59 protein-coding genes and 1 pseudogene are annotated in these 50,065 nt (G+C 70.0%); 33 read left to right on the top strand and 27 right to left on the bottom strand.

Translation table 11 applies throughout. The annotated features are described in order from the left end of the window. From AB0D32_RS29655 to AB0D32_RS29640, 4 genes are all read left to right on the top strand, one after another. Positions 1-315, top strand: a 315-nt coding sequence (locus AB0D32_RS29655; RefSeq protein WP_357097268.1) for a transposase, incomplete at its 5' end; no start/stop codon positions are given. Between the two features lie 7 nt (positions 316-322). Further along, on the top strand, positions 323-784 hold the full coding sequence (locus AB0D32_RS29650) for an AAA family ATPase (protein WP_357097266.1): 462 nt from the start codon (positions 323-325) through the stop codon (positions 782-784). Continuing rightward, positions 784-1,326: a kinase gene (locus AB0D32_RS29645; RefSeq protein ID WP_357097264.1), complete on the top strand. Its 543-nt coding sequence runs from the start codon at positions 784-786 to the stop codon at positions 1,324-1,326. The genes AB0D32_RS29650 and AB0D32_RS29645 overlap by 1 nt, the downstream gene beginning before the upstream one ends. Positions 1,327-1,517: 191 nt before the next feature. Further along, positions 1,518-1,982, top strand: a complete 465-nt coding sequence (locus AB0D32_RS29640) for a hypothetical protein (protein ID WP_357097262.1) — start codon at positions 1,518-1,520, stop codon at positions 1,980-1,982. Positions 1,983-2,651: 669 nt separating this feature from the next. On the opposite strand, the gene AB0D32_RS29635 is transcribed toward AB0D32_RS29640, so the two are convergent. The 3 genes from AB0D32_RS29635 to AB0D32_RS29625 form a co-directional block, all read right to left on the bottom strand. Continuing rightward, entirely contained in the window at positions 2,652-3,425 is a 774-nt protein-coding gene (locus AB0D32_RS29635) for a hypothetical protein (protein ID WP_357097260.1), read from the bottom strand. Beyond that, the gene (locus AB0D32_RS29630; protein ID WP_357097258.1) at positions 3,422-3,835 is read right to left on the bottom strand and encodes a hypothetical protein; all 414 of its coding nucleotides are present in this window, start codon (positions 3,833-3,835) and stop codon (positions 3,422-3,424) included. The genes AB0D32_RS29635 and AB0D32_RS29630 overlap by 4 nt, the downstream gene beginning before the upstream one ends. A gap of 381 nt (positions 3,836-4,216) precedes the next feature. Continuing rightward, on the bottom strand, positions 4,217-4,402 hold the full coding sequence (locus AB0D32_RS29625) for a hypothetical protein (RefSeq protein WP_357097256.1): 186 nt from the start codon (positions 4,400-4,402) through the stop codon (positions 4,217-4,219). A gap of 386 nt (positions 4,403-4,788) precedes the next feature. Here AB0D32_RS29625 and AB0D32_RS29620 point away from each other — a divergent pair, with 386 nt between their 5' ends. After that, on the top strand, positions 4,789-5,397 hold the full coding sequence (locus tag AB0D32_RS29620) for an SMI1/KNR4 family protein (protein WP_357097254.1): 609 nt from the start codon (positions 4,789-4,791) through the stop codon (positions 5,395-5,397). 488 nt (positions 5,398-5,885) lie between these two features. On the opposite strand, the gene AB0D32_RS29615 is transcribed toward AB0D32_RS29620, so the two are convergent. Then, positions 5,886-6,797 carry a hypothetical protein gene (locus AB0D32_RS29615; RefSeq protein ID WP_357097252.1) on the bottom strand — a complete coding sequence of 304 codons (912 nt, stop codon included), beginning with the start codon at positions 6,795-6,797 and terminating at the stop codon, positions 5,886-5,888. A 452-nt stretch (positions 6,798-7,249) separates the two neighbouring features. Here AB0D32_RS29615 and AB0D32_RS29610 point away from each other — a divergent pair, with 452 nt between their 5' ends. Then, positions 7,250-7,627, top strand: coding sequence for a hypothetical protein (locus AB0D32_RS29610; RefSeq protein WP_357097250.1), 378 nt, complete (start codon positions 7,250-7,252; stop codon positions 7,625-7,627). A gap of 25 nt (positions 7,628-7,652) precedes the next feature. Here the strand turns inward: AB0D32_RS29610 and AB0D32_RS29605 are convergent, their stop codons facing one another. Next, positions 7,653-8,108: a lamin tail domain-containing protein gene (locus AB0D32_RS29605; protein WP_357097248.1), complete on the bottom strand. Its 456-nt coding sequence runs from the start codon at positions 8,106-8,108 to the stop codon at positions 7,653-7,655. 417 nt (positions 8,109-8,525) lie between these two features. On the opposite strand from AB0D32_RS29605, the gene AB0D32_RS29600 reads away from it, so the two are divergent. From AB0D32_RS29600 to AB0D32_RS29570, 7 genes are all read left to right on the top strand, one after another. After that, the gene (locus AB0D32_RS29600; protein WP_357097246.1) at positions 8,526-9,833 is read left to right on the top strand and encodes a hemolysin family protein; all 1,308 of its coding nucleotides are present in this window, start codon (positions 8,526-8,528) and stop codon (positions 9,831-9,833) included. 307 nt (positions 9,834-10,140) lie between these two features. Further along, entirely contained in the window at positions 10,141-11,151 is a 1,011-nt protein-coding gene (locus AB0D32_RS29595) for a sporulation protein (RefSeq protein ID WP_357097286.1), read from the top strand. A gap of 105 nt (positions 11,152-11,256) precedes the next feature. Beyond that, complete coding sequence (locus AB0D32_RS29590) at positions 11,257-11,478, top strand: hypothetical protein (protein ID WP_357097244.1); 222 nt, start codon at positions 11,257-11,259, stop codon at positions 11,476-11,478. 611 nt (positions 11,479-12,089) lie between these two features. Next, the gene (locus AB0D32_RS29585; RefSeq protein WP_357097242.1) at positions 12,090-12,818 is read left to right on the top strand and encodes a hypothetical protein; all 729 of its coding nucleotides are present in this window, start codon (positions 12,090-12,092) and stop codon (positions 12,816-12,818) included. A 208-nt stretch (positions 12,819-13,026) separates the two neighbouring features. Next, positions 13,027-13,191 (top strand): hypothetical protein, encoded by a 165-nt coding sequence (locus AB0D32_RS29580; protein ID WP_357097240.1) that lies wholly within the window; start codon positions 13,027-13,029, stop codon positions 13,189-13,191. Positions 13,192-13,412: 221 nt separating this feature from the next. After that, entirely contained in the window at positions 13,413-14,633 is a 1,221-nt protein-coding gene (locus AB0D32_RS29575; protein ID WP_357097238.1) for a low temperature requirement protein A, read from the top strand. Positions 14,634-14,776: 143 nt separating this feature from the next. Next, on the top strand, positions 14,777-15,238 hold the full coding sequence (locus AB0D32_RS29570) for a hypothetical protein (protein ID WP_357097236.1): 462 nt from the start codon (positions 14,777-14,779) through the stop codon (positions 15,236-15,238). Positions 15,239-15,510: 272 nt separating this feature from the next. Here AB0D32_RS29570 and AB0D32_RS29565 read toward each other — a convergent pair whose 3' ends face one another. The 3 genes from AB0D32_RS29565 to AB0D32_RS29555 form a co-directional block, all read right to left on the bottom strand. Further along, complete coding sequence (locus tag AB0D32_RS29565) at positions 15,511-15,858, bottom strand: VOC family protein (protein ID WP_357097234.1); 348 nt, start codon at positions 15,856-15,858, stop codon at positions 15,511-15,513. A gap of 93 nt (positions 15,859-15,951) precedes the next feature. Next, the gene (locus AB0D32_RS29560) at positions 15,952-16,686 is read right to left on the bottom strand and encodes a hypothetical protein (protein WP_357097232.1); all 735 of its coding nucleotides are present in this window, start codon (positions 16,684-16,686) and stop codon (positions 15,952-15,954) included. Between the two features lie 193 nt (positions 16,687-16,879). Next, positions 16,880-17,347, bottom strand: a complete 468-nt coding sequence (locus AB0D32_RS29555) for a hypothetical protein (protein ID WP_357097230.1) — start codon at positions 17,345-17,347, stop codon at positions 16,880-16,882. Positions 17,348-17,455: 108 nt separating this feature from the next. Between AB0D32_RS29555 and AB0D32_RS29550 the strand changes: the two genes are divergently transcribed. Further along, positions 17,456-17,992, top strand: a complete 537-nt coding sequence (locus AB0D32_RS29550; protein WP_357097228.1) for a DUF4240 domain-containing protein — start codon at positions 17,456-17,458, stop codon at positions 17,990-17,992. A gap of 118 nt (positions 17,993-18,110) precedes the next feature. After that, positions 18,111-18,515, top strand: a complete 405-nt coding sequence (locus AB0D32_RS29545; RefSeq protein WP_357097226.1) for a VOC family protein — start codon at positions 18,111-18,113, stop codon at positions 18,513-18,515. 469 nt (positions 18,516-18,984) lie between these two features. Here the strand turns inward: AB0D32_RS29545 and AB0D32_RS29540 are convergent. The 4 genes and pseudogenes from AB0D32_RS29540 to AB0D32_RS29525 form a co-directional block, all read right to left on the bottom strand. Then, positions 18,985-19,434: pseudogene (locus AB0D32_RS29540) on the bottom strand (SRPBCC family protein); the annotation flags it as partial. 148 nt (positions 19,435-19,582) lie between these two features. Continuing rightward, a complete protein-coding gene (locus AB0D32_RS29535) occupies positions 19,583-20,806 on the bottom strand; it encodes an MFS transporter (RefSeq protein WP_357097284.1) in 1,224 nt (407 codons plus the stop codon). Positions 20,807-20,868: 62 nt separating this feature from the next. Beyond that, the gene (locus AB0D32_RS29530) at positions 20,869-21,627 is read right to left on the bottom strand and encodes a helix-turn-helix domain-containing protein (RefSeq protein WP_357097223.1); all 759 of its coding nucleotides are present in this window, start codon (positions 21,625-21,627) and stop codon (positions 20,869-20,871) included. 593 nt (positions 21,628-22,220) lie between these two features. After that, positions 22,221-22,838 (bottom strand): pyridoxamine 5'-phosphate oxidase family protein, encoded by a 618-nt coding sequence (locus AB0D32_RS29525; protein WP_357097221.1) that lies wholly within the window; start codon positions 22,836-22,838, stop codon positions 22,221-22,223. A gap of 147 nt (positions 22,839-22,985) precedes the next feature. On the opposite strand from AB0D32_RS29525, the gene AB0D32_RS29520 reads away from it, so the two are divergent. The 3 genes from AB0D32_RS29520 to AB0D32_RS29510 all read left to right on the top strand — a co-directional run bounded on the left by AB0D32_RS29520 (position 22,986) and on the right by AB0D32_RS29510 (position 25,407). Next, a complete protein-coding gene (locus tag AB0D32_RS29520; RefSeq protein ID WP_357097219.1) occupies positions 22,986-23,492 on the top strand; it encodes a DUF2231 domain-containing protein in 507 nt (168 codons plus the stop codon). Between the two features lie 236 nt (positions 23,493-23,728). Then, complete coding sequence (locus AB0D32_RS29515) at positions 23,729-24,277, top strand: Hsp20/alpha crystallin family protein (RefSeq protein ID WP_357097216.1); 549 nt, start codon at positions 23,729-23,731, stop codon at positions 24,275-24,277. A gap of 8 nt (positions 24,278-24,285) precedes the next feature. Continuing rightward, positions 24,286-25,407 (top strand): glycosyltransferase family 9 protein, encoded by a 1,122-nt coding sequence (locus AB0D32_RS29510; protein ID WP_357097214.1) that lies wholly within the window; start codon positions 24,286-24,288, stop codon positions 25,405-25,407. A 94-nt stretch (positions 25,408-25,501) separates the two neighbouring features. Here AB0D32_RS29510 and AB0D32_RS29505 read toward each other — a convergent pair whose 3' ends face one another. Beyond that, entirely contained in the window at positions 25,502-26,380 is an 879-nt protein-coding gene (locus tag AB0D32_RS29505) for a glycosyltransferase family 2 protein (RefSeq protein WP_357097212.1), read from the bottom strand. Beyond that, the gene (gene rfaE2 / locus AB0D32_RS29500; RefSeq protein WP_357097210.1) at positions 26,377-28,146 is read right to left on the bottom strand and encodes a D-glycero-beta-D-manno-heptose 1-phosphate adenylyltransferase; all 1,770 of its coding nucleotides are present in this window, start codon (positions 28,144-28,146) and stop codon (positions 26,377-26,379) included. The genes AB0D32_RS29505 and rfaE2 overlap by 4 nt, the downstream gene beginning before the upstream one ends. Positions 28,147-28,259: 113 nt before the next feature. Here rfaE2 and AB0D32_RS29495 point away from each other — a divergent pair, with 113 nt between their 5' ends. Together AB0D32_RS29495 and AB0D32_RS29490 are read left to right on the top strand one after the other, a co-directional pair. Continuing rightward, positions 28,260-28,820: a type 1 glutamine amidotransferase domain-containing protein gene (locus AB0D32_RS29495; protein ID WP_357097208.1), complete on the top strand. Its 561-nt coding sequence runs from the start codon at positions 28,260-28,262 to the stop codon at positions 28,818-28,820. Between the two features lie 150 nt (positions 28,821-28,970). Then, positions 28,971-30,638: an MDR family MFS transporter gene (locus AB0D32_RS29490; RefSeq protein ID WP_357097206.1), complete on the top strand. Its 1,668-nt coding sequence runs from the start codon at positions 28,971-28,973 to the stop codon at positions 30,636-30,638. A 20-nt stretch (positions 30,639-30,658) separates the two neighbouring features. Here AB0D32_RS29490 and AB0D32_RS29485 read toward each other — a convergent pair whose 3' ends face one another. Beyond that, positions 30,659-31,150 carry an NUDIX domain-containing protein gene (locus AB0D32_RS29485; RefSeq protein WP_357097204.1) on the bottom strand — a complete coding sequence of 164 codons (492 nt, stop codon included), beginning with the start codon at positions 31,148-31,150 and terminating at the stop codon, positions 30,659-30,661. A gap of 98 nt (positions 31,151-31,248) precedes the next feature. Here AB0D32_RS29485 and AB0D32_RS29480 point away from each other — a divergent pair, with 98 nt between their 5' ends. Beyond that, positions 31,249-32,883, top strand: a complete 1,635-nt coding sequence (locus tag AB0D32_RS29480; RefSeq protein ID WP_357097282.1) for a fatty acid--CoA ligase — start codon at positions 31,249-31,251, stop codon at positions 32,881-32,883. A 266-nt stretch (positions 32,884-33,149) separates the two neighbouring features. On the opposite strand, the gene AB0D32_RS29475 is transcribed toward AB0D32_RS29480, so the two are convergent. The 8 genes from AB0D32_RS29475 to AB0D32_RS29440 form a co-directional block, all read right to left on the bottom strand. Beyond that, the gene (locus AB0D32_RS29475) at positions 33,150-34,166 is read right to left on the bottom strand and encodes an NADPH:quinone reductase (RefSeq protein WP_357097202.1); all 1,017 of its coding nucleotides are present in this window, start codon (positions 34,164-34,166) and stop codon (positions 33,150-33,152) included. A 532-nt stretch (positions 34,167-34,698) separates the two neighbouring features. Then, positions 34,699-35,352, bottom strand: coding sequence for an HAD family phosphatase (locus tag AB0D32_RS29470; protein ID WP_357097200.1), 654 nt, complete (start codon positions 35,350-35,352; stop codon positions 34,699-34,701). Between the two features lie 63 nt (positions 35,353-35,415). Then, positions 35,416-36,240: a hypothetical protein gene (locus AB0D32_RS29465; protein ID WP_357097280.1), complete on the bottom strand. Its 825-nt coding sequence runs from the start codon at positions 36,238-36,240 to the stop codon at positions 35,416-35,418. A gap of 231 nt (positions 36,241-36,471) precedes the next feature. Beyond that, on the bottom strand, positions 36,472-37,116 hold the full coding sequence (locus AB0D32_RS29460) for an FKBP-type peptidyl-prolyl cis-trans isomerase (RefSeq protein ID WP_357097198.1): 645 nt from the start codon (positions 37,114-37,116) through the stop codon (positions 36,472-36,474). Between the two features lie 124 nt (positions 37,117-37,240). Then, the gene (locus AB0D32_RS29455) at positions 37,241-37,885 is read right to left on the bottom strand and encodes a DUF4241 domain-containing protein (protein ID WP_357097196.1); all 645 of its coding nucleotides are present in this window, start codon (positions 37,883-37,885) and stop codon (positions 37,241-37,243) included. 83 nt (positions 37,886-37,968) lie between these two features. Continuing rightward, positions 37,969-38,316, bottom strand: a complete 348-nt coding sequence (gene trxA, locus AB0D32_RS29450) for a thioredoxin (protein ID WP_357097194.1) — start codon at positions 38,314-38,316, stop codon at positions 37,969-37,971. Continuing rightward, complete coding sequence (locus tag AB0D32_RS29445) at positions 38,286-38,678, bottom strand: MerR family transcriptional regulator (protein ID WP_357097192.1); 393 nt, start codon at positions 38,676-38,678, stop codon at positions 38,286-38,288. The genes trxA and AB0D32_RS29445 overlap by 31 nt, the downstream gene beginning before the upstream one ends. Positions 38,679-38,806: 128 nt before the next feature. Next, entirely contained in the window at positions 38,807-39,811 is a 1,005-nt protein-coding gene (locus AB0D32_RS29440; protein ID WP_357097190.1) for a Ku protein, read from the bottom strand. 86 nt (positions 39,812-39,897) lie between these two features. Here AB0D32_RS29440 and ligD (AB0D32_RS29435) point away from each other — a divergent pair, with 86 nt between their 5' ends. The 4 genes from ligD (AB0D32_RS29435) (at position 39,898) to AB0D32_RS29420 (ending at position 43,888) form a co-directional block, all read left to right on the top strand. After that, on the top strand, positions 39,898-40,839 hold the full coding sequence (gene ligD / locus AB0D32_RS29435) for a non-homologous end-joining DNA ligase (protein WP_357097188.1): 942 nt from the start codon (positions 39,898-39,900) through the stop codon (positions 40,837-40,839). Then, the gene (ligD, locus tag AB0D32_RS29430) at positions 40,829-41,743 is read left to right on the top strand and encodes a non-homologous end-joining DNA ligase (RefSeq protein ID WP_357097186.1); all 915 of its coding nucleotides are present in this window, start codon (positions 40,829-40,831) and stop codon (positions 41,741-41,743) included. The genes ligD (AB0D32_RS29435) and ligD (AB0D32_RS29430) overlap by 11 nt, the downstream gene beginning before the upstream one ends. 166 nt (positions 41,744-41,909) lie before the next feature. Continuing rightward, positions 41,910-42,674 carry a TIGR03089 family protein gene (locus tag AB0D32_RS29425; RefSeq protein ID WP_357097184.1) on the top strand — a complete coding sequence of 255 codons (765 nt, stop codon included), beginning with the start codon at positions 41,910-41,912 and terminating at the stop codon, positions 42,672-42,674. Between the two features lie 254 nt (positions 42,675-42,928). Further along, positions 42,929-43,888: a zinc metalloprotease gene (locus AB0D32_RS29420; protein ID WP_357097182.1), complete on the top strand. Its 960-nt coding sequence runs from the start codon at positions 42,929-42,931 to the stop codon at positions 43,886-43,888. A gap of 91 nt (positions 43,889-43,979) precedes the next feature. On the opposite strand, the gene AB0D32_RS29415 is transcribed toward AB0D32_RS29420, so the two are convergent. Beyond that, positions 43,980-44,465: a carboxymuconolactone decarboxylase family protein gene (locus AB0D32_RS29415; protein WP_357097180.1), complete on the bottom strand. Its 486-nt coding sequence runs from the start codon at positions 44,463-44,465 to the stop codon at positions 43,980-43,982. Positions 44,466-44,633: 168 nt separating this feature from the next. Between AB0D32_RS29415 and AB0D32_RS29410 the strand changes: the two genes are divergently transcribed. Further along, complete coding sequence (locus AB0D32_RS29410; protein WP_357097178.1) at positions 44,634-45,554, top strand: RNA polymerase sigma-70 factor; 921 nt, start codon at positions 44,634-44,636, stop codon at positions 45,552-45,554. Between the two features lie 3 nt (positions 45,555-45,557). On the opposite strand, the gene AB0D32_RS29405 is transcribed toward AB0D32_RS29410, so the two are convergent. Beyond that, positions 45,558-45,827: a hypothetical protein gene (locus AB0D32_RS29405; protein WP_357097277.1), complete on the bottom strand. Its 270-nt coding sequence runs from the start codon at positions 45,825-45,827 to the stop codon at positions 45,558-45,560. Continuing rightward, complete coding sequence (locus tag AB0D32_RS29400) at positions 45,824-46,090, bottom strand: DivIVA domain-containing protein (RefSeq protein WP_357097275.1); 267 nt, start codon at positions 46,088-46,090, stop codon at positions 45,824-45,826. Before AB0D32_RS29400 ends, AB0D32_RS29405 begins: the two co-directional genes overlap by 4 nt. Before the next feature lie 395 nt (positions 46,091-46,485). Between AB0D32_RS29400 and AB0D32_RS29395 the strand changes: the two genes are divergently transcribed. The 5 genes from AB0D32_RS29395 to AB0D32_RS29375 all read left to right on the top strand — a co-directional run bounded on the left by AB0D32_RS29395 (position 46,486) and on the right by AB0D32_RS29375 (position 48,820). Next, on the top strand, positions 46,486-46,695 hold the full coding sequence (locus tag AB0D32_RS29395) for a winged helix-turn-helix domain-containing protein (protein ID WP_357097273.1): 210 nt from the start codon (positions 46,486-46,488) through the stop codon (positions 46,693-46,695). A gap of 189 nt (positions 46,696-46,884) precedes the next feature. Then, positions 46,885-47,433, top strand: coding sequence for a carboxymuconolactone decarboxylase family protein (locus tag AB0D32_RS29390; RefSeq protein WP_357097271.1), 549 nt, complete (start codon positions 46,885-46,887; stop codon positions 47,431-47,433). 83 nt (positions 47,434-47,516) lie between these two features. Then, a complete protein-coding gene (locus tag AB0D32_RS29385; RefSeq protein WP_357097176.1) occupies positions 47,517-48,065 on the top strand; it encodes a carboxymuconolactone decarboxylase family protein in 549 nt (182 codons plus the stop codon). Positions 48,066-48,230: 165 nt separating this feature from the next. Then, positions 48,231-48,476, top strand: coding sequence for a toxin HicA (locus AB0D32_RS29380; protein WP_357097174.1), 246 nt, complete (start codon positions 48,231-48,233; stop codon positions 48,474-48,476). After that, entirely contained in the window at positions 48,476-48,820 is a 345-nt protein-coding gene (locus AB0D32_RS29375; RefSeq protein ID WP_357097172.1) for a toxin-antitoxin system HicB family antitoxin, read from the top strand. The genes AB0D32_RS29380 and AB0D32_RS29375 overlap by 1 nt, the downstream gene beginning before the upstream one ends. Before the next feature lie 20 nt (positions 48,821-48,840). Here the strand turns inward: AB0D32_RS29375 and AB0D32_RS29370 are convergent, their stop codons facing one another. Then, positions 48,841-49,053, bottom strand: coding sequence for a hypothetical protein (locus AB0D32_RS29370; RefSeq protein WP_357097170.1), 213 nt, complete (start codon positions 49,051-49,053; stop codon positions 48,841-48,843). A 148-nt stretch (positions 49,054-49,201) separates the two neighbouring features. Between AB0D32_RS29370 and AB0D32_RS29365 the strand changes: the two genes are divergently transcribed. Together AB0D32_RS29365 and AB0D32_RS29360 are read left to right on the top strand one after the other, a co-directional pair. Further along, positions 49,202-49,360 (top strand): hypothetical protein, encoded by a 159-nt coding sequence (locus tag AB0D32_RS29365; RefSeq protein ID WP_357097168.1) that lies wholly within the window; start codon positions 49,202-49,204, stop codon positions 49,358-49,360. A 118-nt stretch (positions 49,361-49,478) separates the two neighbouring features. Further along, positions 49,479-50,065: IS5 family transposase (locus AB0D32_RS29360; protein WP_357097166.1), on the top strand; the 587-nt coding region annotated here is incomplete at its 3' end.

The following is a 50,065-nucleotide window of genomic DNA, read 5'->3' as shown; positions in this document are numbered from 1 at the left end:
CGGCCCCGCACCTGCCCCGACCTGGTCCTGGCCGACAAGGCCTACACCAGCCGCGGCAACCGCCGATACCTGCGCTCACGCGGGATCAAGGCCTGTATCCCGAGCAAGAAGGACCAGGACGCCCACCGTAAGGCCAAAGGGTCCAAGGGCGGCCGCCCACCCGCCTTCGACCCGCAGCTTTACCGGCTACGCCACGCCGTCGAGAACGGCATCAACCGACTCAAACGCCACCGTGGTGTCGCCACCCGATACGACAAACTCGCCGTCCGCTTCCAAGCCGTCCTGACCATCGCGATCATCACCGAGTGGCTCTGACCGGCTTATGAAACACGCCTTAGAGATCCTGGGCCATTCACCCCATGACCGGGAGTCAGAGACCTACCTGAAGGTTGTGCGGCCCCGTGAGTACGAGGCGTTGAGCAGCGCGGCGGAGGAGAACGTGCAGTGCGGTAACAGCGCCATCGTCACCGCCCCGTTCATCGCCGAGTTTCAAGACGCCCAATGGTTGGGCCGGACCACAGCCCGGTTCACTGACATGGGTGCATCCGTGAGCGTGGTGTGGGTGTACTGCGACCCAGAGACGATGAATCTCTATATCCGCAAGCGAGGAGCAGCCCGAGACGCTGCCAAGCTTGCCGACTGGTCTGGCTACCTCAGCCGCATTGACACCGACTTCCGGCCGCTGGTCGAGCACGTCGTCATCAACAACTGCACCTCAGCCAAGCCGCTACAGCACCAAGCGGAAGCGCTCGTGAAGTCGTTGATGGGGTTGGAACTCGACTGATGCGCGGCGTGATCCTCTACGGTCCACCCGCATCAGGCAAAGACACCGTGACCGCAGAGCTGCAACGGCTTAACAGTCGATACCAGCAGTTCCGGCGCCTCAAGGCCGGACCGGGTCGCACCACGGGCTACCGGATGACCACGGACGCGGACTTGGCGGCACTGCGCGCCGTCGGCGGCGTGGTGTGGGAGAACCGGCGGTACGGGTCCGTATACGTCGTCGACGCCGACGGTCTGCGCATGCAGTTCCATGACGGCATCCCCGTAGTGCATCTCGGCCAGGCCGAGGCCGTTGAAGCTGTACGCAACGCGTTCCCCGACGTTCGGTGGACCGTCGTCGCGCTCACATGTCCCCGAGACGTGGCGCAACGGCGCATCGCGCAACGTCAGACCGGCGACACCGCAGAACGCCTCAGAGCATGGGACGAGACAGAGCCCCTGGCCCTCGCCGACCTCACCATCGACACATCGAAGGTGCGCGCAGAAGTGGCAGCCGAGCTAGTCAGCCAGAACCTCCAGCGCAACGAAGCTGCGGAGGCGTAGGAACCGGCCGGCTGCCGGCGATGTCGGGTCTCAGGACGTCCGTGACAGATCAGTTTCGGGACGTGGGTGACACGTCTGGCTAGAGAATCTTGTCTTGCGGTAGCCCCAAGTCGCATGGTTGCTGCTCCTGCGAGGCTGAGAGGGTGGAACGTCCGAGGGGCCGACAACGTCCCGGATGGCAACCTGTATGCGTGGATGCATTCGCGGATCGGGTCGACGGCGCTTGGGAGTGGCTCTCCGCCGCCGTTGAAGAAGCGCAGGAAGGGCGCTGGGTCCGCGATGCAGTGGAACGGCAGGTGATGAAGGACATCAGGGCCGCCACCAACGCGCTGCACGGTGGGCGGCTGGCCCCGTTTACCGAGGACCCGTGGCGCGTGCGTATCGGGCGGATCGCCAACTGGGCGGGGGTGATCCGGTTGGCTGCCCGAGCTGGTGGATGGGAACTCCAACCCGTCGTCGGGCAGAACCCGCAGCAGCCTGCGGGCATGGCCGAGCTCCTCTCCGGCATCTACGCGGTCGGCGAGCAGGGCGAGCTATGGATGAAGCAGCTCCTCAGAGCGGGCGGGCCACCACCGGAGGACGCGATTGCCAAGGCCGAGGGCTTCCTGACCGGACCCGGCTCCGTCGAGGATCTTGAGCAGCTCTTCTACGACTGAAACCATCGGGTACCGCTGTTCCATCACGCTCATCTCAACTAACACTCGCCGGAGTGTCACCCAGGTCCTGATAACGATGTGTCACGCAGGTCCCGAGACCGGACAGCCGGCTGCCGGCGATGTGGTTCAAACTTTCTGTACGTCTTCAAGGCGGCCCTGAACGGGCCGCACGCGCCGCCGCCTGGGCCCGCGTCCGTCGCTCCGCTGGCGCTCCGACTCCGGCCACGCAACACGCCCGGCGGCTGGCGCGGATAGCGGGAAGCCCAAGGGGCCGCCGCATGACGACAGCAGCGTTGACCGGGTGGTGGTGGGCCGGCAGCCGGCCGGGGCCGCGCGGCCACGAGCCCGCGCGGCGTAGGGGGAGCGCACGCCGGCCGCGTCGGCGAGCTTGCGGCGGTCGCGGGGTTGCGATTACTGCGCCTCCGGCGGGGGCGCTCCGGCTCCAGGATGGCCGGGGCACCGTCGGCGCGTCACGGTCCGTGGGTGGTTGCGGTAGGCCATCCCGCCTGCCATCGACCCGGGCAAGCCGAGCAGACCCCCGCCCGACCCGCCAGCGTCCGAGCGAGCCGTCAAGGTCCGCTTGACATGGCGGGCCGGGCGGTGGCCCGCTCCCCACGAGGGCGGGTCGACGGCAGACGGGATGGCACTTGCCCTGGTGCGTGGTTCGCACTACGAACCCGTTGCTTCTCGGCCTCGCGTCGGCCAAGGAATGCGTGGGCCAGGTATGCGGTCACTCAATCGCTGTAGTTGCGACAGCGCGATCCAAAGATGGTCATCAGAAATAGTCTTTAGATTCTCGTGAACTAGAGAGTTGCGAATCCTCATTAGTATTCGGAAATCGTTAATCTCTTCGTCTGACCACACCTTTTTTTCGCGCATGACTGCAAGAACAATCCCTAGAGGCCCTTCGGCGTAGGATAGGCCGATCTCGCGCGCTACATAGTTGCGGGCCTTACTCTCCACCTTCGAAATCAGTTGCAGGAATAGCTGTGACTTGTTGGCACGCCGCGCCTGACGCGATCGGAGGTGACTCTCGATTGCCGGGGACAGCATCCCTACGGCGAGGCTTACGGCTCCGATAATAAGGGCTGCCGGCAAAAATAAGTCTGGGTTTCTGTTTGTTACTGCATTGAAGATGCCGGCACCTATGGCCGCGAATAGGAACCCGATTGCCAGCACTGGAAGTGATGGGAGATGCCTGCGTGTTACACGCAGCTTCCCAAGATAGTGAATTCTGGCATCGGCTGCTGCTATCCGAAGAATTGCGGCCGATACGTCCTCTGCCCTTACGCTGCCTTCAAGTCCGTCGGTGATGCGGGCACGTTCAACCTCAGTCAGAATGCGATCACGAGTGGAGGATAGGTGGCTGGACAACAAGTCCGAAGCTGCGGCAGTGAGACTGGGGTCAGAAGATTTTGCGTTCTCGGTCCTGTCTCTGCTCATGGCCGCCTCCGCACCGTGAGAATTGCATACCCCTGTGTGATTGTGCCAATTGTGGCGCATCCGATTAAGCCTGACCATTGCCATCTAGAGTTTAGGTAGCTCCCGAAGACTCCCGCTAGTATGGCCGCAATGAATGCGATTAGCTGTGCCGCCACAACCAGCAGGGAGGGAGGAGGATCTGATTCTTGGCGCGGGTTCCGGACCTCATTGTTTGCCTTTACTACCATCGTGGCCGTGATCTCAGCGGCGTTCACTATGTCTGCGCGTTCGGCCTCTTCGAGACGCGACGTCTCTCGTGAAAGTGCCAGGCTGAACTCGTGCACAGATGCGGCGAACCTCTGTCTCGCAGGCTCGGTCATGCCGCCTGGCACCGGAATGTCGATGGCGATGGAACGATCCACCTCCTTCACCGCAGAAGCTAGCTCCCCGGAGAAGGAATACGAATACCTCTCAGGCGTCCTCGGCCGATCGGCACTCTCTTCTGGTCGACTAGCAGCAGACCCTGACTCCACAGACGCTCCACGTCTCAAGGGGGCGAGGCATCGCTCTCGGTGGCTCTCTCATGCTAGACGAGAGCTAATCACACGTCGTGGTGGCTAAGCCATCGTTGCTGCGGGCCGAGGACCGAGCAGCCAAACGAGCAGCCAATCCAGCGATCGTCAGCGGACGTAGGCGAACTGAGGCACCAGGTTGAGGGCGAGGATCAGGCGTGGATCAGCGCCGGGCAGCCGACTCGTAATGCGTAGGTCGACGGTTCGATTCCGTCAGGCGGCTCGGTACAGAAGCCCAGGTCAACGACCTGGGCTTCGCCGTTTCCCGAGGTCGACAACACCGCTGCCGACGGTGCCGGTCCGCAAATAGTCCGTACCCCGCGCCGCGACCGCCTCGTCTAGCCGGTTGGCGACCGCGTCCAGGTCGTCACCGAACAGCCCGGCGTACACGTCCAGCGTCATCGAGGCCGAGGCGCGCCCGAGCATCCGCTGCACCGCCTTGCGCCGTCCTACTGAGCGACGGCGCAAGCCGCATTGCGGACCGCTTTGGACTCGCAGACTGGCCGGAAGTCCTCGCCCTCATCACCGAATCCGGACCAGCCGAAGTCATCCGGCAAGTCCGGGCAGCCGAAGCCAGCGACCCGCACGGCAGGAAGTGGCCACGTGGCAAGACCCACGACGACGCCACGCTTGCCCGGTGCACCCAGTTCGGCGAGCCCGATTTGTGATCCGACAACTGATGTGCGACGCAGCTCTGCCAGGTGATGCGCGACAGGGTCCGGCGATCGAGGGGCGGCAGGTTAGCCGCCGACCAGCGTCCTGTCATGCCGAGTACCCGACGGTCAAATTTTCCCGGTCCATAGACTGGCCGCGTGGCGACCGTAACGGCAGCATGGGCCCGGATAGAGGGCTGGCTGCACCAGCACACCCCGGGAAGCGCCGCCGTGCTCGCCGGGCCGTCAACACCTGCCCTGATCGTCGCGGCAGAGACCCAGTTAGGCGTGGCGTTCCCGCCGGAACTCGTCGAGTCCTTACTGCGCCATGACGGCGTCACCGAGTGGGCCAACATACTGCCGGAAGCAACACCTCTCGGTCTCAAGGACATCGTCGAGCAATATGAGATACGCATGGAGATTGCGCCTGACGTCGACGGATTCACCGTGCACAGCCCGAACACCGAGCCCTGGTGGAACGAACTCTGGATACCCTTCGGCGGCGACGGCGACTTGCAGGTCATCGATCTGAGGCCCGGTCCTCGCCACGCCCAGCTAGGTATAGCGCCACATGACAACCCCGCAGACTTCTCGGATGCATGGCCATCCCTGTGCGCCTACCTGACGGCAGTGGCGGACACTCTCGAGCAGGGCGGCGCGGTCGGCGAATGGCACCCGTACGTCATTGAAGACGAAACCCTCTGGTGGGACTTAGCCGGGAAAACGGAAATCAACGGCGAGCACCTCCGACAGGCACCCTCCCATTAGAACCCCGCAACATCCTCATCTGCCGCGATCAGCGCGCTGAGGTGTCGCAGATCAGTTGGCGGACGCCCGTCGCACATCAGTCGACGGAGGACATCGGCGAGCCAGTTTCACTGCCGAATTGACCTCTTAAGAATCAAGGCGGCCCGCAGAGTGGGCCGCGCCGGCCCGGCCCCGGCCTGCTGGCGACCTCCGGCCTGCTGGCGACCTCCGGCCGGCATCGGCCGGGCCGGCCGGCCACACTGGCGGACGACAAGATCCGAAGACCTCGGGGCTCCGCCCCGAACCCCGGCCCTCCTCAGAGATGCCGCCGCGGATCACTTCGTCGGGCACCACAAGGGCTACCAGCCTCCCCGGACGGGGACAAGGTCGTTCGTCCGGTAGGGCGCACCACCTTGTCCCCGTCCGGGGAGGCTGAACGGTCTACGACTGCCCGACGAGGAGATCCGCTTTCATGCGGAGGCTGTGGGGCTAAAGAACGACTGCAATCGTCATGTCTGTGAAGGCGCGACCAGCGGGCCGTACGAGGCCAAGTACCGGAAGCCAAATAGAGATGCGCAGACGGCATCAGCTGCTTGTTCGCGGCTGACCGCTGCATGGCTGTGGGCAACCTTGTTACGGATATTCCGTAGCCAGCTCAACATTCCCGCCACTTCCTCGGGCAGTTCCGGTGCACCCGTGCCGGACATGACAGCAGGAAGCAGAGGGCTCAGTTGGTAGGAAAATGTGGCGGCATCTTGGAGGAATCGTTCAACTTTTTCTCGACCGGCAAACTGCCTGAAGTGTGCATGAAGCACCGAGCCAAGTTTGGACTCCACTGCAACAGACGCCGGAACAATAACGTCCTGGTAGGAGCCGGCCGTGTACGCCTCGACCGCGCTCCAAAGGGGGAGCAGTTCAGGATCGCTGACAGGGTCGACCCAGCTGCACAAGACGTTTACATTCGTTGAGTCCGAGCCGCCTTGTGCGGCGAATCCGTGAAGCCAGAACTGATGGGGTATCGGTGCCGTGGTGAAAGATTGGGCAGATATTGCCGGCGCCAGCCAGCCGTCTTCCTCGTTTCCTCCGTGCGGGGTGAGGAAGACACCTAGAATCCTTGCGCCTTCGGGCACCCCTATGTGGTGCAAGTCCAGATTGACGGTTTCCTTGCGCTTAAGCGTAAGTTCTCCAAACGACAGCTTCGCCACGCTGATGGCGACTGCGCCCGGCATGAGCGCGTGATCGGATCCAACCGCCGCTCTTACGGCCCGCCAAAGTGATACGGAGTGGTTGCACGCTGAAGGTGTCCAGAGGCCGCCGCGAAAATAGTCGGCGAAGTCGGCATCGGTCAGAGGTGCCGAAATTGTTGTGCACGAGACGCATGGCATCCCGGAGAAGCCTGACGGCAATTGATCTCTCCGCATGGGGGAACTGTACAGTCCTCCCCAGCGCTCACCGGAACGCTGAGACAGCGCCGCTCCGGTCCGGCCTGCCGCAGTCCTCATCCAGTCCTCAACAGGCCGGAGGGCGACCACCGACACTGAGAGATGCCGAGAGGGGTTTCCGCAGGCCAGACGGGGTTTGGGCAGGTGGATCGAGGCGGGCAACTCGATCTCGTAATGCGTAGGTCGACGGTTCGATTCCGTCAGGCGGCTCGGTACAGAAGCCCAGGTCACGACCTGGGCTTCGCCGTTTCCGAGATCGGTTACACAGCCACCGATGGTGCCAGTTCGCGAACAGTCCGCTGAGCGATCCACGCCACGCTCGGGCTGCGGTGCGCTGCTGGCGGCCTGCGGCCGACATGACCCGCCGCACCAGGCGACGGCTGTCCAGTTGCCCGAGGCCGCCGCTGTGCGGTGGCCGCTACCGTGACGCCGTGACGACCTACGAGACGGGCGCAACGGCCGTGGAGATCGTGCTCGCCGGCGCCGCTGTCGCCTTGGTCGGGTGCGCTGCCTGGATGGTCATCCGCAGCCGACGCGCGTCAATGGTTCGGCTGTTCGGGCGGACCTTGCATCACCCCCGGCTGTGGGCCGCAGGGGCAACATGCATGGGCTTCTACGTTCTCCTGGGGCTGGGAGACCTCACGGAGGTCACGCCCAGCAGTTGGCGCACTCCGGGCCGGCGGATCGGCGCCATGCTGTTAATGGCAGCGTTGGCCCTGATGGTCGCTCACGGGGTCCTCGAGTATCGCGCCAGGCGTCGGAATGGTCGTGACCAGCAGATCGAGCCGTGGAACGCCGGCCCATCGTAGGTGGGCCGGCGTCCTGAAAACGGCGTCAGCAGTTGGTGTAGCCGCTGCCGCGCTTCGTCCAGGCGCAGCTGTCGATGAGGGCGCCGGAGGGGTTGCGCAGGTATGCGGTGTCGCCGGTGTTGTTCCAGACGTACCAGGAACGGCCCCAGTAGCGGTGGGTTCCCTTGTTGGTGCCCTTGCCGGTGTGGATGATGATGCTGTTTCCGGCGCCGACCCGGTAGTCACTGGTGAACTTGTAGGTGTAGCCGGCCTTGTCGCGCACGTACCAGCCCTTGAGGTTGATGACGGTGCTGCGCTTGTTGGTCAGCCGGACGTATTCGGCGTTCAGGCTGCTGTTGGATCCGGTGTCGCTGCCCGGGGAGTCGTAGTAGACCTTGGTGATCATTACGGCCGGGGCGGCCTGCGCCGGGGCGGCGACGGCCAGCGACCCGCCGACAGCGATGGCGAGCGCCGAGGCGAATCCGATCAGCCTTCTTTTCAAGTGGTCCCCCTGAATGGAAAGTGGAGCCGGCGTGAACCCGTCGCCGGGCCGGATGCCTCAATGGCATCTGATTCGCGCAGAAGCGTAACCATGGCGACCGCGAGAATCGCTTACCCAGATAGGGGTATAAGAATGTCTGACTGGGCATCTGGAGGCACTCGTCCGGCTTGATCGGCAGCCGGTTGTGGGAGCTGCCATCGGGTGACAGACGACACGCGTACCAAATGTTGGTTCCACCGCACTCCACCAGCGGAAGCGGCGGACCGGCGGCCTCGGCTGTCCGCCGCTTCCGGCGGAAAGTCCCCCGATCGGCGGCGGGAGCTGCCCTGATGTCTGTCGGCTCGGAGTGGGTGGTGCGCCGGGACGGCTACGGTTGATGCTCCGGATGGTCCGGTCGAGGGAGGCGTTGAACAGGCCGTGAGCGGCTATGGCGTGCAGGTCGCGCTGGTGTTCGTGTTGGTGTTGGTGAACGCGGTGTTCGCGGGCAGCGAGATGGCGTTGGTGTCGCTGCGAGAGAGCCAACTACAGCGCCTGGAACGCACCTCCCGGGCAGGACGGGTGCTGGCAAGGTTGGCGCGGGACCCGAACCGATTCCTGGCCACGATCCAGATCGGCATCACCCTGGCCGGCTTCCTCGCCTCGGCTGCGGCGGCGGTGTCTCTCGCGGCTCCGCTGGTGGGGCCGCTGGGGTTCCTGGGGTCGGCGGCGGAGCCGGTGTCGATCGTGCTGGTCACCATTGCGCTGACCTTCGTCACCCTGGTGTTGGGCGAACTGGCGCCGAAGCGGATCGCGATGCAGCGCGCGGAGGGCTGGGCGCTGCTGGTGGCTCGTCCGTTGGACGCCTTGTCGGCGTTCTCCCGCCCGGCGGTCTGGCTGTTGAGCAAGGCCAGCGACACGGTGGTGCGGCTGACCGGTGGTGACCCGCGCGCCAGCCGGGAGGAGGTCACCACCGAGGAACTGCGGGACATGGTCGCTGCGCAGCACAACCTCACGCCCGAACACCGGATGATCATCTCGGGGGCGTTCGAGGTGGCCGAGCGGATCCTCCGGGAGATCCTCGTTCCACGCCGCGAGGTGGTCACGCTGTCGGCGTCGCTGCCCGCGCCGCAGGCACTGCGGGAGCTGGGCAGGTCGGGGCAGACCCGCGCGCCGGTGGTGGGCCGTGGTGGCCTGGACGACACGGTCGGCGTGGTGCACATGCGGGACCTGCTCGACCAGGATGGCCCGGTCGCCGAGCATGCCAGCCCTGTGTTGTACCTGCCGGAGACGTTGAAGGTGACCGAGGCGATCCGGGAGATGCGGTCGCAGCGGCAGCAGTTCGCCCTCGTCGTGGACGAGCGCGGTGCGATCGACGGAATCGTGACGATGGAGGACCTGGTCGAGGAGATCGTCGGGGAGATCTACGACGAGACGGACCGGGACGTGCAGGCCGTCGTACGGGAGGCGGACGGGTCGTTGCTGATGCCGGGCGGCTTCCCGCTGCACGACCTGCCCGATGTGGGCGTCGACCTCGACGTGGACACTCTCGAGGCCGGCGACTACACGACCGTGGCGGGTCTGGTCCTGGCGCACCTCGGCCACATCCCGAAGACACCTGGCGAGGTGATCGAGCTGCCAGGGCTGTCCGCCGAGGTGGCGGAGATCACGGGACGGGCCATCACCCGGGTGCGCCTGCGCATCACTTCAATGCACGGCGACAGGTCTGGTGCCGGTGAGAACTCCTGACGGGACCGCCGTCGACTGACGCGCGCAGGTGGTGGGGTGGCGGTCGTACACCAGGATGGGTCGACCGCGGCCAGGATGCGCAGCTGGCAGAGGTTACACCGAGGCTTCCCTGGATTACCGCAGCGTAGCTGCGTGAACTCACCCAGCTATCTCTCAGGTGGCGTTGGTAGGTTGCCGAACCAGCTTCGTCCATCGTGGACGTCGCTGATTCCGTTACGACACAACGGCTTCCGCGTGGAACTACCACCGGAGTCGGGTGTCGCGCGTTCGGTGTCCGTCGAGGGAGACGTCCGTGGTGTTCAAGAAGATGTTGGGTGCGTTCGGGGTGGGCGGTCCCAGCGTCGATGCGGTCCTGTCCAATCCGAACACCCGCCCAGGGCTGCTGCTGGGCGGGCAGGTGAACATCACCGGTGGCAGCCACGATGTGGAGATCGACCACATCACCGTCGGCCTGGTCACCCGCGTGGAAATGGACGGCGCGGACGAGGAGTACGACGCGCTCGTCGAGTTCCATCGCGTCGGCGTCACCGGCGGGTTGCACCTGCGGCAGGGGCAGCACCTGTCCCTGCCGTTCCAGGTCCCTGTGCCGTGGGAAACCCCGGTGACCAACGTGCACGGGCAGCACCTGCACGGCATGACGATGGGCCTGCGCACCGAGGTGGCCATCCGCGGCGCGGTCGACAAGGGCGACCTCGATCCGGTGTACGTGCACCCGCTGCCGGTGCAGGAGCGCATCCTGGAGGCCTTCGGCCGGCTCGGCTTCCAGTTCAAGGGCGCCGACCTGGAACGCGGGCACATCTCCGGGCTGCACCAGAGCCTGCCGTTCTACCAGGAGATCGAGTACTACGCCGCCCCGCAGTACGCCCACGACGTCAACGAGGTCGAGTTGACCTTCGTCGCGAACGAGCACGGCGTCGACGTCGTGCTGGAGTTCGACAAGCGCGGCGGCCTGTTCACCGGCGGCCACGATTCCTTCGGTCGCCACCACGCCGCCCACGCCGACGCCGACCGCGTCGACTGGGCCGCTCAGGTCGACACCTGGGTTCGTCAGGCCCTCGACGGTTACCGGAGCCTGCACACCGGCGGCGGCTACGCCCCGCCCGCCCAGGGCTACGGCGCTCCCGGGTACGGACACACCGCGTATGGCCATTCCGGCGACCACTACAAGGAAGAGCACCACCACGAGCGGGGTCCCGGTATGGGCGCTGTCGCCGCCGGGGTGGTCGGCGGCGCGGCCCTCGGCTTCGCCGGCGGCATGGTCGCCGACGAGGTCTTCGACTCCTTCGGCGACGACGAGGAGGGCGACGAAGAAGCCTGAACCTTCCCGGATCCACAGTGGATCATCCGGCCGGCCCATGATCTAATTCGTTAAGTTTGTCCCTCTCCGGCCGGATTGTCCGGCCAGAGTTTCGAAGGAGTGTGCATGCCCGTCACCGCCGATCTCACCAAGCTTGTCGACAAGGCCTACCAGGACAAGGCCCTCACCGAGATCGTTGACGCCCCGGTCTCCGCCCTCGCCGGGGTCAGCGACGGCGACGCCAAGCTGCTCAAGGACGCCTTCGGCATCGCCACCGTCGGCGACCTCGGCCGCAACCCGTACTTCCACACCGCCCAGGCTCTGGTCGCCCTCACCGGCACGAAGTAGCACCACCACGGATGCCCGGCGGCCAGGAGCAATCCTCACGGCCGCCGGGCATCCGTCCGTACGGTCCCCGTCCGGGAAGGCTGGACGGTCTCCGACTGCCCGACGAGGAGATCTGCATCAGCGCCTCTCGGCAACGTCGGGAGCCATGCGCGCTGGCTGCCGACGTGCCGTTGATCGGCAGGAGCTTTCGGGCGGGCGGACACGACCGGGTCCGGCGCGCGCTGCGGGCCGAGCAGCCCTCTGGCCGGTGCTGGGCTGGACGCAGGACTCCGGCAAAGTCGTGGGGTCTCCGGCTTGGGCTGGTTGGCGGGTGCCGCGCCCTTGCCGGTGAGAGCAGCACGGGCAGGACCAACTGATCTCCTGTCATCCTGAAGAGCGGAATGGAATTCCCGGAATATGGACGAATGTCGGCGAGGTCGACAGGTTTTCGGGGCAACCGGCGGGGCGGGGCTCTCGTGGGCGAGACAGACGGGACAGGGCGACCGACGGTTCGAGTTCGCCAGGCGGTGTCGTGTCACGGGAGATGCTTGACACCCGCGTACCACAAGATGTCTGTCCGGATCCGGAAAATGAGGAACCAGGGCCTGGATGAGGTCGACTACGCTCCTGGCGTGTTGGCCACGGTCTTCGCCGTCACGGTCCGCTACCGGCGGCCGATCCTCACCATTTCGGTTGTCCTGGCCGTGGTCCTGGCCGCGGGCCGGAGGCTGTCGCCCGTGCTCGACGCGATCCTGGTCGGCGTGAGTTTCGTCGCCGTCATGGTTCTGCTCTTGCTAAGCCTGCTCGGCCTGCGTGGACGACGACCGGCAGGGCTACTCGTCAAGCCTGCGGTGCCGGCGTTGGCCGTAGCGCCCAACACGAGCTACATCTACCTGGCCATGGGGCTCACGTTCTTGGGCTCGCTCCTACTGGGGTCCGGCGATGAGCCCCGGTACCTCGTGATCCCGTACCTCGTCCTTGTCGGTGTCAACGTTGCCTTCGCCTGGGGCGGCGACTCGATCGAGCTACAGCCGGACGGTATCCATCGGCGCTTGTTCCTCGGGTCGTTGAGTGTGCCGTGGGATGCGTTGGCCCCCGGGACGCCTTCCCGGCCCCCAGTCGACGCGTCCGTCCTGACCCTGGCCTATGCCCGACCGGAACTGGTGCGCCGCCGCGGTGTCGTTCCGAGCCAGCGACTGAGCATCGCCGACATCCACGCCTGGTTCATCGCCGACGTGATCCGGCACTACGTCGACCACCCGCAGCACCGGGCGGCAATCGGCGAACAAGTCGAATACGAACGGCTGTGGCAAGCATTGACTTACTCGTCCACCCGCCTGGGACAGACGCAGGATTCCTAGGTCTCTCGCTCATCAGCTGGGACGGAGCGGACTGCTGGTCGGTTTCTTCAGGTGCCCTGTCGCCGGGCCTGGGCGGCGGGGCGACGCGATCCCCGCGCTTGGGCGCTTGACGGGCCGGGGCACTGCCCCGAAGTCGCCGAGCTGCCGGCCGGTCAGCGCCGTGCGCAGCTCCGGATCGGCGTACACCTCGGCGGTGTGGCGCCACTCGGTGAGCAACTGGGACAGCGGCGCGGTGTTACCGATCGCCGCAGCGGCCTCTGCGGTGTTCGCCAGCTCGCGCGCCAGCGTGCTGACGTCGCTCGGGTGTCAAACGCCGGATCCCCTGGCCGCCCTGCGGGGCGACCCCATGGCTTCGCTGCTGAACGTCGCCTGACGAACTGCTCCCCACGCAAGCGGGGGTGATCCGGGGGCGCGCGAGCCGCGTTGTGTCTCGTGGTCGGATTCCCCGATGACGTGGAATGTCGCGCCGCCGCCGTTCGGGGCGGTGAAGACCAACTCGTCCCGACCCCTTTCCGGCGATGTGCGGGCCAGTTCGTCGACGAGAAGCGGGCTAAATCGGGGCGTGCATGACAATGTTCCGGCGACGATGGGTGAATGGGACGACCATCGGAGCCGGCGCAGGCCGGGAGCATCCTGCGCGGCGAGGAGGACGCCCGGCAGGCCAGCTTCCTGGAGCTGTTCTTCGACCTGGTGTTGGTCTTCGCCCTGACCGGGGTCGTCAGCCGGATGGTGCCGGACCTTCTCTCCGACAACGTGCGCCTGCACTGGTTGTCGCTGGTGTACACGATCGTTCTGGCCCTGCCGCTGCTCTGGCTGTGGACGACCACGGCGTACATCACGAGCCGGTTCGACAGCCGCAACCGCTGGATTCAGCTGCTGGTCCTGCTCAGCGCGTTCGGCTTGCTGATCATGTCGGCGTCCCTGCCGTACGAGTTCGAGGCACGCGGCGCCGCCTTCGCCGTCGTGTACGTGTTGCTGCACGTCGGACGCCCTTTGCTGCTGCGGCCGTTGTTACGGGAGCAGAAGGACGTAAGAGCGCTCTACGACCGGGCGGCCATCTGGGCCGGCGTCTCCGGCGTAATCTGGCTCGCCGGGGCGGCGATGCACGGAAACCACCGGGTTGTCCTGTGGTTGATCGCCATCGCCGTGGACCTGGTCGCGGCGCGGTTCAGATGGCCGATACCCGGCATACGCCGACCACCGATCAGCGCGTGGGCGATGGTCAGCAGCCGACACCTCCCCGAGCGCTACCAGCAACTGTTGCTGATCGCGCTCGGCGAGACGGTGCTGTCCATAGGCCTCACCTACGCAAACCACCCCGCCACGCTCGCCACGACGACGGCCCTGGTGACCACGTTTCTGTCGTCCGTGCTGATGTGGCGCATCTACTTCTATCGCGCTGGCCAGGTGCTGGCCGAGGCCGTCGAGATGGCGTCGAACCGGGCGGTTGCCGGCAGGATAGTGGGCGCGGCCCATGTGCTCATGGTGCTCGGCATCACCGCCGTCGCGACGGGCTCGGACATCGTGCTGGCCCATCCCCGCGGGGCCTCTGAGCCGGCCTGGCTCGTGGTCATCCTCGGGGGGCCGGTGCTCTTCCTGCTCGGCCGCAGCCGGCTGGAATGGGTCGTCTTCAACCGGCTCGCCCTGCGCCGGCTCGTCGGCATCGCCACTCTGATCCTGCTGGGGCCGCCGCTGTTGTCAGGTCCGCCGCTGCTCGCTGCCATCGCCGTTGCCGTCGTACTGCTCGGGGTCGCCGTCGCGGACGCGCGACGCGCCGCCGGCCGCCCACCGGAGGCTCCGTCCCCATCCGTCTAGCGTGTTTCAAAATACGTACCCCGCGATCGAGCCGTGCCTGGGTGTGAGGACGTTCGGGTCGGCGGCGTACAGGGCAAGATTCGGTATCGCGTGGCGCCAGCCCGGTCGGATGCTGTCTACTGCCCGCCGTGGGTGGAACGGCGTTGAGCGTGCTGAGTCCGTGCACTGCTGAGTGCGTCGAACCAGTCCTGCCGGAGGAAATGGCGGCCGAGGGCCTTGTCCGGTACGAGCCCGACCCTGACTACTGGCTGTCCGTCGACGGCCTGCCCTACGGATTCGACTTCCAGGCACCGGACTACGAGGTTGACGTTGACGAGCTCGAGCTGATCGCGCAGGCAGCCGGTCGGGTCATGCGCTGTGACATCGTGCTGCACATCCTCGTCAGCGATCTCGCCGGCCGACCCGCCCTGGCCCGCGTTGCCGAGCGAGTGGCACGGCGGACCGATGGCTGGGTCTTCGTCGAGTTCAACACTCCGCCCTCGGTAGACCTGCTCGAGTACCTGACAAGCGCGGGTCGCTGCGTACGCGTCGACGATGCCGTCTACCTCGACGCGGCGGCGATGACTGCCTGGATCGCCCACCCTCACTTTCACGTCGTCAAATGAGCGTTATGCGTACACCGGGGCGGCATTTGCATGTCTCCCAGCCAGCACAGCTGAAAGCCCAGTTCAGCCATACATCAAACGACTACGCGATTGCTCCGACCCGCCACAGCGGACGCTTCGGTGGGGGCGCTCCGGCTCCGGGACGGAGTGGAACCATTCCGCCTGCCGACGACCCCAGGCGGAGCCGAGCAGACCAGGGCCAGGGTGTCGCGAGGTCGTCCGTCTGGTAGGAAGAGTGGTCCGAGGTAACCGTGCCTGCGTGGGGCCGGTGATCATCCGGTCGTCGAGACCTCTCCGCCGATTCCGGTCTCGTTGCCGTCGCTGTCGTGGAAGACGTACTTCCAGACCGAGCCGTGCTTCTCGACGTCGACCGGCTCCAGGCCCCGTGCGGAGATCCTCGCAACCTCGGCGACTGGGTCGTCGACCCAAATCATGCTGACAGCTCCGCCGGCCCGGTTGAGATCCTGGATGATGTAAACGTACCGATTCTCGGCCAACTGCCAGACCGCCTCGATCTCGTTCGGATAGAAGGCCGGTTCGGTGCCGAGCAGCCGCTTGTACCACTCCAGGGCGCTGTCATAGTCGCGCACCGGGATGCCCGCAAACACTCCTACCGCCATGTCTGTCTCCTCAGCCGATGTCGAGCCGCCGTTCATTTAGGTGTGGGCATGTCTGATCCCTGCCGGGGGCGGCCGGGTCGCCGATGACGACTATCAGCCGGCTCGCTCGGGCAACTCGGCGAGAAGCCGTTCGTACTCGGCCTGGCTGCCGATCGCAGCCCGATGCTCGCCGTGACGGACGTAGTGCCCGATCGCGGCGGCGAGAAATCCGGCGTCGACATTGTCCGTGCGCAGAGCCTTCCGGCCCCACGAAATGCCACGCCGCCGAACCAGTTGGGGTTGCGCGAACGTCAGCCGGAGCCGAGAGGGGCGGTCGGCACCCGGGGGGATCTGAGCGGCCGGTATGGCCTCCCACGGCACGGTGACCGAGCCGAGAGCCCAACTCTGCCGTACCCCGTGAGGATGGAGCGCCACGTTGTATCCCCGCCACGCCTCAACCAGAAGCAGCGCGGCCAGCACGAACCAGAGGACGCTGGGTACCACGTCGACCGTCGACACGATGCCCTGCCTGGTCGAGCGCACCAGTGCGCCGATGCTGGCCGATACATGCCCGAGGATGCCCAGGGCAAGAAGCACCTTCCACGCCGGCGCGGGTGTGGCGAAGGCCGGAATCTGCCGCTGCACCACGAAGCAGGCCGGACGGATCCCCATGGTGATGAGCGCCAGGACCAGGATCGCCAAGGTGAGGAGGAGCAGCGGGAGGAACAGCCACTGCCCCAACGTGGGCACGAACCCGACGGCCGCGGCGTTCACACCCGCCACCAGCAGACCGAGCATCAGGACGACGTGCCGATGCCGCACCACGGCAGCCGAAACCTTGCCGATCATGCTTTGAGCCTACGGCCGGCGGGTGCAGGAATGGTAAGCCGATTGGTCGATGTCGCACACCGAAGCGCCGATCATGTCGAGCATCCGTTGGGATGTGAAATTCAGTCGAGCCACCAGGCATGCATGTCGGCACCGGCCGGAGTGAAGCGAGGTACGGTCACCGCCACCCCGCTTGACACGCCGTCAGGATAGGTCACATGTAGGGGGCGTACTGGACGCTGCGGGACCAGCGCCGCCAGAAGGGCAGCGGCAGGCAACCAGTCGGCGCCTCGCCTCCGATCTCGGTCTCCACGGACCCGTCGGCGAGCGTGACGGAGACGGCCGAGCGGCCCGGAGCGAAGACCTCCCGAACCCTGCCGGCGATCACCGAGCGGGCGATGTCTTCGAGCAGCGCGACATCTTCGGATACGGCCTCCAGTTCCCATCGGCCGCCGTGGTCGCCGACAGCCAGGATGAGTTGATCGGAAAAGTCGACCCAGCCGAAGGCGCGCGCATCCGCGTTGTGTGGAGTGACGTCGACCGAGATTCCGCCCTTGACGTCGTCGATTTCCACAGTCGCCACCCCTGACAATTCCTCTGCCAACCGCTTCGCGATTTCCAGAGTGAGGGTCCGGGGGCGCTCGTCGGTGTCGGGTGCGTCCTGGCCGTGCTCATCGGTCACGCTGTCAGTCTGCCAAGCCGACCGCCCGGGGCGATGGCCGCTGACCGGGCAGGTCCGCGGCTCGGGCAGCGGGGCGATGTTGTCGGTCGTGGTCGCTACGCTCCCGGCGTGACTGACCTGGTGGATGGCGTGCAGGTGCCGACCGTCGAAGACGAGGCGAGGTTCTGGGCCCTCGTCGAGTCGGCCTGGGAACGGCTCGGCGACGAGCCCGCAGCGCTCCGGCGGGCGCTTCTGACCAGGGCGCCCGGGGGCGGCGGCGAGGGCGTCTACACCATCGACGAGTGGCTCGACCGGTTCCTCGAAAGCCTTCGGCAGGTCGCCGCCGGCCTGCCCAGCCAGGAGTTGACCGACCTGGACCGGGTGGCCGAGCGTAAACTGCACGACCTCGACCGGGCCGACGTGCACGAGGTGACCGACGGTTCCGACGACGGATTCCTCTACTGCCGGGGGCACATCGTCGCGCTCGGGCGCGAGTTCTACGAGGCGGTGCGCGCCGATCCCGCCGTGGCCGTGCCCGACGGCGAGTGCGAGGGCATGTGCTACTTCTTCGCCCACCTGCACAAGGAGCGGTTCGGCGGCTGGCCGGTGACCGGCTCGGGCATCTCCCGGGAGTCCTTCACCAATCCGGCCGGCTGGAGCAACTGATCCTGCCCCACCGTCGGGCGGGGAATGAGCCAATCGTCGGGCGGGAAGCGACAAGTTTCGACACCGGCCGGCGTACACACTGACGGCACGCAGTCGTCAGCTCCCTGGAGGCAGCCTCATGCAGTACGCACCCGTCGTCGTCGCCCTGCCGATCGCCGACCGCCCGACCTCGTACCGCTTCTACTCCGAAGGGCTCGGCCTGGAGGCCGTCGGCGAACCGGCCGAGGACGGCATTCCGGAGCCCCTCCAGTTCACGCTCAACGCCGGTCTCCGCGTCATGTTGGTGCCGACCGGCGGGTTCGGTTGGGTCATCGGCGGCCACGAGGTGGCCCAGCCGGGGCAGAGCGAGTGCGTCGTCAGCCTTCCCGCCACGACGGCGGCCGAGGTCGACGAGCTCGTCGGGCGGGCCCGGGCTGCCGGCGCGGAGGTCGTCGTCGAGCCGGGCCCGCAGCCGTGGGGCTACACGGGCACCTTCGCAGACCCCGACGGTCACCTCTGGACGGTGCTCGCGGACGCGAACTGACACCCCCCACCAGCCTCGGGCCGGGCAACCTGGACGGCACGATCTTCATGGTCTGTGCCGCGCCCGGCCTCCCGCAGCGACGGGTCGAGCTGCCCCAAGGGCGGCCGGCCACGGCAAGGCGTGTGTCACGGCGAGGCCCGCAATCGGTGGGGCCGCCGCAGGCACCGGGGCCGGTCGCGGGCTACGGACGACCGGACGGCCCAGGTCGAGGGGACCTGGGCCGTACGGTGACGGGTGGGGCGTACGGAAGCGATCAGAGGGTGCGGTGCGGGTAGCCGGCGGCGCCGGTCCCCGGGATGACCCCGGTCGTGGTCGGCAGGCCGTCCGCGTCGGTGTGATGCCTCCCGGTCGTTGGGGTTCCGGCCGTCGTCGCCCCGGCCGCCGGGTCGCGCACCGTCCCGGCCCTGCCGCTGTCGCCACGGGTGGCGGCGGCGTGCTCGACGCCGGGTGTGCCGACACCGATGCCGCTGTCGACCGTGCCACGCCAGGCACCGGTCTCCACGCCACGCTCCTCGATGTACGACTTGAACTTCCGCAGGTCGGATTCGGCCTGCCGTTCGATGATGCTGAGCTTGTCGCCGGCCTTCTCGACCAGGCCCTCGGGCTCGTACTCCAGATGCAGTTGGACCATGGTGCGGTCGGCGCCGACGGGCTGGAAGTAGACGGCCCCGGCGTTGGTCACGCCCTCGGTGGCCGCCCAGGCGACCTTCCGGTCGGGCACCTGCTCCAGGACGTGAGCGTCCCACTCGCGCTGGACGCCGGCGATCTCGGCGACCCAGTGCATCCGCCGGTCGTCGAGCTGGCGCACCTCGCGGACGGCTCCCATGAAGCGGGGGAACTCTTCGAACTGCGTCCACTGGTTGTATGCGGTGCTGACCGGAACATGAACTTCGATGGACTTCTCGACCTTCGTGGTCATGTGCGATCCTCCTCGTCAGGTCGAACCGCTCTCGTCGGTGGGAGAGCGTCCTCGTCACCGGAACTCCTACCCCCGACACGGACGCTCAACCACGGGGCCCGTCGGGCCACCACATCGGACGGCCGCGGCACCAGCCGATCCGGCCCGGTCAGTCGGCCTGCTCGGGCAGCCCGTGCAGGCGGGGAACCGGCGAGAAGACCACCCACAGCACCCCCACGAGCGCGCCCGCCGTCGCGATCCACAGCGCCGGCCGTACGCCGAGGGTGGTGCCGAGCGCGCCCCCGAGCAGCGCGCCGATCGGCCGGACGCCGTAGTTGACGGTGCGCCGCGCCCCGGCCACCCGGGCCAGCAGCGTCTGCGGGGTGAGCGCGGTCTGCACCGAGCCGCCCGTGATGTCGAGCATCATCACCCCGACGGCGGAAAGGAACTCGGCGGCGAAGAGCATCCCCACCACCATCGGTGTGGGCCCGTCGGCGAGCGGTACGAGCAGCAAGGGGGCGGGGAAGAGGACGAACCCGGCCAGCAGCGTCGGTCCGACGCCGAAGCGACGGACCAGCCGGCCGGTCAGCGCCGCGCCGATCAGGCCGCCCACCGCTCCCGCCCCCAGCACCGCGCCCAGCAGGCCGGGCGAGAGGCCGAGTTCCTGCGTCGCGTAGAGCACGAACAGCGCGACGAACATGAAGTTGAACAGGTTGACCGTGGTGGTGCCGAGCAGGATCGCGCGCATCATCGGCGTCCGCGCGATGAAGCCCAGCCCGCCACCGAGCGCCAGGCCGCCGCGCGCGGGTGCCGGCTCCGTCGGCCGGATCCGCACCAGGAAGTACGCGGACACGACGTACGACAGCGCATCGACGACCAGGGCGATCGGCGCGGTGAGCACCTGCACCAGGACACCGCCGATGCTCGGCCCGGCCACCAGGGACATCGCACGGCTGCCGTTGAACAGGGTGTTCGCGTCGACGTAGTCGGGTCGGGCCACGACGGAGACGAAGAGTGGCCCCCGGGCGACCTCGAAGATCACGGCGAGTGTGCCGACGGTGAAGGCGACCACGTAGAGCTGGGCCATCGTGAGCACGTCCAGCAAATAGGCCGCCGGCACCGCGGCGAGCAGCAGCGCCCGGCCGACGTCGGTGAGGATCATGAGTCGGCGCTTGTGCGGGTACCGGTCCACCCAGGCGCCGGCGAGCAGCGAGAAGAGCAGGTTCGGGATGACCGCGGCGGCGACCAGGTAGCCCATCTCGGCGGGCGTGGCCTGGAACACCAGCACGGCCAGCAGCGGCAGGGCCAGCGTGGAGATCTCGTCGCCGAAGTACGACACGGTCTGCGCCGACCAGAACCGGCGGAACACCCGCTCGCGCAGCAACCGGGGCAGGGGGCTGCGCCGGGCCGGACCGTCGGGCGGGGCGGGGACCGGGATGGTGGTTGCCTCCCCGCTCACCGGCCGCCACCGGCCTGCTCGCCGAGGCTACCGAGGCCGCCGGCAGCCGATCCGTCGGCCGGGGGGTCTCCGTCGGCACCGGTGGTCGGGTTGGCGGTGGTCGGGTTGGCGGCGTGGGCGGTGGTGGGGCTGGAGGGGTTGCCGGACGTGGGGCTCGCGGTGGTTGCGCTGGCGGCGGTTCCGGTCGGCGGCAGGTCGGCGAGGACAGTCAGGTGCATGATGCTGACCTTCCGGCTGCCTGCCGGACGCCTCGTCGGGTCGGTGATCCGGTCGTCGTACTCAGCGAGTAGGGCGTCGATCCGTGCGGTCAGCTCGGCCATCTCGTCGGCGGTGACGTGCACCGGTCGGTCGCTGAATCCGGTGACCGCGCGCCAGGCGGTCGGCTCGTCGACCCGTCTGGCCAGGAACTCCTCGGCGCGGCGGGTGTAGAGGGCGAGCTGGACGGCGTTCAGTTCGTCGACGGCTGCCCGGGTCTGCGGGTCGTCCGAGACGTCGTCCCAGGACGTGTTGAGGGCGGTGGCCCGCCAGGGTCGCTCCCGGGCATCGGCACCGGGCGCCCGCTCGGCGAGCCCGTACTTGGCGAGCTGCCGGAGGTGGAACGAGCAGTTCGGCACGCTTTCGCCGAGTCGTTCGGCGGCCTGGGTCGCGGTCATGGGGCCCTGCTGGCGCAGCAGCCCGATCAGGGCCATCCGCAGCGGATGCGCGTAGCCGCGCAGGGCCTTGGGGTCGGTGAGCTTCACCTCGGGCAGCGGCATACTCTAAAGCTATCTTTATAAAGATAGCTTTAGCAACCGTGGAGACCCGATCGCTACGAGTGCAAGGGTCACCGCCGCCGGGAGCGCGTTCACTCTCAACGCCCCGCCCCCTCGACTCGACGCACTACGCGCGCGAGGGGCGGCTGATTGCTGCGGCCCCTATGCGAGGACGAGGCACCGGAGCGACGCCCTGCCCGAATTGCCCGTCTACTGACTGCCGCAATCACAGAACAACCGCACCGGAAGGCGACCAGCCAAGGTGATCAGGACGTCATGGACGCTACCCAGCGGCTTTAACGTCCATGGCGTCCTGATCACCGAGGCGTGCGGTGGTGGTGTGCGGTGGGGGTGGCGTGCCGTGGGGGTGGCGTGCGGAGGGGGAGCGTGCGGAGGGGGAGGTGTGCGGTAGGGGAGGTGTGTGGAGGGGGAGGCGTGCGGTGGCGTGCGGAGGGGGCGTGCGGAGGGGGCGAGCCGGAGTTAGTAGTTGGCTGAGGTGTGGGGGGTGCCACGTCGGCCGGGTGGGGCCAGCGGTACCCGGAGTCAACCGGGGTGCCCGATGTTGAGGTCCGCGCGACCGTCCTTGGCGGGAGAGGTCAGGTGTAGATGGTGGTGGCGTAGTTCGGGCCGTAGTGGCGTTCCAGGTCCGCCAGGTCTGCCGCCGGGTACTCGACTTCCTTGACCAGCCGGGCCCGGGACGGCAGTTCGTCCGGCTGCCAGCTCTCCGGCTGCCACAGTTGCGAACGCAGGAACGCCTTGGCGCAGTGGTAGAAGATCTGCTCGATCTCCACCACCACGGCGAGGATCGGGCGGTGCCCCTTGACCACCATGTCGTCGAACCAGGGGGCGTCGCGGACCAGTCGGGCCCGGCCGTTGATCCGCAGCGTGTCGGTGCGCCCGGGAATCATGAAGATCAGCCCGACGTGTGGGTTGTCCAGGATGTTGCGGTAGCCGTCGGCACGCCTGTTGCCCGGCCGCTCCGGAATGGCGATGGTCCGCTCGTCCAGCACCAGCGTGAAGCCGGGCGGGTCGCCCTTCGGTGAGACGTCGCAACTGCCGTCCGCGCCCGCCGTCGCCACCAGGCAGAACGGTGACGCGGCGAGCCACTGCCGGTCGCGGGGGTGCAGGACCGGCCGCTCCTTGCCCAGCGCCCGCGGCGTCGGCGCTCCCAGCAGCTCGCGTAGTTCCTCGTGCGAGGTGATCTCCACCGTCACGTGATCCTCCCCTGTGCGTTGACCCCGTTGGCGGCGTGTCCGCCGACCGCCAGCCTATTGAGGCGCGGCCGGCGCGAGGTTTGTCCCGCCCGGGCTGGGGTACCGCCTCACCCGACCCGCCCGGAGAGACCGAGCAGTGGAGGCCCGATGGAGAGCCGACTCAAGGTGCTGGGCCATCCCCTCCACCCGATGCTGGTCATGTTTCCCGTCGGTCTGCTGGTCACCGCCGTCCTGTTCGACCTGGTGGACACCGTCGGTGGGCCGGACTTCCTCGGCGAGGTCGCGTACTGGAACATCACCGTCGGCCTGATCGGTGGCCTGCTGGCCGCTGCGGCCGGGACGTTCGACCTGCTGGCCATCCCGTCGGCCACCCGCGCGAAGCGGGTGGCGTTGACCCACGCCGCCGCCAACCTGGCCGTGATTCTGCTCTTCGCCGCGATCTGGGTGGTCCGGCTCAACGCCGACTCCCGGGCCGCCGGTGGCGCGCTGATCGCCATCGAGGTGGTGGCGCTGGCCATCCTCGGGGTCAGCGCCTGGCTGGGCGGGGAACTCGTCGACCGGCTCGGCGTCGGCGTCGACCGGGACGCCGGCCTGGACGCGCCCAGCTCACTGCGACCCGCGGCGGCCACCCAACGGATCGGAGAGATGCAATGAGTGAGCGTAGCGAGCGAATCGTGGAACTCAGTGCGGTGGTGCCTCAGGGCGGCGTGGAGCGTAGCGGAGGGCCGGCATGAGTGAGCGCAGCGAGCGAGTCGTGGGGCTCAGTGCGGTGGTGCCTCAGGGCGGCGTGGAGCGTAGCGGAGGGCCGGCATGAGTGAGCGCAGCGAGCGAGTCGTGGGGCTCAGTGCGGTGGTGCCTCAGGGCGGCGTGGAGCGTAGCGGAGGGCCGGCATGAGTGAGCAGAGCGGAGGGGCCGGCCGGGGTTGGCGCGGCCGGCAGCAGGGCTGGGACCCGATGGGCGAGCTTCAGTCCCTGCGTACGGAGCTGCGCCGGCTGGTCGGCGGTCGGGCCGGGCCGCCGGACGTCGAGCTGACCGAGACCGCCGACGGCTGGGAGGTCGTGGTGCGGCTGCCCGGGGTGGCGCCGGAGGAGGTGGCGGTCGAGCTGGACGACCGTGAGCTCTGCGTCCGGGCCCGGTCCGAGGCCGAGGTCAACGCCGACCACGGCATCCCCGGCGGCTTCGAGACCCGGGGCTTCGAGTATCGCGTCGACCTGCCGTCCCGGGTGGACCCCGACGCCATCGACGCGGTCATGGACCACGGCCTGCTCCGGGTGCGACTGCCCCGGGCCGCCCGGCCCTCGCCGCGCACCATCACCGTCGGCCGCACCGGCCCCCGCCCCACCGGCCCCGCCAGGGGTACGCCGAGCGTCGTCGACCCGGCCGCGGACCGGGAGATGCACCGCCCGGACATCGCCGTCGGCGATACCGACCTGCCGTAACGGGCCGCGTGGTCACCCCGAACCTGCTCGGCCCGGCCACCGGGCTCGTGCCCGACGTCGAGCGGATCGCCGTACTGCGCGCCAACGCGCTCGGCGACTTCATCTTCGTCCTGCCGGCGCTGGACGCGCTGCGGGCCGCGTACCCGGAAGCGGAGATCGTGTTGCTCGGTGCGCCGTGGCACGCGAAGCTCTGGCGCGACCGGCCCGGGCCGGTGGATCGCGTGCTGGTGGTGCCGCCCGCGCCGGGGATCCGCCACCCGGAGCCGGGCGAGCCGGAGTCGACGCCGGACGACTTCCTCGTCGCGGCCCGCGCGGAACGCTTCGACCTGGCGTTGCAGCTGCACGGTGGCGGCGCCAACTCCAACCCGTTCGTCGAAGCCCTCGGCGCGCGGGTGACCGCCGGGCTGCGCGCCGCGGACGCGCCGCCGCTGGACCGCTGGATCCGGTACGTCTACTACCAGCACGAGGTGATCCGCTACCTGGAGGTGGCCGGGCTGGTCGGCGCGGGCGCCACCACGATCGTCCCGGCGCTGACCGTGACCGACGCCGACCGGGCCGAGGCGGCCGAGGTGCTCGGCCCGGCGGAGCGGCCGAGGGTGGCGCTGCACCCCGGCGCCACGGACACCCGCCGACGGTGGCCCGCCGAACGCTTCGCCGAGGTCGCCCGCGAGCTGGTCGGCGACGGGTACGAGGTGCTGGTCACCGGCACCCCCGCCGAGCAGGAGCTGGTCGACGAGGTGGTGGCGGCGGCCGGGGTGCCGGTCCGGCCGCAGGTGGGCACACTCAGCCTCGGCGGGCTGGCCGGCTGCTACGCCGGCTGCGAGCTGGTGGTCTCCAACGACACCGGGCCGCTGCACCTGGCCGCCGCCGTGGGTGCCCCTACCGTCGGCATCTACTGGGTCGGCAACCTGATCACCGTGGCGAACCCGCTGCGCGGCCGGCACCGGCCGATCAGCTCGTGGACGGTGCTGTGCCCCGTCTGCGGGGTGGACTGCACCCCGGGCATCTACCCGCACCGCCCCGGCGACGGCGACTGCCCGCACCGGGACTCCTTCGTCACCGATGTGCCGGTGGTCGAGGTCGTGGAGGCGGCCCGCGAGCTGCTCCGCCCGGAGCCTGGCGCGCCCTGAACGGCTCCGCGGCGCTGCTGCTGGCTGCTTCGGGCCCGACTGCCGCACCTGCGCCTGCCGCTGCTGGCCTGCGCGGTGCCCGCGCCTGCCGACCTCAGGCCGGCTGGGCGGCGTCCTCCTCGGCGAGCATGACCTCCCACGCCTCCACGTTCCGGTCGGTGACCGTGGTCGGCGACTCCAGGTGGTACGCGCCGCTGGGCAGGACGCCGGCGCCGCCGAAGCGCGCCAGCACGGCGAGCTGGGCGGCGACGTCCTCGCCCTGGTGCTTCTCGTGCACCCGCCGCCAGAAGTCGAACCCGCCGGAGTCCACCAGCTTCGCCCGGTCGTAGAGCACGCAGCCGCCGATCCAGGACACCTTGTACGCCCGCCAGGCCCCAGCCGGCAGGTCCAGCTTCCGCGTGACGTGCAGCAGGTTCGCCGCCGAATGGATCGACGCCCGGTCCCACTCCGGGGTGCCCGGGCGGATCCGTTCCGGCGTGGGCGGGTCGCTCCACTCCTCGTAGTGCCGGTGCGTCTCCGGCCGGACGTCGTCGGCGTACGACAGCCCGTGCACCGCGTTGCCGACGAACCCGCAGCCCAACTCCTCGATGGCGGTGACCAGCCGGCGCAGCGTGCCCGGCTCCAGCCAGACGTCGTCGTCGAGGCAGAGCACGTACCGGGCGGCGGAAGCGGCCAGCAGGTACGCCCGGTGCTCGGCCAGCCCGCGCCGGGGCAGCCGCCGGGTCAGCAGCACCGGGTGCCCCCGGTGACGCAGCGCCCGGACCATGGTGGCCGCCGCCGGATGGCGGTACGCGGCGTCGCCGTCGGACTGGTCGCTGACCACCACGCCGAAGCCGGGCAGGCCCTCCTGGGCGGCCAGCCCGGCGAGGGTGACGGCCAGCTCGGCGGGACGGTTGCGGGTCGGGATCAGCACGTCGAGCAGCCGGTCCGCGCGGAACCGCCCGGCCGTGCCCAGGTCGAGCGGGCGACTCACGACGGCTTGCTCGTCAGGGAGGTGTCCGGCTGGGGCTCGTGGCCGTGCGCCCGGATCCGGTCGATGATCGCCGAGGTGGAGCGGTCGGGGACGTACCCGAGGGTGCGGACCTGCCCGCCGAGCCGGCGTACCAGCGGCGCCTCCGGGACCATCTCCGGCGGATAGTCGCCGCCCTTGACGTACACGTCGGGGCGGACGATCTCGATCAGCTCGGCCGGGGAGTCCTCCTCGAAGACCACCACGTGGTCGACGCACGCCAGCGCGGCGAGCAGGGCGATCCGGTCCTCGACCGGGTTCACCGGCCGGTCGGGGCCCTTCAACCGCCGTACGCTGCCGTCGGAGTTCACCGCCACCACCAGCAGGTCGCCGAGCGCGCGGGCCTGCTCCAGGTAGCGCACGTGGCCGCGGTGCAGCACGTCGAAGCAACCGTTGGTGAAGACGACCGCCCGGCCCGCCCGGCGGTGCTCCTCGACGAGCGCGGCCAGCTCGCCGGTGCCGACCAGCGCCCGGTGGTTCGTCCCGTCGGCGGGTGCGCCCAGCGCGACGAGCAGGTCCTCCCGGCGGCAGACGCAGGTGCCGGTGTCCGAGACGGTGATGGTGGCGGCGAGCTGGGCCAGTTGGGCGGCGGTGGGCAGCGGCGCGTCGGCGGCCAGCGCCAGCGTCATCGCCGCCAGGTACGCGTCGCCCGCCCCGACCGCGTGGCTGGCCGGCACCGGGGTGCTGTGGCTGCGCCGGGGCTCGCCGTCCGCCCCGCCGACCACCGCGCCGTCGGTGTCCAGGGTCACCGCCACCACGTCCGCGCCGGTGTGCGCGCGCAACTCGGCGAGGCGGGACTCGGCCAGGACGGCCCGGTCGACGCCCTCGCCGACGGTGGCGTTCACCGTGACGCCGGTGCCGGTCACGGTGAGCCCGTCCCTGGTCATCGCCACCCGCCCCTCGCCGGGCGTCGGCTCGCCGGTGGCGGCGAGCCCGGTGCGGCCGGCGCCGGGGGAGACGCCCACCGTCAGCTCGGAGGGGCCCTCGACCGGATCGCCGCCCGGATGGTCCAGGTGCAGCTCGGCGCCCGATGCCGGGCGCGCACCGGCGGCCCGGGCGAGCAGCCGGGTCGCCTCGGCGAAGCTGGGGGTCACCACGGTCGGGGCCAGGCCGCGCCAGTCGGCCAGGTCGTGGGCGTCCAGCGCGACCGTCGCGTACCGCTCCCGGTGGGCGACCAGCCACGCGCGGACCGGCGCGGGCAGCGCGCCCAGGCCGTAGTCGCAGACCACCAGGGTCGGCGCCTCGCCACCGGCGGCGCGCAGCTCCTCGGTGGCGCAGTCCAGCGCGGTGAGCAACCGGGCCACCCCGTCGTCGTCGAGCGGGTCGTCGGGGTCGCCGGAGTCCTCCCGGAGCAGGATCTGGTTGCCCGCCAGCATCCGTCGCTTCACCGGCGTCGGGCGGCCGGGCAGGTTGACCGTACGGTCCCAGACGCCGGCCCGGTCCAGACAGTCGTGCAGTTCGTCGCCGGCGACGTCCGCGCCCGCCGGTGCCACCAGCACCGCCCGACCCCCGAGGGTGGCGACGTTGACGGCGGTGTTCGCCGCGCCGCCGGCCGCGGAGATGCGCCGCCGCAGGGTGAGGACGGGGGCGGGTGCCTCGCGGCAGAGCCGGTCGGGCTCGGCGAAGCGCCACTCGTCGAGCATGGCGTCGCCGACGATCAGAACGGGACGTCCCAGCCAGGCCTCCACCACCGCGGCGAGCCGGCGCTGTTCCGCTGCTCCTCCTGCCATGCCGTCCCGGGTCCCCCGGGGCATCCGGGGCAAACCTGTTCCGCCGGCCACGGGTTTCGGGCACCGGCCGCCGGGAAGGGACGGACGGTACCCCGGAGAGGAGAGACACCAAGATGGCAGCGACGACACTTCAGGGCAAGCGGATCGCGTTCCTGGCCGCCGACGGCGTCGAGGAGGTCGAGTACGTCCAGCCCCGCGAGGCGGTGGAGCAGGCCGGTGCCGCGGCGGTGCTGGTCTCGCTGAAGCCCGGCACCATCCGGTCCTTCAACCACCTCGACCAGTCCAGGGCGTACGACGTGGACGTGACGGCGGCCGACGCGGACGCCGGCGGCTACGACGCGCTGGTGCTGCCCGGCGGGGTGGCGAACCCGGACTTCCTGCGGACCGACCCGGACGCGGTCCGCTTCGTGAAGGCGTTCTTCGACGCCGGCAAGCCGGTCGGGGTGATCTGCCACGGACCGTGGACCCTGATCGAGGCGGACGTGGTGCGGGGCCGCCGGATCACCTCCTGGCCCAGCCTGCGCACCGACCTGGCCAACGCCGGCGCGGACTGGGTCGACGAGCAGGTGGTGACGGACAACGGCCTGGTCAGCAGCCGTAAGCCGGGCGACCTGCCCGCCTTCTGCACCAGGATCGTCGAGGAGTTCGCCGAAGGGTCACACTCGTCCCGCTGACCGATCGTTGGTCGTGAGGTCGGCGGCCCGGCGCCGTCGACCTCACGACTGATCGCCCGGGCCGGGCGGATCGTCCTGTCCAGGTGTGCGACTGGCGAGTTGGCCGCGCGTCCGCACGCATGTTCCCGGTGAGCGGGGAAAGGAGGCGGGATGACCACGGAAGCCCCGGCGCTCGGCGGACGGCAGATCCGGCTGCTGATGTTCGGCCTGATGACCGGTATGTTGCTGGCCGCGCTCGACCAGACCATCGTCGGCACCGCGCTGCCGACCATCGTGGGCGAGTTGGGCGGGATCAACCACTACTCGTGGGTGGTGACCGCGTACCTGCTCGCTTCCACGGCCTCGACGCCGCTCTACGGCAAGATGGCCGACCTGTACGGGCGGCGTCCCGTCTTCCTCTTCTCCATCGGCACGTTCCTGCTCGGCTCGCTGCTGGCCGGCCTGTCGCAGGACATGACCCAGCTCATCGTCACGCGGGGAGTCCAGGGCCTCGGCGCCGGTGGCCTGATGACGCTCGCCTTCACCATCATCTCGGACGTGGTGTCGCCCCGGGAGCGCGGTCGCTACCAGGGGCTGTTCGGTGCCGTCTTCGGCCTCTCCTCGGTCGCCGGCCCGCTGGTCGGCGGCTACTTCGCCGAGACCGACTGGCGGTGGATCTTCTACATCAACGTGCCGCTGGGCATTCTGGCGATCATCGTGTGCTCCCGGGTGCTGCGGCTGGTCCCGTTCACCCGGCGCGACCACACGATCGACTGGCTCGGCGCGGCGCTGCTGGTCGCCGGGGTGAGCTGCCTGCTGCTCGCGCTGAGCTGGGGCGGCAACGAGTACGCCTGGGGCTCCGGCGTGATCGTCGGCCTCTTCGCCGCGGGCGTGGTGCTCGGCGTGCTCTTCGTGCTCCAGGAGGCCCGGGTGGCCGAGCCGATCCTGCCGCTGCGGCTGTTCCGCAGCGCCACGTTCGCGCTGGCCAACTCGGCCGGTTTCGTGCTCGGCCTGGTGATGTTCGGCTCGATCATCTTCATTCCGCTCTACCTCCAGATCGTCCGGGGCGCCTCGCCGACCCGCAGCGGCCTGCTGATGCTGCCGATGATGGCCGGCATCATCGTCACCTCGGTGCTGACAGGCCGGGCGATGAGCCGGATCGGGCGGTACAAGTGGTTCCCGGTGGCCGGCGCGGCGGTGCTGCTGGTCGGCATGCTGCTGTTCACCCGGCTGGAGGTGGACACCTCGCTCTGGCTGGCCTTCGGCTTCATGGTCGTGATCGGCGTCGGGCTGGGGCTCTGCATGCAGTCGCTGATCCTGGCCGTGCAGAACTCCGTCTCGATGCGGGACCTGGGCGCCGGCACCTCGTCGGCGACGTTCTTCCGGTCGCTGGGCGGCTCGTTCGGCGTCGCCATCCTCGGCGCGGTGCTGTCGTCGCGGCTCACCTCGGAACTCGCCGACCGGCTGCCGGGCGCGATCGCCCAACTGCCGCCGCCACAGCAGGCCGCGGTGGCGGCGAGCGGCGGGGCGGAGATCTCGGTCAACGATCCGGCCACCATCCTGGCGCTGCCCGCCCCGGTGCGTGCGGCCGTCCAGGCGGCGTTCGTCGAGTCGCTGCACCTGGTCTTCCTGACCACCGGCCTGATCGCGATCGTGGCGGTGCTGGTCACCCTGGCGCTGCCGAACGAGAAGCTGCGCGGTGCGGGCCCGGGCGGCTCCACGGGCGGCACGGACGGCCTCGGCGGCGAGGGCCCGGCGCCGGGCGGCAAGCCACTGGCCAAGGAGTCGAAGGAGGAGGCCGCCACCGAGATGGAGGCGAAGAGCCAGACGATGCTCTGACCGGGCGGGCGACGCCGCCCCTACTTGAGGATCAGCCGGTTGGTCTGCTCGAAGACGTCGAGGTCGGCGAGGGTCTCGGGCACGCTCGGGCTGAGCGGGGCGGGGAACTGCCGCCGGTGGAAGAAGCCGGCGTCGGTCGTCTCGTCGGTGACCCGGGCCAGTTCGCCGTCCCACTCGTCGACCCGGAACGCCGCCGTGAAGATCTGGTACGTGTGGCCGTACATGTTGGTGTGGGTGCGGTCCGGGCCCGTGTAGAGGGCGAAGGCGCTGACCCGCAGCGCGCGCAGCCCGGTCTCCTCGCGCACCTCGCGGACGGCGCAGTCGGCGATCGACTCGCCCAGTTCCATCGCCCCGGCGGGCATGGCCCACTGCCCGTTGTCGGAGCGCTGGATCAGCAGGAGGCGGCCCGCGGTGTCGCGGACCACGGCGCGGGCGCCGACGAACATCAGCGTCCGGTCACCGGCGAGCGCGCGTAGCTGTCCCACGTACGAATCAGCCCAGGAGATGCTCACCCGGACAATTTACGGGCCCGGTCCGGGGCCGACGGGTTTTCCAGGGTTCCCAACCTGTGACCGGCGACACTAACTTGTTACCCATGCGTAGCACGATGATGGACGCCTCCCTCCAGGTCTCCCGGATCCTCGGGCACGGCGCGACCGTGCACGGCACGGCGGAGGTGGTCACCTGGACGGGCGGCGAGCCGCGCCGGATGACGTACGCCGAGGTCGGGCGGACGGCTGCCCGGCTGGCCCACGCGCTGCGCGACGAGTGCGGTGTCACCGGCGACGAGCGGGTCGCCACCTTCATGTGGAACAACGCCGAGCACCTGGTGGCGTACTTCGCGGTGCCCAGCATGGGCGCGGTGCTGCACACCCTCAACATCCGGCTCTTCCTGGACCAGGTCGCCTACATCGCCAACCACGCCGAGGACCGCGTGGTGCTGGTCGACTCGACGCTCGTTCCGCTGCTGGCCCGGGTGATCGGCGAGATGACCACCGTGCGACATGTGGTGGTGGTCGGCGGCGGTGACCCGACCCCGCTGACGGCCGCGGCCGGCGACCGGATCGCCGTGCACCACTGGGACGCGCTGCTGGTCGATCGCCCCGACGTCTTCGACTGGCCGGAGATCGACGAACGCGACGCCGCCGCCCTCTGCTACACCTCCGGGACCACCGGCAACCCGAAGGGCGTGGCCTACTCGCACCGCTCGATCTACCTGCACTCGCTCCAGATCTGCATGCCGGAGGGGTTCGGTCTCGGCCCGACCGACCGCGAGCTGGCCATCGTGCCGATGTTCCATGCGATGTCCTGGGGCCTGCCGTACGCGGCCTTCCTCTCGGGGGCGTCGCTGATCATGCCGGACCGGTTCCTCCAGGCCGCGCCGATCGCCGACATGATCGCCGCCGAACGGCCCACCCTGGCCGCCGCGGTGCCGACGATCTGGAACGACCTGCTCGCCCACCTGGACGGTCACGACGTGGACAGCTCCTCGCTCCAGGAGGTGATCGTCGGCGGCTCGGCCTGCCCGCCGGCGCTGATGCACGCGTTCGCCGATCGGCACGGGGTCGACGTGATCCACGCCTGGGGGATGACGGAGACGTCCCCGTTGGGTTCGGTGGCCCGCCCGCCGGCCGGGGCGCACGGCGAGGACGCCTGGCGCTACCGCTACACGCAGGGCCGGGTGCCGGCCGGGGTCGAGGCGAGGATCGTCGGCCCGCTGGGCGAGCCGCTGCCCGCCGACGCGACGTCCGTCGGTGAGCTGGAGGTCCGCGGGCCGTGGGTGACCGCCAGGTACGTCGGGGACGACGTCCCGGACGAGGAGAAGTTCCGCGACGGCTGGCTGCGTACCGGAGACGTCGGCACGCTCTCGCCGGACGGCTACATCACACTCACTGACCGGGCCAAGGACGTCATCAAGTCCGGCGGCGAGTGGATCTCCTCGGTCGAGCTGGAGAACGCCCTGATGGCCCACCCGGCGGTGCTGGAGGCCTGCGTGGTCGGGGTGCCCGACGAGCGCTGGGGCGAGCGACCGCTGGCCACCGTCGTACTGCGCGAGGGGGCGTCGGCGACCGCCGAGGAACTGCGGGAGTTCCTCGCCGGGACGGTGGCCCGCTGGCAGTTGCCGGAGCGCTGGGCCGTCATCGACGCGGTGCCGAAGACCAGCGTGGGCAAGTTCGACAAGAAGGTGGTGCGTTCCCGGTACGCCGGGGGCGAACTGAGTGTGCGGGAGCTGACCGCCCCGTAACGTTTTCAGGCGCACCGTCGCCTGTCGGGGTAGGGACTACTCCTGACATCCCTCCCCAGGGGCGGCCCCGGCGTTCGCACCGCGCCGGGGCCGCCCGCTCCATGCGGGTGACCCGCACCGTCATTGTTGCGAAAGTTGTTCGCCTCTGTCCCGATGACGGGGAAATTCTCCCAGCTCGGATGTTTTCGACGGTCGCCGCCGGCCCGCCTCCGTTCCCCGGCGGTCGGCCCCGCCTTCGCTTCCCGCCGTCACCCGCCGGCCTGCCGTCACCCCTCCCCGCTGGTCGTGATCAGCACCTTTCCGACCACCGAGTTCTCCACCGCCCGGTGCGCCGCGGCGGCGGCCGAGAGCGGGTGGTGGTGCAGCGGCAGCCCCGCGTCCTGGCCCACCCGGATCCCGCCCTGCGCCGCCGCGGCGGCCACGTCCACCACCGCCTGTGCCTTGGCCGCCTTCGGCTCGGTGTAGACGAGCACGAACTGGAACCGCGCGTTCGGCATCATCAACGGGCGGATCGGCAGGGTCACCTCGTCCCCGCCGTCGTCGGCGTAGACGCAGACCGCGCCGCCGCGCCGGAGCAACTGGACGTCGGTGGCGGCGTTGCGGGCCGCCGAGACCTCGACGATCGTGTGCACCCCGTCGGGCGCGATCTTGCGTACCTCCTCGACCACGTCCTGCGTCCGGTAGTCGACCACGAAGGACGCACCGGCCGCCGCCGCCAACTGCGCCTTCTCCGGGCTGCTGACCGTGGCGACCACGCAGGCGTCCGCCCACCGGGCGAGCTGGATGGCCGCGTTGCCCACCACGCCGGCCCCGCCCTGCACCAGCACCATGTGGTCGCTGAGCGCGCCCGCGTGCAGCCTGTCCGGCGTGTACTCGCCGGCGGTCAGACACCGGTGCGCGGTCAGGAAGGGGATGCCCAGGCAGGCCCCCAACTCGAAGGAGGCGTCGCCCAGGGGCACCGCCTGCCGTACCGGCACCACCGTGTACTCGGCGGCAGTGCCCCAAGGCCGCTGCCACGCGGCCTCCCACAGCCACACCCGTTCGCCGACCAGTTCCCGGTCGACGCCCTCGCCGACCGCCTCGATCACCCCCGCGCCGTCCTGCCCGGGCGTCTGCCAGTCACCCGGCAGCGGCCCCTGCCGCCGCGCCTTCCAGTCCGTCGGGTTCACCCCGGACACGGCCACCCGCACCAGAACCTCACCGGGGCCGGGCTCCGGCACCGGCCGGTCGACCAGTTGCAGCACCGAGACGTCGCCGGTGCGCTCGTACACGATCGCCTTCATCCGCGTCTCCTCACCCGGCTGCCCCGGCCGGGGCGCCGTGGGCTGCGGTACCCGGCGGGCCCGCACCCATGCCGGCACCGGCCGGGCCCGAACCGGACAACCGGGCAGCCCGCCGAAACCGGCGGCGCAAACAGGACAAGCAGCCGTCGGCCTCGTGCCGGTACCCCACACGGTCGTCGTAGCTCCACCGGCCCGGGTCGCCGGTGCGGAACAACGCCCCACCACAACCCCACCGCCCTTCAACGACAAACGGGCGGAACAACGCGGGCGGGCAACGTGGCGCGGGCTGCGCGGGCGGTTGGTGATCAGGACGCCATGGACGTTACGTGGCCGCTTTAGGGTCCATGGCGTCCTGATCACCGCTGGTTGGGGCGGCGTTCTTGGAATCGCCACGCAGAGGGCGAACGCCCCGCCGATGCCGCTGACCGCCAGCCCAGTGGCAGGCGGACAATTGGGCGGGGTGTGGCAGCAAGTCGTAAGGCGTGAACCGCAGCACCAACCAGCCCAGCGCGGCCCGCCTGGTCGAGTCGTCCTATCCGAGCCCGGCCACGGTCTCCGGGGTCAGTTCGTCGACCGACGCGAGCATCACGGCGGCGAGGCGCTCGGCGTCCGGATCCAGCGGGTACGCCCCGTGCGGCACCGCCACCACCGTCATGCCGGCAGCGGCAGCCGACCGGACACCGTTGGACGAATCCTCCACGGCGACACAGCGGGCCGGGTCGACGCCCAGCCGCTCGGCGACCGCCAGGTAGACGTCCGGCGCCGGCTTGCCCCGCTCGGTCTCCTCGGTCGACAGCGTGGCGCCGAACGTGTCGGTCAGCCCTGTCGCGGCCAGCGCCGCCGTGATCAGGCGGGTCGGCGACGAACTGGCCAGCCCCAGCGGCCACCGTCCGGCCAGTCGGCGCACCACCTCGTCGGCCTCGTCGATCAGCGGTACGTGGGCCGCGTACCGCCGGGTCATCTCGTCGACCACCTCGGCGGCGACCTGCTCGGCGCTCCGGTCGACGCCCAGCTCTCCGCTGAGGTACCGGGCCCATTCACCGGTGCTCATGCCCATCAGCCGGCGCTGGGTGTCGGGCTGCCAGGTGCCGCCGTGCGCCGCGACGTACGCCCGCCGGACCTCCTCCCAGACCGGCTCGGAGTCCACGATCACGCCGTCCAGGTCGAAGATCACCGCATCCGCCACGAGCCCATCCTGCCCTATCGCAACGGTCACCCGGGCCGACCGCCGACCGCCCACCGCCGACGGTCAGCGGCGTAGCGCGGGCAGGCCGATCGGGTTGCCCTCCGGGATGACGGTGTGGCCGGCGACGGCGATCGGTTCGAGCAGCTCGCGCAGCCGTTCGGTGCGCTCCGGACCCAGCGTCCGCCAGGGGCGGGCAGCGGCGGCGTCGGTGGCGTCCTCGATCGCCTCGAACCGGGCAGCTCCCTGCTCGGTCGGCTCCCCGTCGGGGGTCAGCCAGCCCCGTACGGTCAGCCGGGCGCGGGCGGCGGCCCACTGCTCCTCCGTCCACCCCCGCCCGAGCAGGTTCAGCGGGGACATGCCGACAGCGGCCCGCCAGGCCAGCGTCTCCACCGGGTCGAGGTCGGCCGCGACGAGCGCCGCCACGTGGCCGTCCCCACGCTGCTCCCGTAGCGTGGTGGCGGCCTGCCAGAGCCGGGCCAGCGGGTACTCGCCGCGCGGCAGGGCGGCGTTGGCGGCGCCGAGCACCCGGCCGGCGGGCTCCACCTCGGCGGCAGCGGCCTCCAGTAGCTCGGCGGCCTCGACGAGGTGCGACTCGGGCAGCTCGTAGGTCAGTTCGGCCAGCGCCTGCACCGCGCCGGTGAGCCGCGCCCGCAGCGCCTCCTGCGGGGTGGCCAGCCGCCAGACGGCGGGCAGCGCCCGCGCCACCGTGTGCGGGGCGAAGCTGAAGAACGCCGCGATCACCGGCGCCGGTTCGGCGGGCCCGAGCGGGGCGGCCCGGCCGGCGAAGTAGCCGCGCCAGAAGCCCCGCAACCCGACCGCCTCGAAGGCGGCCCGGGCGCGGGGATGGAAGTAGGTGACCGCGTGGACCGGCTCGTAGTGCGTCCACATCACCCGGGCGGCCCGCCCCGCGTCGTCCAGCGCCGTCACGTGCACCTCCGCGTCCGGTTACCGCCCCGGACGGCCGGACCGTCCGGGGTGACGCTGAACCTACTGCGGCAGGTGAGGGGTCGGAAGCCCCGTGTGGGCTACTGCATCAACGGCGGGCGACATCCCGGGCGAACCGGGCCGCTACCGCGGGGTAACAGACCGGTCGCGCGGGTTACTGCCGGTCACTGCCGGTCACTGGGCCGCGAGCACGTCCACCACGAAGCGCAGCGGGCCGGCCGGGCGACCGCCGCCAGGATTCTCGCCGTACGCCAGCTCGGTCGGGATGTCGAGCTGCACGCGGCTGCCGACGGTCACCCCGACGAGGCCCTGGTCCCAGCCCGGGATGACCTGGCCGACGCCGATGGGGAAGGGCACCGGCTGGCCGCTGCTCCACGACGAGTCGAACTCCTTGCCGTCCTTGTAGAAGACGCCGACGTAGTTCGCGGTGACCGTCTGGCCGGCCTTCACCGCCGGGCCGGTGCCCTTGATCAGCGGGGTCACGGTGAGCTTCGTCAGCTCGCCCGTGCCGGCGGCGACCGTCGGCTTGCTGCCCAGGGCCGGGTCCGCGCCCGCCGGGAGCTGCGGGGCGGGGGGCGTGTCGGTGGCCGGGGCGGACGCGCCCGCCGAGGGGGCGCCGGCCGTCTGGTCCTTGTCGCCGTCGTCGTTGCGCCCGATCGTCACGAACACGGTGATCAGCACCGCGACCACGGCGACGCCGGCGAGCCCGCCGGCCCAGGCCTGGCGGCGGCGCTTCGCCTCGGCCGCCTTCTGCGCCGCCAACTGGGCGGCCAGCCGCCGCTCCGACTTCTGGGACCGGTTCTGCGTACGCTCGCTCACGGCGTCGACTCCCTGCTGCGAAGGTGGTGGCCGGCATCGGAGTGCCGGGGGAAAGCCGACGCACACGGTACCCGCCCGGCCGCCCACCGCGCCGCCTCGACGGTCGTCGCTGCCACCGCACCCGTCACGCTGGCCCCGGTACCACCATGAAGTCGGTCACGAACGAGGTGACCCGGCCGTCCGCGTTCCGCCCGATCCAGGTGCCGTAGCAGCCGTCGCCCCAGCCCGTCCAGACCGTCACCACGTTGGCCCCGGTCGCCTCGTCGAGCACCACGGAGACGTGCCCCGGCACCGGCCCGTCCGCCGAGTCGCCGGGGACGAAGACGTCCTGCACCGCCTCCTCGTCCCAGGACTCCAGGGCCGCCAGGGCAGTCGGGTCGGCCAGGGTGCCCGTGCCGGTGTCCACGCCGTAGCCGAACCACTCGTCGGGCTTGAGGGTCGAGATGTCCTGGTCGCCGACCAGCGCCATCTCCCAGCGGACCGCCGGCTCGTCGTGGACCACCAGTTCGAGGGCGGCCACCCGCCGGTCCGCCTCCGAGTCCTCGCCCCGCACCACCGCGACCCACGCCCGCGCCGGGTAGCGGCCGGGAACCACACCCACCGTGAAAGGTTCGTCGTCGGGGCAGATCAGGGGGTCGCAGCCGACCACCCGCCCCGTCGGCAACACGACGTCGCCCACCGGGTGCACCTCCATGACGTACGTGGCGTGCTCGTCGGCGAAGCGGGCGCCGGGCGTCAGCAGCCGGTCCAGCTCGGGGGTGTACGGCATGGCGTTCCTCTCGCGGCAGGGGCCGGCGGGAGCGTACCCGCGGCGGACCGGGCCGGCGAGACCGCACCGCACCGGCCGACGGCTCAGCCGTCGAGATGCCGCGCCAGGGCCTGACGCAGGTGATGCTTCGGGCGGGACCCGACGATCGAGCCGACCACCTCTCCGTGGCGGAACACCAGGAGGGTGGGCAGGGACATCACCCCGTAGGTGCGCGTGACCGCCGGGTTGGCGTCGGTGTCGACCGTGGCGACGACCATCCGCCCGGCGAACTCCTCGGCGAGCTCGGCGAGGCTACGGGAGATGGCCCGGCACGGCGGGCACCAGTCCGCCCAGAAGTCGACGACCACCGGCTGGTCGGCGGCGAGCACCACGGCGGCGAAGGTGTCGTCGGTGACGGCGGTCAGCGAGCCGCCCGGCGCAGTCTCGAGCATGTTTCCTCCCGGTGGGTGATGGCGTGGGCGAGCTGGTCACGCAGCTCCCGGCGGACCTCGTGCAGGCGGTCGATGCCGGCGTCGACCTCGGCCAGCTTGCGCCGCAGCACGGCCACCGAGTCGGGGCAGACGTGACCGGTGGCGTTGCCGGCCCGGAGGCAGGCGACGAACGGGCGGATGTCGTCCAGGCCGAAGCCCACCGCGAGCAGCGCCCGGATCTCTCGTACGACGGGCAGCTCCGCCTCGTCGTAGACCCGGTATCCGTTGGCCGAGCGGGCCGCCCGGACCAGGCCGTGCGTCTCGTAGTAGCGCAAGGCCCGGGTGGTCGTGCCGGCGCGTTCCGCCAGTTCACCGATCAGCATCCGACCCTCCTCGTCCGACCCGCCCGACGCTAGACCTTGCCGCTGGCGTCAAGGCAACCTCGGCGGTAAGGAAGGGCACCTCAACGGGGTCAGCGCGCGGCGGGGCGGTGCGCGTACGACGAGAGGCGTCAGGCGGTCTTGCGGGCCGCCTTCTTCGGGGCGGCCTTCTTGGCGGCGGGCTTCTTCTCGCCCTCGGCGGCCTTCTTCGGGGCGGCCTTCTTCTTGGGCGCGGCCTTCTTCTCGGCGGTCTTCCTGGCCGGGGCCTTCGCCGCCTTCTTCTCGGCGGCCTTCTTCTGCGCCGAGCGGGCCGCCGAGATCGGGGTGGGTTCCCCGCCCCCGCCGGCCGGCGCCTCGCCGCGGGCGGCCTTGGCCCGCTCCACGGACGCCTTCAGTGCCGCCATCAGGTCGACCGCCGCGGCCGGGGCCTCCTCGACCTCCTCCGGCTGGACCACCTCGCGGCCCTCCACCTTGGCGTCGATGACCTCCTGCAACGCCGCCCGGTAGTCGTCGGTGAAGGCGTCCGGCTCGAACTCGCCGGCCATCGAGTCGATCAGCGAGCTGGCCATCGCCAGCTCCGGCGGGCGGACCTTCAGGTCCTCGTCGAGGAAGCCGAAGTCGGGCTTCCGGATCTCGTCGGGCCAGAGCATCGTGTTGAGCAGCAGTACGCCCTCGCGGACCCGCAGCGTGGCGAGCTGTTCCCGCTGGCGCAGCGCCACCTTGACGATCGCCACCCGCTCCGAGTCGGCGAGCGCGTCGCGCAGCAGCACGTACGGCTTGGTGGCGGTGCCCTCCGGCTCCAGGAAGTACGCCTTGTTGTAGAGGATCGGGTCGACCTGCTCGGCGGGGACGAACTCCAGCACGTCGATGGCGTGCGAGGTGGACAGCGGCAGGTCGGCGAAGTCCTCGTCGGTGAGGATCACCATCTCGCCGCCGCCGATGTCGTAGCCCTTGGCGATGTCGTCGTAGGTGACCTCCTCGCCGCAGACCTGGCAGGTGCGCTTGTAGCGGATCCGGCCGCCGTCCTCCCGGTGCACCTGGTGGAAGCGGATGTCCTTCTCCTCGGTGGCCGAGTAGAGCTTGACCCCGATCGAGACCAGCCCGAACGAGACGGCTCCCTTCCAGATGGCCCGCATCCCCGTGCTCCTCTCGCCGGTACAGCCCAGGATGGCAAACGATCGAAGGCCACGCGAGCGCTTCGGTGCGCAAGTACAGTCGGGAGGTGCCCGGCGCGCCGCTCCAGCCGATGCTCGCGACGACCGGGCAGCTCCCGGCGGGTGCCGGCTGGGCGTACGAGTTCAAGTGGGACGGCGTCCGCGCGCTCGCCGACATCACCGGCGGCCGGCAGCACCTGTACGCGCGCAGCGGCGTGGAGATCACCGTCGCGTACCCCGAACTGGCAACCCTGTCCGAGCAGGTGGGTGACGCGCTGCTCGACGGCGAGGTGGTGCTGCTCGGCGAGACCGGCCAGCCCTCGTTCACCGCCTTGGCGGAACGGATGCACGTACGCGACCGGAACAAGGCCGCCCGGCTGGCGGCGGTCGCGCCGGTGACGTACATGATCTTCGACCTGCTCCGGCTCGACGGCGAGGACCTGACCGGCTGGTCGTACGCCCGCCGGCGGGAGACCCTGGACGGCCTGGCGCTCGGCGGCTCCCGGTGGGCGGTGCCGCCGGTCTTCGGTGACGGCCCGGCCACCTACGAGGCGGCCGGCGAGCACGGCCTGGAGGGGGTGATGGCCAAGCGGGTCGAGTCGGTCTACCGGCCGGGCGTGCGCTCGCCGGACTGGGTGAAGGTAAAACTGGAGGTCACCGGCGACTTCGTGGTCGGCGGCTGGCGGCCCGGAGCGCGCAAGATCGGCGGCCTGCTGGTCGGGGTGCCGCGACCGGACGGGCGGCTCACCTACCGGGGCCGGGTCGGCGGCGGCATCGGCGCGGCCATCGAGCGGGAACTGCTCCGCGAGCTGGAGCCGCTGCGGGCCGGCGCGTCGCCGTTCGCCGGTGACGTGCCGCGCGAGGATGCCCGAAGCGCGATCTGGGTAACTCCCCAGGTCGTGGTGGAGGTGAAGTACGGCCAGCGCACCCCGGACGGGCGGCTGCGGTTCCCCCGGGTGCTCCGGCTGCGGCCCGACAAGCCCGTCGAGGAGGTCGACGATGCCGGCTGAGCGGTTCAAGGTGGACGTCGAGGGGCGCGCGCTGGAGCTGTCCAACCTCGACAAGGTGCTCTATCCCGACGCCGCGTTCACGAAGGGCGAGGTGATCGACTACTACACCCGGATCGCCCCGGTGCTCCTGCCGCACCTGGCCGACCGGGCGCTGACCCGGATCCGCTTCCCCAACGGCGTCACGGGTGGTTCCTTCTTCGAGAAGAACGCCCCCGCCGCCACCCCCGGCTGGGTCCGCACCGAGACGCTGCCCGCGCCCGGGTCCAGCAAGGGCCGGGACACCATCGACTACGTGGTCGCCGACGACCTGCCCACCCTGGTCTGGCTGGCCAACCTCGCCGCCCTGGAGCTGCACACGCCGCAGTGGAAGATCGGCGAGCACCCCGACATGATGGTCGTCGACCTCGATCCCGGGCCACCGGCGACGCTGCGCCAGTGCTGCCAGGTGGCGCTGCTGATGCGCGACCGGCTCGCCGAGGACGGGATCTCCTCGTATCCCAAGACGTCGGGAAAGAAGGGCATGCAGCTCTGCTGCCCGGTTGGCGGAAACCAGTCCTCCGATCTCGTGTCCGACTACGCCAAACGGATCGCGCAGGAGTTGGAGCAGGCGCACCCGAAGCTGATCGTGTCGAAGATGGCGAAGAACCTGCGGCCCGGCAAGGTCTTCATCGACTGGAGCCAGAACAACGCGGCCAAGACGACGGTGTCGCCGTACTCGCTGCGGGCCCAGTCCGTGCCCGCCGTCTCCACCCCGCTGACCTGGGACGAGGTCGAGTCGGGCGCGGCGGGGAAGCGGCCGGCGTCGAAGCCGTACACGGCCGGGGAGGTGCTCACGCGGGTGGAGAAGCAGGGAGACCTGCTCGCCCCGCTGCTCGACGGCGGCCCCGAGCTGCCCGCCCGCTGAGGCTGAATCTTGGACAGTTGCCGTTCGTGCCTGACGGCAACTGTCCAAGATCTGCTCAGGCGGGTGCGGGCGGGGCGGGGTAGTGGTGGTGGGGGCGGGTGTGGTTCCTCGTCGGTGGGCGGGGTGCGGTTGAGTAGGGTGGGCGCAGCCAGCCGAGGAGTACGACATGAACCTGACCGATGCCCTCGTCCGGGATCCGCTGACCGGTGGCAGGGCGGCGGAGGTGGACCGGCCGCTGCTGACGTACCTGGACGACGCGACCGGTGAGCGGGTCGACCTGACCGCGACGGAGCTGGGCGGCTGGGCGGCGCGGGCCACCGGGCTGCTGCGCGAGGGCTGCGGGCTGGGCGTCGGCGACCGGGCGGCGGTGCTGCTGCCGGCGCACTGGCAGACCGCCGCCGTGCTGCTGGGCGCCTGGTCGGCCGGGGTGGCGGTGTCGTTCCAGCCCAGGGCGACGGCCGGCCTGCCGCGGCTCGGGCCGGGCGTCGACGAGCCCTTCGACGCGCTCTTCGTCAGCGCCGAGCGGCTGGACGACTGGCTGGAGGACGTGCCCGAGGCTCGGCACCGCTACGTGCTCGGGCTCGGCGCCGCCCCGCCACGCGAGGTGCCCCCGGGCTACCTGGACTGGCTGACCGAGGTGGGCCGGCACACCGCCGTCCTGCCCGTATCCGCCCCGCTGACCAGCACCGACGCGGCCAGCCCGGACGGCACGAGCTACCGCGAGTGGGGCAGCGTCGCGCTGGCCGTGGCGGAGCGGCTCGACCTGCGGGCCGGCGACCGGCTACTGGTCGACGTCGCCGAACACGAGCAACCGGTGTACTGGCTGTTGGCGCCGCTGGCCGTCGGCGCGTCGGTGGTGCTCTGCGCCAACCTCGACCCGGCCCGGCTGGACGCCCGGGTCGCCGCCGAGCAGGTCACCCGGGTGCTCTGATAGGCGGGACCTACACCGAAACGAGCCTCGACCCGGTACGTCTTGGGTAGCCCGCGCGGTCCGCGAAACGCCCCGAGTGCCTTCAAGTAGCGCTTCCCGGGCCCCTGCCGTTACAGGGAGATCCGGCCCTTTTCGCAGGTCTGTTGCCCGCGCCATCGACGTGGTCTCATACCGGGAAGACGACGTCATCGACCCTGGTCGTGACGGCCCCGCGTCGACTCCGCACCGCCTCCATCCTCCTGAAAGGTGCACCGATGCACAGGAGACCCATCTTCCGACTCGCAGTCCTCACGGCCGCCGCCGCGACGGTCCTGGCGTCCGGCGGCGCCTACGGCGCGGTGGCGGCAGCGCCCGCGCCCGTCTCCCCGGGCGTCGCCGAGTGCGAGCCGGGCGCCGACGGGCTCAGCGCGGCCCGGCTCGCCGAGGGCGCCACCGCGCAGGAGCCGGAGCTGTACTCCAAGAACGAGGCGAAGGCCTACGGCGTCATCAAGGACGCCCCGCGCCTGGCCAACGGCAGCGTCACCGTGCCGACGGTCTTCCACATGATCTCCGACCACCCGCTCAGCGCGGCCGAGACGACCAGGTGGAACACCCTGATCGCGGCGCAGATGAAGGTGCTCAACGACTCGTTCGCGGGCAGCACCGCCGCGGACGCCTCCGACACGCCGTTCCGGTTCGACCTGGTCGACACGACGTGGACGGTGAACAGCAACTGGTACACGGTCGTGCCCGGCAAGAACGAGCGCGACATGAAGAAGGCGCTGCACACCGGCGACTCCGAGACCCTCAACGTGTACGCGGCGAACATCGGCGGCGGCCTGCTCGGCTGGGCGTACTTCCCGAAGGGCTACAACAACGGCCGCGACTACATCGACGGCGTGGTGATGCTCGACGAGTCGATGCCGGGCGGCACGGCCGGCAAGTACGCCCTCGGCGACACGCTGACGCACGAGGTCGGGCACTGGCTGATGCTGGAGCACACCTTCGCGCACGGGTGCTCCGCCTCCGGCGACTTCGTCGCGGACACCCCGCGCGAGGCGGCCCCGCAGTTCAACTGCCCGGTGGGCGCGGACAGCTGCACCGCACCCGGGCTGGACCCGATCCACAACTTCATGGACTACACGCAGGACTCCTGCATGAACATGTTCACGCCGGGTCAGGCGGACCGGATGAGCGACGCCTGGGTGGCATTCCGGGCCGGCGGCGCCGGCTGACGCAGTGCGTTGCAGGTGGCGGCCGGTCGCTGACCGGCCGCCACCGTCGTTTCCCGGACCTGCTGATCCCCGGGCCGGGCCGGATCTCGATTCAGTCGAACGCGGCGGCGAACATGCCCGGCTGGTAGGAACCGCCCCGCTGGTGCACGATCACGGCGAGCCGATTGGCCGCGTTGATCAGGGCGACCAGGGCGATCAGCGCGGCGATCTGGTCGTCGTCGTAGTGCCTGCGCACCTGGGCCCAGGTCTCGTCGGACACGCCCTGGTGGGCGTCGGCGAGCCGGGTGCCCTCCTCGGCGAGCGCCAGCGCGGCCTGCTCGGCCTCGGTGAAGACGGTGGACTCGCGCCAGGCGGCGACCAGGTTGAGCCGGACCGCGCTCTCGCCGGCCGCCACGGCCTCCTTGGTGTGCATGTCGATGCACCAGCCGCAGCCGTTGATCTGGCTGGCCCGCAGCGACACCAGCTCCTGCGTGGCCGCGGGCAGCGGCGACTGCTGGATCACCATGCCGGCGTTCGCGAACCGCTTGGCGAACTTCATGGCGATCTCGTTGTCGAACATGTCGAATCGGGTGTCCATGCTTCCGTCCTTCACTCCTGGTGTCCGGTTGGATGAACACGAGATGCCGGCGGGCAGCGCCACGTGACGGGTGCGGCCGGGTGACGACTGCCACAGGATGGAGGTGTCACAGACCGGCCGGGTCCGGCATCTGATGGGTGACGCAGTCGAGGGGAACAGGAGCCACCCATGGTGGGTACGCCGCAGACCGCCGCCGCCGACGACGATCGCCCGAACCTGGCCACCGAGGCGTTCCTCGCCCACCGCAACCTGCTCTTCACCGTCGCGTACGAGATGCTCGGCTCGGCAGCCGACGCGGAGGACGTCCTACAGGAGACCTGGCTGCGGTGGGCGGGCGTCGACCTGGGCACGGTCCGGGACCGGCGCGCCTACCTGGTCCGCGTCACCACCCGCCAGGCACTCGTCCGGCTGCGTACGGTCAGCCGCCGCAGAGAGTCCTACGTCGGCCCCTGGCTGCCCGAGCCGCTGCTCACCGCTCCGGACGTCGCCGAGGACGTCGCGCTGGCCGACAGCGTCTCGATGGCGATGCTGCTGGTGCTGGAGACGCTGGCGCCGACCGAACGGGCGGTGTTCGTGCTGCGCGAGGTATTCGACCTCGGTTACGACGAGATCGCCGAAGCCGTCGACAAGAACCCCGCCGCCGTTCGTCAGATCGCCCACCGGGCACGGGCACACGTCGCGGCACGCCGGCCCCGCCGAGTCGTCTCCGCAGCCGAGACCCGGTATGCGCTCGACGCGTTCCAGCGGGCGATCGAGACCGGTGACCTACAGGGCCTGCTCGACATCCTCGCGCCGGACGTGGTCCTCCTCGGCGACGGTGGCGGCGTCAAGCAGGCGGTTCCGCGGCCCATCCTCGGAGCCGACAAGGTGGCCCGCCTGCTGGCCGGCGGGTGGGGCAAGGTCGCGGGCAGCACGTCGTGGCGGCCGGCGCAGGTCAACGGCCACCCGGCGCTGATCGTCCAGCTCGCGGGCGAGATGGACACGGTCCTGGCCGTACGCGTCGAGGGCGGTCGCATCGCCGGGATCTACGCCGTACGCAATCCCGAGAAGCTGTCCCACATGGAACGGGAGACCGTCCTGAGCCGGTGAGCCTCAGCGCCGCCTGAGCCACGGCGGACGCCGCGCGCAGGCCGAGGTGTGGTCCACCGGCAGCGCACACCGCCCGCCACCGTCGGGCAGGGGCCGGTCGCAGAAGACCCAGTGGCGTACGCCCTGCTGGTCCTCGGCCGAGACGGTGACCCCGCCGGGCTCGACGCGGGCGCTGAGCCGGGCCAGCACGCGGGCGGCGGTCCGGGCGAGGATCCGGGCCCGGAGCAGGTCGGGCGCGGTGACCGGCAGGTGGATCACCCAGCGGTCGGTCATCGGTAGTGGCGGGTGGCCGCCTGCGCGCTCTGCCACGCGCGCAGCGCCTTCTTGATGCGTACGTTTTCCTCCTGCACCGCGACCAGCGCGGTCTGCGCGACGGTGAGTTCGTCGGCCACCTGGTGCAGGAAGGCGCGGATCTCTACGGGGTCGAGGCCACGCCGGCGGACGTTGAAGCACCGGTCGCGGATCTGCCACGGCCGGAGCCCTCGTGGCGGGCGGACGACGTCCGCCAGACGTGGTTGCTCGCGTCGGCCCGTCAGCCGACGGATCAGGTTGCGCACAGGTGACCGTCCTTCGTCGGGATCGCGTCGGTGGTGGAGGGGGCGGTCTCCGCCGGTTGCGGGCGACGGAGACCGCCCCGCCCTGCCACCGCAGCCTTGATCGGCGGTACGGCGGCAGGGCTGCGCCGGGGGAGCGCGGAAGTGGGGCCTCGGCGGCGATGCGAGACCGGTACGAGAGGCGCCAACCGACCGCAGCAGCACCGCATCACCGAGAGCGACGGTATTGCCACCGAGTCACCTATGTCAAGCATGTCTTCGAGTCACCTACCCACCTATGTCATCCGCGCTACGTGCGTTGCCTGTGCCGCGAAGGTTGATCGATACTGGGCGGGCCAACCGACTGCAAGGGGCCTGACGTGCCTATCCCGCCCACGATGGACGAACTGCTCGCCGATCTCCTCAAGAAGATCAAATCCGGGGTGTATCCGCCCGCGTCTCAGTTGCCCTCCGGGCGGGCGTTGGCAGATGAGTACGACGTCTCGCAGTCCACGATCAGCCGGGCGGTGGCGAGGCTGCGGGAGCAGGGCGTGCTGGTCGGGCGGCCAGGTCGCGGTGTCTTCGTCGCGGAGCGACCCCGCCCTTGACCGTGCTGGCCGGTCGTCCGCTCGGTTGACGCTGATCTTCCTCGCCCAAGGCTTCTACGCCCGGCGGCAGTTCTTGTCGAGCATCACCGCACAGCGCACAGCGCGCTCTTGAGATGCCGCGATCGATTCATTAGGTTCGATCGATAGCCCGCGATCAGGGACCGGCTTCGGATTCAGGAGAGTGACCCCATCGCACACATCGATTTACGGGTGGACGAGGCCGAGTTCCCGGGCATCCGTGGGCCGCTGCGCTTCCGGCCGGAGACCGGCCAGCCGTTGCTCGAACTGGTCGAGGTGCTGCTGCGCGGGCCGCACCCGCTCACCCCCGGGGAACGGGAGCTGATCGCCGCGTACGTCTCCGGCCGCAACGAGTGCACGTACTGCTGCTCGGCTCACTCGGCGTATGCGGCGGCGCAACTCGACGAGGGCATGACCCTGGTCGACCAGGTACGCGCCGACCCGGACAACGCCCCGATCTCCGCGAAACTGCGCGCCCTGCTGCACATCGCCGGCGCCGTCCAGGTCAGTGGACGCGAGGTCACCCCCGAGCTGGTCGCGACCGCCCGTGCCGAGGGCGCCACCGACCTGGAGATCCACGACACGGTGCTCATAGCGGCGGCCTTCTGCATGTTCAACCGGTACGTCGACGGCCTCGGCACCCAACCGGCAGCCGACCCCGGGTGGTACGCGCAGGCGTCCGAGCACATCGTGAACACCGGCTACCGCCGGGTCGTCTGACAGCGATCCGGCCGGCGTCACTGGACCGAACCCCGCACCGATCACCCGAGGTTCCACCGGCTAGCCGAATGGGGCGTGACGTCATGGCACACATCGACCTGGGCGTGGACGAAAACGAGTTTCCCGGGGTCCGGGGCCCGTTGAAGTACCGGCCGGTGACCGGCAAGCCGATGCTGGAACTGGCCGAGACCCTGCTGCGCGGGCCGCTCAGCCTGCCGACAGCCGACCGCGAGCTGATCGCCGCATACGTCTCCGGCCTGAACGAGTGCACGTACTGCTGCTCGGCGCACTCGGCGTTCGCCGCCGCCCTGCTCGACGAGGGCATGACCCTGGTCGACCAGGTACGCGCCGACCTGGACAGCGCCCCGGTAAGCGCCAAGCTGCGCGCCCTGCTGCACATCGCCGGGGCCGTACAGCGCAGTGGACGTGAGGTCACCCCCGAACTGGTCGAGGCAGCCCGTGCCGAGGGTGTCACCGACGAGGAGATCCACGACACGGTGTTGATCGCTGCGGCCTTCTGCATGGTCAACCGGTACGTCGACGGACTCGGCACGTTCGCCCCGAGCGATCCGAAGTACTACGACGAGACGGCTCGGCGGATCATCAGCGTCGGCTACCGCAACACGGTCTGAACCGGATCTCTACCCGTGCATCGCTTACGGGCGGTGATGCCAGCGTCGCCGTGAGGCCCAGCCGGCGGCGGGCCTGGAGGTCCGCCGTGAAGCGGAAGATCGGCGCGGGCAGCAGACGCACCGCCGAGTGTTTGCGGCTGTGGTACCGCCCGCAGTACCATCGCTGTGCCGTCCATAGACAAGCTCGTTGCAGCGATGCGGACGAACCAGCAGAACATCGCCTACAGCGATCTCTACCGGGCGTGCGAACACTACTTCGGGAAGCCACGGCAGGCCGGCAGCTCTCATGCGGTGTTCAAGATGCCCTGGGTGGGCGACCCACGGGTGAACATCCAGAACGACAAAGGCAAGGCGAAGGCATACCAGATCCGGCAAGCGCTCAGGGCGATCGACAAGAAGGAGGCCATGTGATGCAACCCGATCCCCGTCCCGAGATCACCCACTACACCTACCGCGTCACGTGGTCAGCCGAAGATCGCGAGTTCGTCGCCACGTGCGCCGAATTTCCGTCTCTCTCCTGGCTGGCTGCCTCCCAGGTCGAGGCTCTGCAAGGGCTCCAGGAGTTGCTGCGTGAAGTGGTCGAGGACATGTACGAGCAGGGCGAGCAGGTGCCGCAGCCGTTCGCCGAGCGCAGCTATTCGGGCAAGTTCAACCTGCGCGTCGGAGAGAGCCTGCACCGGGAACTCGCCATCCAGGCCGCCGAGGACGGCATGAGCCTCAATCAGTACGTCCTGCGGAAACTACGAGCCGCCTGACCGGTCGAGTCCGGTCGTGCTCAGGTGCTGTTGGGAGTTTGGCCGCTACGCCACACCTCACCCTGCGCACCATGACGCTCGGCCGCATATCGCGCCTGGGTGGATGTTGCATCGCGCACCGCAGCCGAATCCTCAGGCGTGGAAAGCCGGCTTCGGTCCCGCCAGCCAATGAAGACGAACGCCACGATCAACACCACCACGAACACCGCGAGGGACACCACCACAGCCATCATGCCATCGACACTACGGAATGCCCGCCAGGACCCGAGCCGCCCTCGCGGAAGTTGGTGCTGCGCTCGAACAGGGGCGCCGGGGCGACGCGGAGTGCCTATCTGCACGCCAGCGGAGCCGACCGACGCGGGGTCAGTCGACCGTCGGGAGTTGGACCTGGATGTCGCCGTACCGCCGGCTTTGGAGGTCGTTCCGGCGTTGGAGATCGTCGGATCAAGCGGCGGCGATGCCGTGGTCCTGTTTGAGAGCGGCTTTGCCGTGCTTGCTGATCTTGCTGGCCTCGCCGGCCGCAGCCTTCTTTGGTGCTAAGGCGTGTTTCGTAAGTCGGGCTGTGCCCGCGAAGTTGCGGCGTGGCGGTGATCGATAACTGAAGAGGTCTCCGGTATCTGGTTCTGCGACCAAGCAAGAACTTCATACCGGAGACCTCGTGCCCAGCGTAGCGGTGACGAGGCGGCATGACCTGACCGACAGGCAGTGGGCTGTGCTGGCCCCGCTGTTGCCTGCCGCGTCAACGACGGGTCGTCCGCCGAAGTGGGAGAAACGGCAGCTCATCGACGGGATCCGCTGGAGGATCCGGATCGGCGCCCCGTGGCGGGACGTCCCGGCCGAGTACGCGCCCTGGCCCACCGTCTACGGCCTGTTCCGCCGCTGGCAGCGTGACGGAACATGGGACAAGATCCTGTCCGCGCTGCAGGCCGCCGGTGACGCGCAGGGTCGGATCGTCTGGACGGTAAGTGTGGACTCGATGACCAGCCGCGCCCACCAGCATGCCGCCGGCGCCCGCACCGACGGGCACCGACAGAAGGAACCACCCGGCGGCGTGCACGAGGAGCCGGCCGACCATGCGTTGGGCCGATCACGCGGCGGGTTGACCACCAAGACTCATCTGGCCTGCGAGCAGGGACAGAAGGTCCTCTCCCTGATCGTGACCGCCGGGCATCGTGGTGACAGCCCGCAGTTCATCCCCGTCCTGCGCCGTATCCGCGTGACCCGCCTCGGTGTCGGCCGGCCCCG

The organism is Micromonospora sp. NPDC048170 (assembly GCF_040652795.1).
Lineage (GTDB): Bacteria > Actinomycetota > Actinomycetes > Mycobacteriales > Micromonosporaceae > Micromonospora.
Note: the sequence above shows the minus strand (reverse complement) of the source record. Positions and strands in the feature narration are given on the sequence as shown.

What these genes read in the sequence shown, in the direction of transcription:
- AB0D32_RS29650 (WP_357097266.1), top strand. Translation starts at nt 323, where the DNA reads ATGAAACACGCCTTAGAGATCCTGGGCCATTCACCCCATGACCGGGAG.
- AB0D32_RS29645 (WP_357097264.1), top strand. Translation starts at nt 784, where the DNA reads ATGCGCGGCGTGATCCTCTACGGTCCACCCGCATCAGGCAAAGACACC.
- AB0D32_RS29635 (WP_357097260.1), bottom strand. Translation starts at nt 3,425, where the DNA reads ATGAGCAGAGACAGGACCGAGAACGCAAAATCTTCTGACCCCAGTCTC.
- AB0D32_RS29625 (WP_357097256.1), bottom strand. Translation starts at nt 4,402, where the DNA reads ATGCTCGGGCGCGCCTCGGCCTCGATGACGCTGGACGTGTACGCCGGG.
- AB0D32_RS29615 (WP_357097252.1), bottom strand. Translation starts at nt 6,797, where the DNA reads ATGCGGAGAGATCAATTGCCGTCAGGCTTCTCCGGGATGCCATGCGTC.
- AB0D32_RS29595 (WP_357097286.1), top strand. Translation starts at nt 10,141, where the DNA reads ATGTTGGGTGCGTTCGGGGTGGGCGGTCCCAGCGTCGATGCGGTCCTG.
- AB0D32_RS29590 (WP_357097244.1), top strand. Translation starts at nt 11,257, where the DNA reads ATGCCCGTCACCGCCGATCTCACCAAGCTTGTCGACAAGGCCTACCAG.
- AB0D32_RS29575 (WP_357097238.1), top strand. Translation starts at nt 13,413, where the DNA reads ATGGGACGACCATCGGAGCCGGCGCAGGCCGGGAGCATCCTGCGCGGC.
- AB0D32_RS29565 (WP_357097234.1), bottom strand. Translation starts at nt 15,858, where the DNA reads ATGGCGGTAGGAGTGTTTGCGGGCATCCCGGTGCGCGACTATGACAGC.
- AB0D32_RS29560 (WP_357097232.1), bottom strand. Translation starts at nt 16,686, where the DNA reads ATGATCGGCAAGGTTTCGGCTGCCGTGGTGCGGCATCGGCACGTCGTC.
- AB0D32_RS29545 (WP_357097226.1), top strand. Translation starts at nt 18,111, where the DNA reads ATGCAGTACGCACCCGTCGTCGTCGCCCTGCCGATCGCCGACCGCCCG.
- AB0D32_RS29530 (WP_357097223.1), bottom strand. Translation starts at nt 21,627, where the DNA reads ATGCCGCTGCCCGAGGTGAAGCTCACCGACCCCAAGGCCCTGCGCGGC.
- AB0D32_RS29520 (WP_357097219.1), top strand. Translation starts at nt 22,986, where the DNA reads ATGGAGAGCCGACTCAAGGTGCTGGGCCATCCCCTCCACCCGATGCTG.
- AB0D32_RS29515 (WP_357097216.1), top strand. Translation starts at nt 23,729, where the DNA reads ATGAGTGAGCAGAGCGGAGGGGCCGGCCGGGGTTGGCGCGGCCGGCAG.
- rfaE2 (WP_357097210.1), bottom strand. Translation starts at nt 28,146, where the DNA reads ATGGCAGGAGGAGCAGCGGAACAGCGCCGGCTCGCCGCGGTGGTGGAG.
- AB0D32_RS29495 (WP_357097208.1), top strand. Translation starts at nt 28,260, where the DNA reads ATGGCAGCGACGACACTTCAGGGCAAGCGGATCGCGTTCCTGGCCGCC.
- AB0D32_RS29490 (WP_357097206.1), top strand. Translation starts at nt 28,971, where the DNA reads ATGACCACGGAAGCCCCGGCGCTCGGCGGACGGCAGATCCGGCTGCTG.
- AB0D32_RS29480 (WP_357097282.1), top strand. Translation starts at nt 31,249, where the DNA reads ATGGACGCCTCCCTCCAGGTCTCCCGGATCCTCGGGCACGGCGCGACC.
- AB0D32_RS29475 (WP_357097202.1), bottom strand. Translation starts at nt 34,166, where the DNA reads ATGAAGGCGATCGTGTACGAGCGCACCGGCGACGTCTCGGTGCTGCAA.
- AB0D32_RS29465 (WP_357097280.1), bottom strand. Translation starts at nt 36,240, where the DNA reads ATGTGGACGCACTACGAGCCGGTCCACGCGGTCACCTACTTCCATCCC.
- AB0D32_RS29455 (WP_357097196.1), bottom strand. Translation starts at nt 37,885, where the DNA reads ATGCCGTACACCCCCGAGCTGGACCGGCTGCTGACGCCCGGCGCCCGC.
- trxA (WP_357097194.1), bottom strand. Translation starts at nt 38,316, where the DNA reads ATGCTCGAGACTGCGCCGGGCGGCTCGCTGACCGCCGTCACCGACGAC.
- AB0D32_RS29445 (WP_357097192.1), bottom strand. Translation starts at nt 38,678, where the DNA reads ATGCTGATCGGTGAACTGGCGGAACGCGCCGGCACGACCACCCGGGCC.
- AB0D32_RS29440 (WP_357097190.1), bottom strand. Translation starts at nt 39,811, where the DNA reads ATGCGGGCCATCTGGAAGGGAGCCGTCTCGTTCGGGCTGGTCTCGATC.
- ligD (WP_357097186.1), top strand. Translation starts at nt 40,829, where the DNA reads ATGCCGGCTGAGCGGTTCAAGGTGGACGTCGAGGGGCGCGCGCTGGAG.
- AB0D32_RS29425 (WP_357097184.1), top strand. Translation starts at nt 41,910, where the DNA reads ATGAACCTGACCGATGCCCTCGTCCGGGATCCGCTGACCGGTGGCAGG.
- AB0D32_RS29420 (WP_357097182.1), top strand. Translation starts at nt 42,929, where the DNA reads ATGCACAGGAGACCCATCTTCCGACTCGCAGTCCTCACGGCCGCCGCC.
- AB0D32_RS29415 (WP_357097180.1), bottom strand. Translation starts at nt 44,465, where the DNA reads ATGGACACCCGATTCGACATGTTCGACAACGAGATCGCCATGAAGTTC.
- AB0D32_RS29410 (WP_357097178.1), top strand. Translation starts at nt 44,634, where the DNA reads ATGGTGGGTACGCCGCAGACCGCCGCCGCCGACGACGATCGCCCGAAC.
- AB0D32_RS29405 (WP_357097277.1), bottom strand. Translation starts at nt 45,827, where the DNA reads ATGACCGACCGCTGGGTGATCCACCTGCCGGTCACCGCGCCCGACCTG.
- AB0D32_RS29395 (WP_357097273.1), top strand. Translation starts at nt 46,486, where the DNA reads ATGGACGAACTGCTCGCCGATCTCCTCAAGAAGATCAAATCCGGGGTG.
- AB0D32_RS29385 (WP_357097176.1), top strand. Translation starts at nt 47,517, where the DNA reads ATGGCACACATCGACCTGGGCGTGGACGAAAACGAGTTTCCCGGGGTC.
- AB0D32_RS29375 (WP_357097172.1), top strand. Translation starts at nt 48,476, where the DNA reads ATGCAACCCGATCCCCGTCCCGAGATCACCCACTACACCTACCGCGTC.
- AB0D32_RS29370 (WP_357097170.1), bottom strand. Translation starts at nt 49,053, where the DNA reads ATGATGGCTGTGGTGGTGTCCCTCGCGGTGTTCGTGGTGGTGTTGATC.